This is a genomic window from Rahnella sp. CJA17(1/100) (genome assembly GCF_963881615.1).
Classification (GTDB): Bacteria; Pseudomonadota; Gammaproteobacteria; order Enterobacterales; family Enterobacteriaceae; genus Rahnella; species Rahnella aceris.
Genome location: NZ_CAWOJA010000004.1, coordinates 1 through 57,671, shown reverse-complemented (window position 1 = coordinate 57,671; position 57,671 = coordinate 1). Strand labels below are relative to the sequence as shown.

General features: G+C 53.1%; 55 protein-coding genes, 1 tRNA gene and 1 rRNA gene (1 of these 57 running past the window's edge). 34 read left to right on the top strand and 23 right to left on the bottom strand.

Annotated features, from left to right (window positions below; all coding sequences use genetic code 11):
* Window positions 1-254: the 5' portion of a host cell division inhibitor Icd-like protein gene (locus tag AACU55_RS02790; RefSeq protein WP_240785674.1), read on the bottom strand. The gene continues 52 nt to the left of window position 1, outside the view; only the first 254 of its 306 coding nucleotides appear in the window; it begins with the start codon at window positions 252-254; its stop codon lies off the left edge, out of view.
* Window positions 255-393: 139 nt separating this feature from the next.
* Between AACU55_RS02790 and AACU55_RS02785 the strand changes: the two genes are divergently transcribed.
* Both AACU55_RS02785 and AACU55_RS02780 read left to right on the top strand, forming a co-directional pair.
* The gene (locus AACU55_RS02785; protein ID WP_134706606.1) at window positions 394-588 is read left to right on the top strand and encodes a hypothetical protein; all 195 of its coding nucleotides are present in this window, start codon (window positions 394-396) and stop codon (window positions 586-588) included.
* Window positions 589-590: 2 nt separating this feature from the next.
* Entirely contained in the window at window positions 591-857 is a 267-nt protein-coding gene (locus tag AACU55_RS02780) for a hypothetical protein (protein ID WP_134706605.1), read from the top strand.
* Between the two features lie 16 nt (window positions 858-873).
* Here AACU55_RS02780 and AACU55_RS02775 read toward each other — a convergent pair whose 3' ends face one another.
* From AACU55_RS02775 to xerD, 9 genes are all read right to left on the bottom strand, one after another.
* Window positions 874-1,089, bottom strand: a complete 216-nt coding sequence (locus AACU55_RS02775; RefSeq protein ID WP_134706604.1) for a helix-turn-helix transcriptional regulator — start codon at window positions 1,087-1,089, stop codon at window positions 874-876.
* 127 nt (window positions 1,090-1,216) lie between these two features.
* On the bottom strand, window positions 1,217-1,810 hold the full coding sequence (locus AACU55_RS02770) for a hypothetical protein (protein WP_134706603.1): 594 nt from the start codon (window positions 1,808-1,810) through the stop codon (window positions 1,217-1,219).
* Between the two features lie 10 nt (window positions 1,811-1,820).
* A complete protein-coding gene (locus tag AACU55_RS02765) occupies window positions 1,821-2,999 on the bottom strand; it encodes a tyrosine-type recombinase/integrase (RefSeq protein WP_134706602.1) in 1,179 nt (392 codons plus the stop codon).
* Between the two features lie 164 nt (window positions 3,000-3,163).
* Window positions 3,164-3,237 (bottom strand) — tRNA-Gly (locus tag AACU55_RS02760).
* 151 nt (window positions 3,238-3,388) lie between these two features.
* The gene (gene lysS / locus AACU55_RS02755) at window positions 3,389-4,918 is read right to left on the bottom strand and encodes a lysine--tRNA ligase (RefSeq protein WP_013574115.1); all 1,530 of its coding nucleotides are present in this window, start codon (window positions 4,916-4,918) and stop codon (window positions 3,389-3,391) included.
* A 9-nt stretch (window positions 4,919-4,927) separates the two neighbouring features.
* A protein-coding gene (gene prfB, locus AACU55_RS02750; RefSeq protein ID WP_015696003.1) for a peptide chain release factor 2 occupies window positions 4,928-6,026 on the bottom strand; the annotation gives its coding sequence in 2 pieces (ribosomal slippage) (window positions 4,928-5,950 and window positions 5,952-6,026; 1,098 coding nt in all).
* A 130-nt stretch (window positions 6,027-6,156) separates the two neighbouring features.
* Window positions 6,157-7,890 (bottom strand): single-stranded-DNA-specific exonuclease RecJ, encoded by a 1,734-nt coding sequence (recJ, locus tag AACU55_RS02745; RefSeq protein WP_013574113.1) that lies wholly within the window; start codon window positions 7,888-7,890, stop codon window positions 6,157-6,159.
* A 6-nt stretch (window positions 7,891-7,896) separates the two neighbouring features.
* Window positions 7,897-8,616 carry a bifunctional protein-disulfide isomerase/oxidoreductase DsbC gene (dsbC, locus tag AACU55_RS02740; protein WP_013574112.1) on the bottom strand — a complete coding sequence of 240 codons (720 nt, stop codon included), beginning with the start codon at window positions 8,614-8,616 and terminating at the stop codon, window positions 7,897-7,899.
* 25 nt (window positions 8,617-8,641) lie between these two features.
* Window positions 8,642-9,601 (bottom strand): site-specific tyrosine recombinase XerD, encoded by a 960-nt coding sequence (xerD, locus tag AACU55_RS02735; RefSeq protein ID WP_072012276.1) that lies wholly within the window; start codon window positions 9,599-9,601, stop codon window positions 8,642-8,644.
* A 99-nt stretch (window positions 9,602-9,700) separates the two neighbouring features.
* Between xerD and fldB the strand changes: the two genes are divergently transcribed.
* Window positions 9,701-10,219: a flavodoxin FldB gene (gene fldB, locus AACU55_RS02730; protein WP_013574110.1), complete on the top strand. Its 519-nt coding sequence runs from the start codon at window positions 9,701-9,703 to the stop codon at window positions 10,217-10,219.
* 45 nt (window positions 10,220-10,264) lie between these two features.
* Here fldB and AACU55_RS02725 read toward each other — a convergent pair whose 3' ends face one another.
* Both AACU55_RS02725 and sdhE read right to left on the bottom strand, forming a co-directional pair.
* On the bottom strand, window positions 10,265-10,717 hold the full coding sequence (locus AACU55_RS02725; protein ID WP_013574109.1) for a protein YgfX: 453 nt from the start codon (window positions 10,715-10,717) through the stop codon (window positions 10,265-10,267).
* On the bottom strand, window positions 10,698-10,964 hold the full coding sequence (sdhE, locus tag AACU55_RS02720; RefSeq protein ID WP_037035260.1) for an FAD assembly factor SdhE: 267 nt from the start codon (window positions 10,962-10,964) through the stop codon (window positions 10,698-10,700). The genes AACU55_RS02725 and sdhE overlap by 20 nt, the downstream gene beginning before the upstream one ends.
* Before the next feature lie 278 nt (window positions 10,965-11,242).
* Between sdhE and ygfZ the strand changes: the two genes are divergently transcribed.
* Window positions 11,243-12,235 (top strand): tRNA-modifying protein YgfZ, encoded by a 993-nt coding sequence (gene ygfZ / locus AACU55_RS02715; protein ID WP_013574107.1) that lies wholly within the window; start codon window positions 11,243-11,245, stop codon window positions 12,233-12,235.
* 48 nt (window positions 12,236-12,283) lie between these two features.
* Here ygfZ and AACU55_RS02710 read toward each other — a convergent pair whose 3' ends face one another.
* Entirely contained in the window at window positions 12,284-12,814 is a 531-nt protein-coding gene (locus AACU55_RS02710; protein WP_013574106.1) for a class IV adenylate cyclase, read from the bottom strand.
* Between the two features lie 184 nt (window positions 12,815-12,998).
* On the opposite strand from AACU55_RS02710, the gene pfkB reads away from it, so the two are divergent.
* The 3 genes from pfkB (at window position 12,999) to AACU55_RS02695 (ending at window position 15,557) form a co-directional block, all read left to right on the top strand.
* A complete protein-coding gene (gene pfkB, locus AACU55_RS02705; RefSeq protein ID WP_037035220.1) occupies window positions 12,999-13,943 on the top strand; it encodes a 6-phosphofructokinase II in 945 nt (314 codons plus the stop codon).
* 159 nt (window positions 13,944-14,102) lie between these two features.
* Window positions 14,103-14,543: a DUF1198 domain-containing protein gene (locus AACU55_RS02700; protein ID WP_013574104.1), complete on the top strand. Its 441-nt coding sequence runs from the start codon at window positions 14,103-14,105 to the stop codon at window positions 14,541-14,543.
* 126 nt (window positions 14,544-14,669) lie between these two features.
* Window positions 14,670-15,557 carry an AraC family transcriptional regulator gene (locus tag AACU55_RS02695; protein ID WP_134706601.1) on the top strand — a complete coding sequence of 296 codons (888 nt, stop codon included), beginning with the start codon at window positions 14,670-14,672 and terminating at the stop codon, window positions 15,555-15,557.
* Between the two features lie 64 nt (window positions 15,558-15,621).
* On the opposite strand, the gene AACU55_RS02690 is transcribed toward AACU55_RS02695, so the two are convergent.
* Window positions 15,622-15,957: a DUF2002 family protein gene (locus tag AACU55_RS02690; RefSeq protein WP_013574102.1), complete on the bottom strand. Its 336-nt coding sequence runs from the start codon at window positions 15,955-15,957 to the stop codon at window positions 15,622-15,624.
* Between the two features lie 126 nt (window positions 15,958-16,083).
* Complete coding sequence (locus AACU55_RS02685) at window positions 16,084-17,280, bottom strand: MFS transporter (RefSeq protein ID WP_051931030.1); 1,197 nt, start codon at window positions 17,278-17,280, stop codon at window positions 16,084-16,086.
* A gap of 272 nt (window positions 17,281-17,552) precedes the next feature.
* Between AACU55_RS02685 and AACU55_RS02680 the strand changes: the two genes are divergently transcribed.
* The gene (locus AACU55_RS02680) at window positions 17,553-17,858 is read left to right on the top strand and encodes a DUF883 family protein (RefSeq protein ID WP_013574100.1); all 306 of its coding nucleotides are present in this window, start codon (window positions 17,553-17,555) and stop codon (window positions 17,856-17,858) included.
* Window positions 17,859-18,010: 152 nt separating this feature from the next.
* Here AACU55_RS02680 and mngB read toward each other — a convergent pair whose 3' ends face one another.
* Together mngB and mngA are read right to left on the bottom strand one after the other, a co-directional pair.
* On the bottom strand, window positions 18,011-20,638 hold the full coding sequence (mngB, locus tag AACU55_RS02675) for a mannosylglycerate hydrolase (RefSeq protein ID WP_134706600.1): 2,628 nt from the start codon (window positions 20,636-20,638) through the stop codon (window positions 18,011-18,013).
* A gap of 50 nt (window positions 20,639-20,688) precedes the next feature.
* A complete protein-coding gene (gene mngA / locus AACU55_RS02670; RefSeq protein ID WP_134706599.1) occupies window positions 20,689-22,617 on the bottom strand; it encodes a PTS 2-O-a-mannosyl-D-glycerate transporter subunit IIABC in 1,929 nt (642 codons plus the stop codon).
* 187 nt (window positions 22,618-22,804) lie between these two features.
* On the opposite strand from mngA, the gene AACU55_RS02665 reads away from it, so the two are divergent.
* A complete protein-coding gene (locus tag AACU55_RS02665) occupies window positions 22,805-23,524 on the top strand; it encodes a GntR family transcriptional regulator (protein ID WP_134706598.1) in 720 nt (239 codons plus the stop codon).
* On the opposite strand, the gene pdxR is transcribed toward AACU55_RS02665, so the two are convergent.
* Window positions 23,525-24,976, bottom strand: coding sequence for a MocR-like pyridoxine biosynthesis transcription factor PdxR (gene pdxR / locus AACU55_RS02660; RefSeq protein WP_134706597.1), 1,452 nt, complete (start codon window positions 24,974-24,976; stop codon window positions 23,525-23,527). It abuts the gene before it with no gap.
* Between the two features lie 123 nt (window positions 24,977-25,099).
* Between pdxR and AACU55_RS02655 the strand changes: the two genes are divergently transcribed.
* From AACU55_RS02655 to mgrA, 6 genes are all read left to right on the top strand, one after another.
* Window positions 25,100-25,531, top strand: a complete 432-nt coding sequence (locus tag AACU55_RS02655) for a carboxymuconolactone decarboxylase family protein (protein ID WP_013574098.1) — start codon at window positions 25,100-25,102, stop codon at window positions 25,529-25,531.
* Between the two features lie 257 nt (window positions 25,532-25,788).
* Window positions 25,789-26,028, top strand: a complete 240-nt coding sequence (nrdH, locus tag AACU55_RS02650) for a glutaredoxin-like protein NrdH (RefSeq protein WP_013574097.1) — start codon at window positions 25,789-25,791, stop codon at window positions 26,026-26,028.
* A gap of 10 nt (window positions 26,029-26,038) precedes the next feature.
* Window positions 26,039-26,443, top strand: coding sequence for a class Ib ribonucleoside-diphosphate reductase assembly flavoprotein NrdI (gene nrdI, locus AACU55_RS02645; protein WP_013574096.1), 405 nt, complete (start codon window positions 26,039-26,041; stop codon window positions 26,441-26,443).
* Window positions 26,425-28,587, top strand: coding sequence for a class 1b ribonucleoside-diphosphate reductase subunit alpha (gene nrdE, locus AACU55_RS02640; protein WP_037035229.1), 2,163 nt, complete (start codon window positions 26,425-26,427; stop codon window positions 28,585-28,587). Before nrdI ends, nrdE begins: the two co-directional genes overlap by 19 nt.
* A 21-nt stretch (window positions 28,588-28,608) precedes the next feature.
* Entirely contained in the window at window positions 28,609-29,592 is a 984-nt protein-coding gene (gene nrdF / locus AACU55_RS02635; RefSeq protein ID WP_013574094.1) for a class 1b ribonucleoside-diphosphate reductase subunit beta, read from the top strand.
* Window positions 29,593-29,709: 117 nt separating this feature from the next.
* On the top strand, window positions 29,710-30,753 hold the full coding sequence (gene mgrA, locus AACU55_RS02630) for an L-glyceraldehyde 3-phosphate reductase (RefSeq protein WP_112152331.1): 1,044 nt from the start codon (window positions 29,710-29,712) through the stop codon (window positions 30,751-30,753).
* Window positions 30,754-30,800: 47 nt separating this feature from the next.
* Here mgrA and AACU55_RS02625 read toward each other — a convergent pair whose 3' ends face one another.
* Complete coding sequence (locus AACU55_RS02625; protein WP_112152330.1) at window positions 30,801-31,361, bottom strand: C40 family peptidase; 561 nt, start codon at window positions 31,359-31,361, stop codon at window positions 30,801-30,803.
* Window positions 31,362-31,555: 194 nt separating this feature from the next.
* Window positions 31,556-32,911 (bottom strand): 2-hydroxycarboxylate transporter family protein, encoded by a 1,356-nt coding sequence (locus AACU55_RS02620; protein WP_013574091.1) that lies wholly within the window; start codon window positions 32,909-32,911, stop codon window positions 31,556-31,558.
* A 319-nt stretch (window positions 32,912-33,230) separates the two neighbouring features.
* Here AACU55_RS02620 and AACU55_RS02615 point away from each other — a divergent pair, with 319 nt between their 5' ends.
* From AACU55_RS02615 to emrB, 15 genes are all read left to right on the top strand, one after another.
* The gene (locus AACU55_RS02615) at window positions 33,231-34,883 is read left to right on the top strand and encodes an ATP-binding protein (RefSeq protein WP_134706596.1); all 1,653 of its coding nucleotides are present in this window, start codon (window positions 33,231-33,233) and stop codon (window positions 34,881-34,883) included.
* Entirely contained in the window at window positions 34,876-35,589 is a 714-nt protein-coding gene (locus tag AACU55_RS02610) for a response regulator (protein WP_112152328.1), read from the top strand. Before AACU55_RS02615 ends, AACU55_RS02610 begins: the two co-directional genes overlap by 8 nt.
* A 588-nt stretch (window positions 35,590-36,177) precedes the next feature.
* Window positions 36,178-37,374 carry a glycine betaine/L-proline ABC transporter ATP-binding protein ProV gene (gene proV, locus AACU55_RS02605; protein WP_013574088.1) on the top strand — a complete coding sequence of 399 codons (1,197 nt, stop codon included), beginning with the start codon at window positions 36,178-36,180 and terminating at the stop codon, window positions 37,372-37,374.
* Window positions 37,371-38,570, top strand: coding sequence for a glycine betaine/L-proline ABC transporter permease ProW (proW, locus tag AACU55_RS02600; protein ID WP_134706595.1), 1,200 nt, complete (start codon window positions 37,371-37,373; stop codon window positions 38,568-38,570). The genes proV and proW overlap by 4 nt, the downstream gene beginning before the upstream one ends.
* 105 nt (window positions 38,571-38,675) lie before the next feature.
* Window positions 38,676-39,674: a glycine betaine/L-proline ABC transporter substrate-binding protein ProX gene (proX, locus tag AACU55_RS02595; RefSeq protein WP_134706594.1), complete on the top strand. Its 999-nt coding sequence runs from the start codon at window positions 38,676-38,678 to the stop codon at window positions 39,672-39,674.
* 24 nt (window positions 39,675-39,698) lie between these two features.
* Window positions 39,699-40,694 carry a glycine betaine/L-proline ABC transporter substrate-binding protein ProX gene (proX, locus tag AACU55_RS02590; protein ID WP_013574085.1) on the top strand — a complete coding sequence of 332 codons (996 nt, stop codon included), beginning with the start codon at window positions 39,699-39,701 and terminating at the stop codon, window positions 40,692-40,694.
* A gap of 116 nt (window positions 40,695-40,810) precedes the next feature.
* Window positions 40,811-40,993, top strand: coding sequence for a type II toxin-antitoxin system HicA family toxin (locus tag AACU55_RS02585; protein WP_013574084.1), 183 nt, complete (start codon window positions 40,811-40,813; stop codon window positions 40,991-40,993).
* A 21-nt stretch (window positions 40,994-41,014) separates the two neighbouring features.
* A complete protein-coding gene (locus AACU55_RS02580; RefSeq protein ID WP_013574083.1) occupies window positions 41,015-41,446 on the top strand; it encodes a type II toxin-antitoxin system HicB family antitoxin in 432 nt (143 codons plus the stop codon).
* Window positions 41,447-41,615: 169 nt separating this feature from the next.
* Window positions 41,616-42,800 carry an MFS transporter gene (locus AACU55_RS02575; protein ID WP_134706593.1) on the top strand — a complete coding sequence of 395 codons (1,185 nt, stop codon included), beginning with the start codon at window positions 41,616-41,618 and terminating at the stop codon, window positions 42,798-42,800.
* A 174-nt stretch (window positions 42,801-42,974) separates the two neighbouring features.
* The gene (locus AACU55_RS02570) at window positions 42,975-43,736 is read left to right on the top strand and encodes an AzlC family ABC transporter permease (protein WP_013574081.1); all 762 of its coding nucleotides are present in this window, start codon (window positions 42,975-42,977) and stop codon (window positions 43,734-43,736) included.
* Window positions 43,726-44,064, top strand: coding sequence for an L-valine transporter subunit YgaH (gene ygaH / locus AACU55_RS02565; protein WP_013574080.1), 339 nt, complete (start codon window positions 43,726-43,728; stop codon window positions 44,062-44,064). Before AACU55_RS02570 ends, ygaH begins: the two co-directional genes overlap by 11 nt.
* A 174-nt stretch (window positions 44,065-44,238) precedes the next feature.
* On the top strand, window positions 44,239-44,760 hold the full coding sequence (gene mprA, locus AACU55_RS02560; RefSeq protein ID WP_013574079.1) for a transcriptional repressor MprA: 522 nt from the start codon (window positions 44,239-44,241) through the stop codon (window positions 44,758-44,760).
* Between the two features lie 23 nt (window positions 44,761-44,783).
* Window positions 44,784-46,238, top strand: a complete 1,455-nt coding sequence (locus tag AACU55_RS02555; RefSeq protein ID WP_134706592.1) for an efflux transporter outer membrane subunit — start codon at window positions 44,784-44,786, stop codon at window positions 46,236-46,238.
* Window positions 46,239-46,263: 25 nt separating this feature from the next.
* Window positions 46,264-47,439: a multidrug efflux MFS transporter periplasmic adaptor subunit EmrA gene (emrA, locus tag AACU55_RS02550; RefSeq protein ID WP_013574077.1), complete on the top strand. Its 1,176-nt coding sequence runs from the start codon at window positions 46,264-46,266 to the stop codon at window positions 47,437-47,439.
* A 17-nt stretch (window positions 47,440-47,456) separates the two neighbouring features.
* On the top strand, window positions 47,457-48,992 hold the full coding sequence (gene emrB / locus AACU55_RS02545) for a multidrug efflux MFS transporter permease subunit EmrB (protein WP_013574076.1): 1,536 nt from the start codon (window positions 47,457-47,459) through the stop codon (window positions 48,990-48,992).
* Window positions 48,993-49,066: 74 nt separating this feature from the next.
* Here emrB and AACU55_RS02540 read toward each other — a convergent pair whose 3' ends face one another.
* The gene (locus tag AACU55_RS02540) at window positions 49,067-50,170 is read right to left on the bottom strand and encodes a tRNA/rRNA methyltransferase (protein ID WP_134706591.1); all 1,104 of its coding nucleotides are present in this window, start codon (window positions 50,168-50,170) and stop codon (window positions 49,067-49,069) included.
* A 244-nt stretch (window positions 50,171-50,414) separates the two neighbouring features.
* Between AACU55_RS02540 and trxC the strand changes: the two genes are divergently transcribed.
* From trxC to pssA, 4 genes are all read left to right on the top strand, one after another.
* On the top strand, window positions 50,415-50,834 hold the full coding sequence (trxC, locus tag AACU55_RS02535; protein ID WP_013574074.1) for a thioredoxin TrxC: 420 nt from the start codon (window positions 50,415-50,417) through the stop codon (window positions 50,832-50,834).
* A 129-nt stretch (window positions 50,835-50,963) separates the two neighbouring features.
* Window positions 50,964-51,668, top strand: coding sequence for a tRNA-uridine aminocarboxypropyltransferase (locus AACU55_RS02530; RefSeq protein WP_013574073.1), 705 nt, complete (start codon window positions 50,964-50,966; stop codon window positions 51,666-51,668).
* A 31-nt stretch (window positions 51,669-51,699) separates the two neighbouring features.
* Window positions 51,700-54,420 (top strand): bifunctional acetate--CoA ligase family protein/GNAT family N-acetyltransferase, encoded by a 2,721-nt coding sequence (locus AACU55_RS02525; protein ID WP_134706590.1) that lies wholly within the window; start codon window positions 51,700-51,702, stop codon window positions 54,418-54,420.
* A gap of 84 nt (window positions 54,421-54,504) precedes the next feature.
* On the top strand, window positions 54,505-55,860 hold the full coding sequence (gene pssA, locus AACU55_RS02515) for a CDP-diacylglycerol--serine O-phosphatidyltransferase (protein ID WP_013574071.1): 1,356 nt from the start codon (window positions 54,505-54,507) through the stop codon (window positions 55,858-55,860).
* A 189-nt stretch (window positions 55,861-56,049) separates the two neighbouring features.
* Here pssA and AACU55_RS02510 read toward each other — a convergent pair whose 3' ends face one another.
* Together AACU55_RS02510 and rrf are read right to left on the bottom strand one after the other, a co-directional pair.
* The gene (locus AACU55_RS02510; protein WP_134706589.1) at window positions 56,050-57,348 is read right to left on the bottom strand and encodes an MFS family transporter; all 1,299 of its coding nucleotides are present in this window, start codon (window positions 57,346-57,348) and stop codon (window positions 56,050-56,052) included.
* A gap of 227 nt (window positions 57,349-57,575) precedes the next feature.
* Window positions 57,576-57,671, bottom strand: a 5S ribosomal RNA gene (rrf, locus tag AACU55_RS02505); the annotation flags it as partial.

Genomic DNA, 57,671 nt, shown 5'->3' with positions numbered 1-57,671 from the left:
TCGCAGATAATATCTTCACGTTCGCTGGCAATAGCCACTAAGTCTGGAATAAAACGATCAGCTTCTGCCTGATTTCGATTAGCCCCCACTGGCAGCCGAGCGGCGAAAACCATCACAAAGCCAACGGGAGACATTTCACGTGCAGCGTGTTCGTCAGTTGCTGTGATATGAATAATGGCGCGACCAGTTGCACAGAGAGCCAGAAAGCGGAAACGGTACTGAAATTTTGGGTTATTTTGGGTATTATTCGACATAGCTACCTCGATACGTTGACTATCGTTGGTGGTGAGACGCCTCGGCAGTGTTGACGCACTCCGGGGCGTTGTTTTTTTGGATACCACCATGTTAAGGTGTGTACCTATTTCAGTGAATAGTAGATTAATAGGTACACACATGTCAATAATAATACAGCGAGATAAACAGCCGAAAGGTGGAGGGAAAGCACCTGCTTTCCAAGTACGTATCACCCCTGATTTAAAGTCACAATTTGAGGCGGCGGCTTCGAATGCGGGTATGAGCTTGGCTAACTGGCTTAAAACGTTAGGCCGCAAGGAACTCGAACGCTTAGGCATTAAGCCAAAGGGTTGATTTTGACTGCCGCCAATTGGCTTGATATTATCGCTAGCGTTGGCACAGCAGAACACAGCAATACGTTCATAGAAGCGCTCCGGGCATGGAGCGCTTTTTCTTTGGATGCTATTCACCGCACCCCTATTCCAAAAAAACTGAATGCTGACCTTTACGCCCTCAAGTTTGATAACGTAAATATCTGTTTGGCTGTTTTCAGGGTGAGCGAATCCCTGCCCGTGAGGGCAATTTTTCATCGTCATAATGATGTCCGGGTTTTAGTTTACTGAATGTGGCTTCGGTAAATTACGCATTATCAGCGCTCTGAGATTTCTCCTGGTCGCGTTCTGCTATGCGTGCATTAATCCAAGAATCCACTTCACATTCAACCCATGCAACCGCACGAAGGCCTAATTTTGTGGGGCGGGGGAAACGTCCCTGGGACATGAGGCGATAGATCCACGGCTCACTAAAGCCCGTTTTCTCCATCACTTTGGGAAGACGAATAAGGTTGCTTGCCATGTACTAACACTCCTGAGTAGTGATTAACGATACATGGCAATATTTTCACTTAATCGTATGAATTTAAATTCACCTGCTGGCATGAGCATGCGTATTCCAGCTAACGCATGCTAGTGCTGGTAGGTACTTATTTCTTAATATGCTTCAATATCCATTTATGAATGGTTTCCCATGGCTGAGAACCAGATAAAGGCACCCCGGACTGTATTGATAGTTCAATAATATCCGCCTCAATTTTCTGTGCGGCCTCTCGTGGGGAATTCCATTTCTTAGCCTCATAGAGTTCAAATACTCTTTTTTTCAATACATCATATTTTTGCGACTTCCCCTTACCACCCGCGCTGGCTAGTCTTTGTGGGGCCGCATCCAGCTCACTACCTAAGTTCTGTATCAGATCACCCATGGTATAAACACTGCTTAACGCTACATCATGAAATTCATCCATCGCAGTATCACTTTCCCTGTATTGTTGGATTAATTTCTGCGAAGCATCTGTCGCCAGTTTTGCTGCGGATAGTGCTATTTTCGTAGCCTCTAATTCCACGACCGTTTCAATAAGAGCAGAAAAAATTTCTTTAGAATTTAATACTGAAAGCTTTTTGGCTTTCGACATGACATTTAAGTTTAAAATTGAAAGATTATCATCTTCAACTTTTTCACGAATTGACTCAGTGACAGCTAATTTAAACTCGTCGAGTATTTTTTTCTTTAAGTCGTCCATTTGCTGCCTCTTAGTTAGTCTGTAATCTGTCGAGCATGTCGGCATACCACTGGAGCATTTCTCGACGACCTTCCAGATACTGCGCGTGGTTGTACGTTCCACGGATTGAGTTTTTATCAACGTGCGCTAACTGAAGTTCTACCCATGCAGTGTTGTAACCCTGTTCATGCAGAATGGTACTCATCGTGTGCCGGAAACCGTGTCCAGTTACGCGCCCCGCGTAACCAATACGCCGAAACAGCACATTCATAGCCATTTCACTCATTGGCTTACTGTGTTGGATCCTGCCGGGGAAAACGAATCTATACTGGCCAGTGATTAGTTTTAGCTCTTCCAGAATATCTACCGCTTGTTTGGATAATGGAACACAATGGATCCGGCGCTTCTTCATACGTTCGGCAGGAACTTCCCAAAGTTTGTTTTCCAAATCGAACTCAGGCCATTCGGCCTGCCGTAGTTCGCCCGGCCTAACCCCGGTAAGAATCAACAGCCGTACAGCCAATTTAACGATCACACTCCCTGTGTAGGTATTTAGCACCCGGAAAAATTCCGGAAGTTCATCACCGGACAGAAAAGCATAGTGCTCTTTTTTGTGTGGTAGAAATGCCCCAACCAGATCCGGGGCTGGGTTATATTCGGCCCTGCCGGTAATAATGGCATAACGCCAAACTTCACCGCAGCGCTGGCGCACTTTCCGCAGTTTTTCTGTAGCTCCTCGCTCATCCAGATGGGTAAGAACCGCCAAAAGATCCATTGGCTTAATTTCTGCAATAGGGCGCTGGCCAATAAACGGGAAAACATCCACTTCAAAGGTTTTTATCATTTCCTCCGCATATGACGCAGACCAACGATCAAAACGCTTTTCGTACCATTCCCGGGCAATGGCTTCAAAAGTGTTTCCTATCGCGGTTTGCCTTACCTGCTTTTCTCTTTTTCGTACATCGCTGGGATTTATACCCACAACTACCAGCTTTTTAGCCTCATCGCGTTTTTGCCTGGCATCAGTGAGCGATACGGTGGGATAAACTCCGAGCGAGAGCATTTTGGGCTTTCCATCGAACCTATATCGAAAGCGCCAGCCTTTAGCCCCGTTGGTTTCAATGAGAATGGAAAGGCCGCTCCCGTCACTGAGTGTGTAGGGCTTTTCTTTCGGCTTAGAGCGCCTGATTTCAAGGTCTGTGAGTGGCATTGTGTATAGTTCCGAGTGATAGCAAGCCAGCTATACGCATTACTATACATCTGAGTGTGTAGATTTAACCAGAACCATGTAGAGCTTGAGATAGTACAAAAACCGTGAAATGCTTATGGAGTAAGACTTTGGTAGGGGTTGGGAGAGCTTGAGATTGGTATGATTGGAGCGGGTGAAGGGAATCGAACCCTCGTATAGAGCTTGGGAAGCTCTCGTTCTACCATTGAACTACACCCGCATCGGTGTGCGACTGGCATTATAACCGGTTACGACGGCGGAGCAAGACGTGATTGCGGATAAGCGCTGGAGTTTTAAGCAGTTAGCATATGCCGTGATCTGTGGCATGAAAAAGGACGCCGGAGCGCCCTTCTGGTGTTTCTGAGGAAAACTTATTTCTGTGTCTGCGGACGCATTGCCGGGAACAGGATGACGTCGCGGATGGTGTGGCTGTTAGTGAACAGCATAACCATACGGTCGATACCAATGCCCAGACCGGCAGTCGGTGGCAGGCCGTGTTCCAGCGCTGTCACGTAGTCTTCGTCGTAGAACATCGCTTCGTCGTCGCCTGCATCTTTCGCAGAAACCTGATCAGCAAAGCGCTGTGCCTGGTCTTCTGCGTCGTTCAGCTCAGAGAAACCATTACCGATTTCACGGCCACCGATGAAGAACTCGAAACGGTCAGTGATTTCAGGGTTCACGTCATTACGGCGCGCCAGCGGAGAAACCTCTGCCGGATACTCGGTAATGAAGGTTGGCTGGATCAGCTGTGCTTCGGCGGTTTCTTCGAAGATCTCGGTCACGATACGGCCCAGACCCCAGCTCTTCTCGATTTTGATACCGAGTGATTCTGCGATAGCGGTCGCTTTAGCCAGATCGTCGAGATCAGCCACGTTAGTTTCCGGACGGTATTTGCAGATCGCTTCACGCATGGTCAGCTTGGCGAAAGGCTTGCCGAAATCGAAAGTCTGGTCGCCGTACTGCACAACGCTGCTGCCCAGAACAGATTCAGTCAGGGTGCGGAACAGAGTCTCGGTCAGAACAATCAGGTCTTTGTAATCCGCGTACGCCATGTAGAGTTCCATCATGGTGAACTCTGGGTTGTGACGCGGAGAAACGCCTTCGTTACGGAAGTTACGGTTGATTTCGAACACGCGATCGAAGCCACCGACAACCAGACGCTTCAGATACAGTTCCGGCGCGATACGCAGGTACATGTCGATATCGAGCGCATTGTGGTGAGTGATGAACGGACGCGCCGCCGCGCCGCCAGGGATCACCTGCATCATCGGGGTTTCGACTTCCATGAAGCCGTTTTCCACCATAAAGCTGCGGATACCAGACATGATCTGAGAACGGATTTTGAAGGTCTTACGGGAATCTTCGTTAGCGATCAGGTCAAGATAACGCTGACGGTAACGCGCTTCCTGATCCTGCAAGCCGTGGAATTTGTCCGGCAACGGACGCAGTGCTTTGGTCAGCAGACGCAGTTCAGAACAATGGATCGACAGTTCGCCGGTCTTGGTTTTGAACAGTTTACCGGTCGCACCCAGGATATCGCCCAGATCCCATTTCTTGAATTGCTCGTTGTAGATGCCTTCTGCGAGGTCATCACGCGCAACGTAAAGCTGGATACGGCCACCGACATCCTGCAGGGTCACGAAAGATGCCTTGCCCATAATACGGCGGGTCATCATACGGCCACCCACGGTGACTTCGATGTTTAATGCTTCCAGTTCTTCGTTGGTCTTTTCGCCATATTTCGCATGCAATTCATCAGAGATGCTGTCACGACGGAAATCGTTAGGGAAAGCGATACCGGATTCGCGCAGTAAAGCCAGCTTCTCACGACGAGATTTCAGCTCGTTGTTAAGATCTGGTACGTTTTCTGCGCTTTGCGCTGCTGGTTGTTGCTCAGACATTTTGGTTCCTCATAACCCGGCTTTCAAACTTGCCTCAATGAATTTATCCAGGTCGCCATCCAGTACGGCCTGCGTATTTCGCGTTTCGACGCCCGTGCGTAAATCTTTAATACGGGAATCATCCAGCACGTAAGAACGAATCTGGCTGCCCCAGCCGATGTCAGACTTGTTGTCTTCCAGCTGCTGTTTGTCCGCATTTTTCTTTTGCATCTCATACTCATAAAGCTTCGCACGCATCTGCTTCATGGCCTGATCTTTGTTTTTATGCTGGGAGCGGTCGTTCTGACACTGAGTCACAATGTTGGTCGGAAGGTGGGTAATACGTACCGCAGATTCCGTTTTGTTGACGTGCTGACCACCCGCACCGGACGCACGGTATACGTCGATACGCAGGTCGGCAGGGTTAATTTCGATTTCGATGTCGTCATCCACTTCCGGATACACAAACGCGGAACTGAACGAGGTATGGCGGCGGCCGCCGGAATCAAACGGGCTTTTACGCACCAGGCGATGAACGCCGGTTTCCGTACGCAGCCAGCCAAACGCATAATCACCGATGATCTTGATGGTCGCGGATTTCAGGCCAGCGACTTCACCGTCAGATTCTTCAATAACTTCAGTTTTGAAACCTTTGGCTTCTGCCCAACGCAAATACATGCGCAGCAACATGCTCGCCCAGTCCTGGGCTTCCGTACCACCGGAACCGGCCTGAATATCGAGATAGCAGCTCGCGCTGTCATATTCACCGGAGAACATGCGGCGGAATTCAAGCTGTTCCAGTTTGGCGGTCAGTACGTCGAGTTCGGCAACCGTTTCATTGAAAGTGTCTTCATCGTCGGCTTCTACCGCCAGTTCCAGCAGGCCGGTCACATCTTCCGCGCCCTGCAACAACTCATCGATGGTTTCAACAATAGCTTCCAGTGAGGAACGTTCTTTGCCCAGCGCCTGCGCGCGTTCTGGCTCGTTCCAGACGTCCGGCTGTTCCAGCTCGGCGTTTACTTCTTCGAGGCGTTCTTTCTTGGCATCATAGTCAAAGATACCCCCGAAGAACGACTGTCCGCTCGGACAGGTCCTGAATGCGGTTTTTAACCGGATTAATTTCAAACATGATTTTTCGCGTCTTACGTTAGATTCGGAGTTGGCCCAATGCCATTCGAACCGCAGATTCTAACGGAATTAGCGGTCTTTTTATAGCAAGGAGCCGTTTTTTTGCAGGGTTTATTACCGGCGTAAATCGCTTATTTCGGCCATAAATGTTCGATAATCAACTGAACGCTGCGATTTCCCCGAAATTCATTGATATCCAGCCGGTAGGCCAGTTGCACTTCGCGGATGCTGCTGTCCGGCCAGAAAGTCGGATCGATATTAAAAGCAATACCATCGAGCAACGGACCGCCGCCGACGGGTTCAATCATCAGCTTGAGATGACGCTCTTTCAGCAGTTTCTGTTGCAGGATACGGAACCTGCCGTCAAAGGTCGGTTCCGGGAACGCCTGTCCCCACGGGCCGCCGTCGCGCAGCATTTCAGCCGTATCAATCGTCAGTTCACGGGCCGACAGCTCGCCATCCGACCAGACCACACCTTCCAGATGCGAAGGATCCAGCCATTCACCGACCAGTGCAGCGAAACGATCACGAAATTCGTCGAACTTGCTCTCTTCCAGCGACAAACCGGCTGCCATCGCGTGTCCGCCGAATTTCATCATCAGACCGGGATTAAGCGTATCGAGACGTTCCAGCGCATCGCGCATATGCAATCCGGCAATCGAACGACCGGATCCTTTCAGAATGCCTTCACCCGCCGGTGCGAACGCAATCACCGGGCGATTAAAACGCTCTTTCAGACGTGATGCCAGAATGCCGACCACCCCCTGATGCCACTCAGGATGATACATCGCCAGCCCGAACGGCAGCGCGTCGGTACTGCTTTCCAGCTTGTCACACAGCGCCAGCGCTTCGACCTGCATGCCCTGCTCTATCTCACGGCGGGTCTGGTTCAGCGCATCCAGATCGCTTGCCAGCGCACGCGCCTGACCGATGTCTTCACTGAGTAACAGCGCCACGCCAACCGACATATCATCAAGACGTCCGGCGGCATTCAGCCGTGGTCCAAGCGCAAAACCTAAATCACTGGCGCACAGCGTACGGGCTTCGCGCCCGGCCACTTCCAGCAACGCGCGGATCCCCGCACGGCATTTTCCGGCACGAATGCGGTTCAGCCCCTGATACACCATGATGCGGTTGTTGGTATCAAGCGGCACAACGTCCGCTACCGTGCCGAGCGCCACCAGATCCAGATGCTCCGCGAGATTGGGGATCGCCAGACCGTTTTGTTCAAACCAGCCACTTTCGCGTAATGCACTGCGCAGCGCCAGCATCAGATAAAACGCCACACCGACACCCGCCAGCGATTTGGACGGAAACTCGCAACCGACCAGATTCGGGTTAATGATCGCTTCGGCATCCGGTAATATTTCGCCCGGCAAGTGGTGATCGGTGATCAGCACCTGAATGCCTTTTTCATGGGCGAGCGTCACGCCCGCGTGAGAAGAAATGCCGTTATCGACGGTGAGGATCAACTCTGCACCGCGCGACGCCGCCTGTTCAACCACTTCCGGGCTGAGACCATAACCGTCTTCGAAACGGTTCGGCACCAGATAATCCAGATTACCGCAGCCCATGCTGCGCAAGGAAAGCAACGTCAGCGCCGTACTGGTCGCGCCATCGGCATCGAAGTCGCCAACGATAATTATGCGCAGACGCTCAGCCAGCGCTTTTTGCAGCAAGGCAACGGCGGTATCAATGCCATCAAGCTGCTGATAAGGCAGCATACCGCGCACGCCGCGCTCCAGCTCCTGGCTTTGTGTCACACCGCGGGCGAGATACAGCCGACGTAACAGCGGGGAGAGTTCGGCGGGAAGATCCACGCCAGTCGCCGCCTCACGACGGCGAAGTTGAGTCTGCAAGGTCACGAAAAATCAACCACCGGTTTTATGTGAAGGATCCTGCTGGTCGAGCATGGCAGCCATTTCTTTCGGCGGCTGATAACCAGGGATCAAAGTTCCGTCTGCCAGCACAATGGCCGGAGTGCCAGTTACGCCGAACTGAACGCCCAGCTCAAATTGCTTCGCAATATCACTGGTTTTACAGGTTGCCGGCGTGATGTCATCGCCGCGCATTGCCGCATCAAAGTTGGTTTTGCGGTTGCCCGTACACCAGATCGACTGCATGTCTTTCTCGGTTTTGGAATTCAGCCCCTGACGCGGGAACGCCAGATAACGGATGGTTATGCCAAGATCGTTATAGTCCTGTATCTGCTGATGCAGCTTGTGGCAATAGCCGCAGGTGATATCGGTAAACACCGTGATCACATGCTTTTCGTTTTTGGCTTTATAAATGATCATCTCGTTTTGTAACGCATCCATCTTCTTCACCAGCGCTTTGTTGGTGACGTTAACCGGATGGCTGCCGCTGACGTCATACAGCGGGCCTTGCAAAACGTGTTTGCCGTCGTCGGTAATGTAAAGGGTGCCGCTGTCGGTAGAAACCGCACTCAGGCCGGTTACCGGCGAAGGCTGGATGTCGGCATGGCTCATGCCCAGTTTGCCCAGCGTGGCTTTGATTGCTGCTTCATCAGCATGGACCGCGGAGCTCATACACGCAGCCAGAAGTGTCAGCAGCATTAAACCTTTTTTCATCATGTCGTCCTTTTTCTCCGGCCTGTTATGCACGGGGATGATGTTGTTGATGTAGCAGTTTGAGTCGTTCAGTCGCTACATGGGTATAGATTTGTGTGGTCGATAAGTCACTGTGACCTAACAACATTTGCACGACGCGCAGATCCGCACCGTGATTCAATAAGTGGGTGGCGAAAGCGTGGCGCAGAACGTGGGGGGACAAGCGTTCCGCATCAATGCCCGCAAGGATCGCATAGTGTTTGATGCGATGCCAGAACGTCTGGCGTGTCATTTGCTGCGCCCTGTTGCTGGGAAACACGATATCCAGTGACTGACCGTTAAGCAGCCACGGCCTGCCGTGTTCGAAATAATTTTCGATCCAGTACACCGCTTCTTCGCCCATCGGCACCAGCCGCTCTTTGTTACCTTTACCGATAACCCGCACTACACCCTGGCGCAGGCTCAGATCACTGAGCGTCAGCCCGACCAGTTCAGAAACACGCAAACCGGTGGCGTAAAGCAGCTCCAGCATGGCTTTATCACGCAGTTCAAGAGGCACATCGACACTCGGTGACGCCAGCAATGCGTCTACCTGCGCCTCACTGAGATCTTTCGGCAGGCGTTGCGGTAATTTAGGCGAAGACAACAGCGCGGTCGGGTCATCCTGACGCACGGACTCACGGTTCATGTACTGAAAGAGGCGACGCATCGCGCTAAGCAACCGTGCTGAGCTGGTGGCTTTGTATCCGCCCTCAATACGCTCGGAGAGGAACAACTGTAAATCTTCGGCGCTGACGTGCAGGAGATCGGTATTGTTATGATGCAGCCAGCCCAGCAATGATTTCAGATCCTGACGGTAGGATGACAGCGTATTTTCCGCGAGATTGCGCTCAATCCAGAGCATATCCAGAAACTGCTCAGTCAGGCTCTGATCGGCCTCATTAACCGCTGGTGTCACCGGCTCAGGCGTAACATCCTGAGGATTCGCATTATCTTGTTTTGGCATCCCGACTCCTCTTACTCACGACGGCCATTATGCCTTTCATGCGCCCAAATCTGCTACACTGGCTGCCATTCGTATTCTGATAACGTTATGGCAGCAAGTATGAAGATCGGACTTTTCTACGGTTCCAGCACCTGTTATACCGAAATGGCAGCGGAAAAAATCCGCGATATTTTGGGCGAAGAACTGGTTGATTTGCATAACATAAAAGATGTTGATCCCGACAGAATGGAAGACTACAACATTCTGATCCTGGGCATCCCGACATGGGATTTTGGCGAAATCCAGGAAGACTGGGAAGCGGTCTGGAATCAACTCCCAACGCTGAAACTACGCGGCAAAATCGTCGCCATGTACGGCATGGGTGACCAACTCGGCTACGGCGAATGGTTCCTTGACGCGCTCGGCATGCTTTATCATCAGCTGGTTCCCCTTGGCGTGCATTTCATTGGTTTCTGGCCGACAGAAGGCTTTGAGTTTACCAGCCCGAAACCGCTGAGTGCGGACGGCAAGCATTTCGTCGGGCTGGCTCTGGATGATGTGAACCAGTTCGATCTCACCGAAGAGCGCCTGCAACAATGGTGCGAACAGATCCTGCTGGAAATGGACGCCCTGCTTTAACGCAGCATAAGAACACGGCGTCAGCCTTCCATGGACATGCCCCTCTCAGCCCGGTTTTACCGGGCTACGCGGAGTGCCACTGAGCAATATCTGTCGCAACCGCCGCCACTCTTCCAGACTCATGCTGTCCGACGCCAGCCATAACCGCTGCCTTGAACTGCGCATCGCCTGCGCCAGCCCGCCTTTACGTTTTTCGCGACGAAGCGAGAGCAGTACGCCGTGGCTTATCATCCATACCGGCTGTTTAATCTGCCATTCATGGCCGCGCCACAAAAGACGGTTATCCTCGAGCAGGATCATTTCACCTGTGCGTGCTGTAATACGCCGCTGGCTGCGGATGCATTCAAACAACACCAGCAAAAGCAACGTCATCCATACCGGCCAGTAACCCGCAGGCCAGGGTGCCAGCAAAATCAGCAACATCACTGCACCGTAACATCCCAGTGAAATAAGCTGACTGCGCCAGGACACCCTGAGATCACATCGCCACAGGGCCACGGGCTTTGTTTCGAGTCTGAATAAGGGCGACCATACGCTGCAATTCGGTGTCTTTCGGTTCGCCGTGATTCATCAGCCAGTTGAACAGATCCGGATCATCACAGGTCAGCAAGCGGACAAATACTTCTTTATCGGTCTCGCTCAGCGAATCATATTCATATTCGAAGAACGGCATGATGGAGATATCCAGCTCGCGCATGCCACGACGGCAGGCCCAGTGAACGCGGGAACGATTATTAATATCCAGTTGGTTTTTGCTTTCCATAACAAGACTCTTTTTTAGGATACAGAATGAGAATTCTTTTATATAGAAAGCGATTCTAACAGCCCGTTGCGCAGGGGCGTAACTTTTCAGTGCCCTGTTTTGTCAATCTCTGTGATGTGCTGGAAAACCTGATGCAAACCTGTCGTTTGTCTTACATTCTCTGGAAGGCGTCCTGGAAAAGGCACCAATAACTGTTTTCAAAGCGGATGGGCTCTTTTACCATGGGGCATCAGTCACATTTCATTGACCGGGATTAGAAAATGGCTAACGAATTTCCCTTTCCACCGCAAAAACCTTCAGCGTCTTCTCACCTGCCGCTGACATTGATTTCACTGGAAGACTGGGCACTGGTGACCATGACCGGCGCAGACACCGTGAAATACCTGCAAGGCCAGGTCACTGCGGATGTCGATGCGCTGGCCGCCGATCAGCATATTCTCTGTGCGCACTGTGATGCGAAAGGGAAAATGTGGAGTAATTTGCGCCTGTTCAAGCGTGGCGATGGTATGGCGTTTATTGAACGCCGCAATTTGCGCGACACACAGCTTACAGAAATCAAAAAGTACGCCGTATTTTCTAAAGTGACGTTCACTGCCGATGACGATGTGGTGTTACTCGGTGTGGCCGGTTTTCAGGCCAGTGCTGCTCTGACCGGGCTTTTTTCAACCTTGCCAACGGCTGAACAGCAGGTCGTACAACAAGATGAAACCACACTGCTGCATTTCTCCCTGCCAGCCGAACGTTATCTGATTGTCACCAGCCCGGAAAAAGCCCGTCAGGTGGTGGAAGAACTGGGTGAACAGGCACAACGCAACGACAGCCAGCAATGGCTGGCGCTGGATATCGAAGCCGGATTCCCGGTGATTGATACCGCCAACGCCGTGCAGTTTATCCCGCAGGCCACCAATATTCATGCGCTCGATGGCATCAGCTTTACCAAAGGCTGCTACGCCGGGCAGGAAATGGTGGCGCGAGCAAAATACCGCGGTGCGAACAAACGTGCATTGTACTGGCTGGCAGGTAAAGCGAGCAAAGTGCCTGCCCCGGCGGACGATCTCGAACTGCAACTGGGTGAAAACTGGCGCCGGACCGGCACCGTTCTGGCAGCCGTTCAGCTCAGCGACGGCACGCTTTGGGTTCAGGCCGTGCTGAATAACGATCTGGAAGCCGATGCCAGTCTGCGGGTGCGCGATGACGCGACCAGCCAGTTGAGCATTCAGCCGCTGCCATATTCGCTGGAAGAAACGAAGTAACTTTCAACCTATTGCCGCCTTCCTGATATGAAGGCGGTGATTATGAATTTACTCGTGAAGGTGTTTGCCTTTCGCATTCAGCAAATCCACATACGCCTGATCCACCAGTTCCTGGCGGTCAATCCCCAACCTTTCCAGTAAGTCTTCTGCAATGACAATGCCCTGCTCAGGCGTTTCATCATCCGCAAGCACAACCTCGAATTCCAGATAATCGCCCAGCCCTTTTACCCTGTCGAGATGCAGACGGGTTTGTCCGATCATAAAAAGAGTCCTCTGTTTGATGACCCGTCCGGCAGCGCCATAGGCCAGCGTCAGGGTTTCGCGCAGACTGTCAGGATCATGCGTTTCTGAAAGTGTGTAGAAGCTGGTTTTCGGTCCCGCCTTGTCAGGACGCTGATAGAAAATCAGCTCGCCGCGATCGGGCGCTAATGTGCGCAATTTCAGGCGTCCGTGCGGACACACGAAAAAAGTGTCGTCCTGCTCAATGATGTCCGGCAATCCATCAGAAAGCAGCGCGATTTTTTCATACAGCGCAGAGAAATCATCTACTCTGGCTTTGATCTCAATGTTTCTGGCCATCTTTCACTCCTTAAAAGTTCATGCGTTTTTATACTGATTCAATGAACATGGAGTGACCTTACAGTGACATTATATTGAACCGCAAGGGAGTTTGATCTCGCGCGTTAAATCGCCAATCAGGTGCTGCAAAAACAGGTCAGGATGCTAACCTGAATTCAGTTTTTGGAAAATTGAGGGAACGATAATGACCAAAATAGTCACACTCACACTGGCACCTTCGCTCGACAGTGCCACTCTCACCCCTAAGATTTACCCGGAAGGTAAATTGCGTTGTACGGCCCCTGTGTTCGAACCCGGCGGCGGCGGTATTAATGTAGCGCGTGCCATTGTTTATCTGGGCGGCCAGGCTACCGCATTATTTCCGACGGGAGGCCCGACAGGTGCACATCTGGTTCAGTTGCTGCACGACGAGGGGATCACCACAGACACGCTGGAAACCCAGGACTGGACCCGCCAGAACCTGCACGTTCACACCGAAAATACCGGCGAACAATATCGTTTCGTGATGCCGGGCGCGCGACTTACGGAGGCTGAATTCGCGGGCCTTAGCGCGAAAATCGAAAAGATCCCTGCCGGCTCAATACTGGTCATCAGCGGCAGTTTGCCACCGGGCACGCACATTACGGCACTGACAGAGTTAATCAGGAAAGCGCAGAAAGCCGGTTTACGCTGCATTCTTGACAGTTCGGGTGATGCACTGGCCGCGGGCCTGAAGCTCGGCGGGCTGGCGCTGGTCAAACCGAACCAGAATGAACTGGCCGCGCTGGTCGGGCATTCTCTGGAAAATCCGGGGGATGTTCTGGCTGCAGCTCAGCAAATTATCCGTGACGGTGGTGCTGAACGCGTGGTCGTTTCACTGGGGCCGCAGGGTGCGCTGGCCGTGGACGCGAACAGCTCATTCCAGGTTGTCCCACCGCCGGTGAAAAAAATGAGTACCGTTGGCGCAGGTGACAGCATGGTCGGCGCGATGACCCTCAAACTGGCCGAAGGGGCTGATTTACTCGACATGGTTCGCTTTGGCGTGGCCGCCGGTAGCGCGGCAACACTCAATATCGGTACGCGTCTGTGCTCGGATAAAGATACTCAGCAAATTTATCAGTATCTGTGCCAGCAAACACCGGCTCATTAGAGCCAAACCCCGCTTCGTGAAGGCTCAGCACCTTCACGAAGCGAAAATTCTTTGTCACTCCTTCACGTATTTACCCTGATTAGCAGATAAACTCGCAGCATCGGGTGTTGCATGCACCTTTCACATCACGCCAGAAAAGGCCGGAGGCCAGAGTCCAGAATGATATGGATTATGCTTGCTGCAATTGTTGTGGTTTTTATTGTGGGTTATTGGTTTATGACAGCAGATACCCGTAAAGCGAATGATTCTCTCGCCAGTCTGTTGAAAATAAAGCCGGTTTATATCGATTCCATGTTGCTGGAAATGGGCAAACGTCAGAGCCAGATGTTTATCCGCTCAATCAGCGGTGGCTATGCTGAAGAAATCCGCAAAGCTGCTTATGTTGTTTTTATTTATCAGACGTTTATTAAAGATCCCTCGGAAGAGAATATCGTCCGCTGGCGAAACATTTTAGTGCGCGCGCATCTGCCGCCACAGTTAAGCAGCGAACACGCCGAGCTGGCGCTGTTCTATTTTGCCGAACTGGATATCGAACCCTTCGAGCTGGCGCAGTTTCGCCGCGACTACAACGAAACCTATAACCAAATCCATCTGGTTTAACGTTCCGGTTCGCCTCAGAAATGGCCCTTATCCGGGCCATTTTCTTTTCTGCTGCATTGAAAAAGCAATCTCAGTCAGGACAACCCCTCATACGGCGGGCAAAGTAAACGCCACGAAGGAGAGGAAATGAATCACGACAAAAGCCAGCTTTATCAGCGACGTTTTCAGCAGGTATTTACCTTTATAGAACAGCATCTGGACAGTCCGATGACCGTGGAGCAACTAAGTGAAGTCGCCTGTTTCTCACGTTTTCACTTTCACCGGCAGTTCAGCCAGTTCTGTGGGGTCAGCGTCAGCCGCTACATCACGCTGATGCGCCTGAAACGCGCCTCGTTCCGGCTGGTACAAAACCCGCACGAGAAGGTGATTGGTATCGCGCTGGATGCCGGATTTGAAAACCCGGAGTCGTTTTCCCGTGCCTTCAGGAACACTTTTGGCCTGAGCCCCAGCGAGTTTCGCAAAAATCCTGTCTGGGTCGACTGGCATGTGCATTTTCAATTTCCCGGCAGGGAAAATCAGCAGAGGCTGGAAAATATGGAAGTCAAAATCATTGAAGTGGAACCCATGCAGGTCGCGGTGCTGGAACATCTCGGGGATCCGATGCGGGTGAGCAATACGGTCGCAACGTTTATCGAATGGCGCAAAGCTTCCGGGCTTTCGGATTACACACAGCGCGGCACTTACGGTATTCCGTATAACGATCCGATGGTCACGCCGGGCGAGGAATTCCGCTTCGATGTCTGTGGCGAACTTAACCCGCAGGCTAATGGCACCGTGCCGGAAAATTCGCAGGGAGTGATCGGCAAAACGCTGCCGGGTGGACGTTGCGCGGTGGTTCGACACGTCGGAGCGTATGACCGGATAAGTGACAGTGTTTATTATCTTTATCGCGAATGGTTGCCGCACAGCGGAGAGGAATTACGGGATTTTCCGGTTTATTTCCGCTACCTGCATCTTGATCAGGAATTACCGGAGCATGCGCAGCAAACCGATATTTTGTTGCCGCTGAAATGAGATAAAAACCTGAGGAAACAGCGCTGGTGAAATCAGCGCTGTCTGTTTCTGTTCCGTCGCCGGATTATCTGAACACGTTGTCCAGATAGCTCGCCAGGATCTGGCGTGAACTGAAACCATGGCAAATGCCATAGTAAGTTTCATTGTCGCTGGAGACATCCAGCGGGAAATTCTTGTAGGCTTCACTGCTGCGAAACGATGCTGTGGGTTCAGCAAAACGCTCACTGCGCTCTTTCAGCGCCGGGTGTATTACCAGGGCAGTCCGGCCAAACCGCGCTTCCCGGTTTACATACACATAATGCTCGCCCCGGCGGTAACCGTAAGCTTTATCATCAATAAAATCACGTTCAAACCCTGAGGTTTCTAAAACACGTGCCACTTCATCTGGCCGTAAATACATGGTTGCTCCTCGCTTCTTTAACCGCAAGGCGACCTTACCGCAATAACTCTGCCAGACAATGCGTTTATCCCCGATTTCGGCGTATTTAGGATTTATCTAAATGCCTTAACCCTGCAATTTTAAGGGCTATTCAGCAGGAGATTGCCGCGAAGTATTTACCCACAATCTGAGGGTCAGCAGCCAGGCAATCACCACCATAAATGCCGCCGCAAGATAAATAGACGGCGTCCCAAAATGCGAAATAATCAGCCCGGCTACCGGTCCGGTAATACCGAGCCCCAGATCCAGAAAGGCGGAATACAGCCCCAGCGCCGTGCCCTGATTTTGTGGCGGTACCTGTTTTACCGCTTCCACACCCAGCGCAGGGAAAATCAGCGAGAAGCCGGAACCGGTAAGAAAGGCGCCCAGTTGCACCGACAACGGATCGTGGCCCAGCCAGATCATCAGTAACCCTGCGACTTCAAACACAAAGGACACCAGTGAGACCCGCAGGCCGCCGAACCGGTTAATCATGTTGCCGAAGACGAGGCGCGCGCCGACAAATCCGAGGCTGAATAAGGTGAGCGTGAATGCCGCGCCGCTCCAGCCTTTATCAGCGTAGTAAAGGGTAATAAAGGTGGCGATAACGCCGAACCCGATGGTGCCGAATCCCAGCCCGAGGCCATACAGCCAGATGCGCCCGACCACCGCTTTGAATGCAATCCGCTTACCGGCGGTTACGGAAATCGCGGCTTTCATGCTGGCCAGTATGGCGGCAAACGCGGCAGCGACGATAATCAGTACCGCCACCCCCATCAGCCCGTAAGCATGGTTGAGTAACACGCCGAGCGGCGCACCGACGGCCATTGCGCCGTAAGTCGCCACACCATTCCAGGAAATCACGCGCGCGGTATGTTTCGCGCCTACCGCACCAATTCCCCACAGCGTGGTTCCGGTGCTGCCGAAGCTTTCACCGATACCCAGAAAGATGCGGCCAACACAGAGCATCAGCAGGCTCGCCAGCGGAAACGCCGAAAACCAAAACGCCATCGCGTAAAAAATACCGCTGATCCCGCAGCAAATAAGGCCAAAAATGACCACCCGTTTCGGGCCAAGGAGATCGGCATATCGCCCGGCGTGCGGCCGGCTGATGAGCGTCGAGAAATACTGAACACTGATCACCAGCCCCGCCAGCACCGAGTTATATCCCAGCGTGTTATGCACAAAGCCCGGCAACACCGCGAGCGGCAAACCAATGGTCAGATAAACAACGAAAGTGAACAGCATGAACGACAAAATGCGTTTGTTGAGCAGAGCGTTAGAACGCAATGTACTTAAAGACATGGGCGGACCCGAAAATGAGATCACTGAGAGTGGAATAAACAGTATAAACAGGTTTGGCCTTCAAAACGGGCTAAAAATGTTATCGGCTGTAACGTGGATTTCGTTTTGCAGAGAAATCTGAGCCGCATCACGCCAGCCCTCGTCCCGCCTGACTTCTGACACAGTGCCATGGCCTGAAAAGGTCCGAAATCATAGACATTTGTCCTTAAAGAACCATCCGGTACAACATTATGGTCTATGCTTAATACAACAGTCACACAAGGAGAGACGGAATGTTTAAGAGAACAGATAAAGTAGAAAAAAATATCGATCAGGACGTAACCCTGCTGGCGGACACGCTGGATGAAGTGCTTCAGTCTGCAGGTGATAAATCCAAGGATGAATTGGATAAAATCCGCAGCAAAGCACAGGGTGTATTGCGTGAAACCCGTGCGCGTTTCAACAGCGAAAAATTAAGTCAGCAGGCACGCGATGCGGCGGCGACTGCCAATGATTATGTGAAAGATAATCCGTGGTATGGCGTCGGTGCAGGTGCCGCAATCGGTATTGTTATCGGTGTTCTTTTGGGACGCCGCTAACGTAAAAGGCAATTTGCGATGTTTCACTCCTGTGTCGGGAATATGGCTTAAAAACCTGAAACATCCGCGTGGCTCCCTCATTGCCGCGCGATTGCTAAGAAAAGACGACGGAGCCTTCGGGCTCCGTTTTCTATTTTTGGATCCCTTTAACGTTAAAAATGAACGCGAAAACTCTTTGACTGACAGGGTTTAAACGTCCCCAGGTCACCTTTTTTATGTTGAGAAGATGCCTGCGTTTCATCCATGCGCACTTCCTGCCATCCGGTGACGACAGCGTTCACCTGCAGGCTGTCTTGCAGACTTTGCGTTTCCGACGGGTTATAAACCCGCACAATCAGCGCCTCTTCATCTTCGGCTTTTTTCAGCGCACTGAGCACCGAACCCGAAATGCATTTCTGCATCAGACTGAAGCGGGATGGCGTCTTGTTATTCGTCAGGTTTAACTTCATCGCGTCATACGGGATTTTGTTGTAAGTACGCACCGGCGTCAGGTAATCGCGCGCATGTTGCATCACGCTGGCCTGAATGTGGTCGCCGCTGAAACCAAACAGTGCAAAACGATAAACCTGTTTGCCGGGCATCTGGGAATCGGGTGTCGGCATTTTAATGCCGGAAGGACGTCCCGGACGCAGCAACAGATTTTCCTTACCCAAAACACCAACGGCACGAAACAGTGTCAGCGCAAAGGTATCGTGCCGCTCCCCCACCACTTCAAACTCGCGTAACCCTTCGGTAAACAGTGCCAGCCCCTGATGACCGTCCTGTAACGCCGCGAAACTCATCAGTTGCCACACCGGCACCGGCGCTTCTTTCCAGCCTTCTGCTTGCCAGTTTTCCATCGCCGGATCCCTTACCGGACGGGTGATACAACCAAACTGATTGTCAGCCACCACCGTCTGGCTGGCAAACGGCGTGGGGATCAGCACCCGCAGGCGGTGATCTTCAGCGTGGTTTGCCAGCGCCATTTCGATCTCAATCCGGCGGCTGTTCTTTGCCAGCGTCACGTTGATGGTCAAGGGGATTTCACTGTTGAGTGTTCGCATTGCGCGATCTTCCAGCGTACGCGGCAGCGGCATTGTCAGAGAAATGGTCGCGGTACTTTGCCACGGCTGATGCTGATAGCTGACCCCGGCCACCAGGTTGCCAGAGGTGAGCAGCCACTCATCGCGCGCCGGAGAATAGTCATATTCATCGCCATCATCCGAGCCGTTTTCCAGCTCCAGTACCTGCTGATAGCGGCGGAAAGTCTGTTTATCAAGAATATCCAGCGTACCGTTCGGGTTAACCGTCACACGGTAATAATCGTTTTCCAGCGCGTCTTCTCCCTGCGGCGCAGGCAGCAAAATCCCCGGCTGGTGCGGCGTGACGTTTAACGTCACGTAACCCATCGCAGGCAGCGTGGCACAAAGCTGAATGTCGTATTCCATAAACGGATCGTAATTGCCGTAATGCACAATTTGCCTGTCCACCAGCCCCGGGTCGATCTCCCGCGCTTCGCGGATGAAATACGGTACAACATGACCCTGGTCGTCGGTCAGGCTGAAAGAGGAGGCACGGATCCGCACGGTGGTATTGACCGTTTCCTGCCGCGGATGCAGGGAGAAGTTGAACAGCGCCAGCCGGTCAGCGGTGTGACCGTCGGGTTGCAGGTTGTCGATGATTTTGCGCATCGTGAACTGAATGAGGTTTTCGGCCATGTCGTCGGCGAGAATAAAGCGCGACATGACTTCCTGATGAACCTTGTCGCTGCAACAACAGCCGATGCTGTCGTGTGCGTGGTTCTTCATGATTTCCTTCCACATTTTTTCGATCAGGCCGTGGTGGTAATCAAAACCTAACTGCCAGGCGATGGAACACAAGGGTTCGAGCACGTTCACGATTTTGTTCTCAATCGCTGCGTTGGCTTGTTTGATGTCCATGCGGGTCGAGGAAATGGTGCGGTGAACGCGCATGTATTTGCCGTCGTTGAACTCCCCGCGCAACAGCGCCAGTTGCGGTTTGATGGCGTCGATACGTTCAAAAATGTCTTCAAAACGGCTGAGCTGGAAACTGCGTTGCGGATAGATCCGGCGCAGCATCTCCATGATGGTAAAGATATTTTGTTGTATCGGCATCTGGTCATGGCCGTTGGGCAGCAGGATATCGCCGGTCAGTGACGCGGCTTCCAGCACCGGCAAATACTTATCCAGTCGCTCGCGCAGTGCCTCTTCATCCTCTGGTAAATATTTGCCGATCGCATAACCCAGCGGCAGCACCTGCACGGTGACTTCGCTGCTGTCGTTACTCTGCCAGCGGAACTCGGTTTTATCCGTGCCGTGGCGTTCCGAGCACCCGCGCCAGAACATGGCATGTTGCAGGCCAAAACCGTTAAAGATATGCGGTAGCTGAGAAGACATGCTGAAGGAATCGGGCAGATAGCCGATTTTCATGGGTTCGCCAAACTCGCGGCAATCACGCATGCCATACAGCAGATTGCGCAGGATGGATTCGCCGCTGACCACCATCGTATCGGTTTGCGTATACCACGGGCCGATGATCAGCTTTCCGGCCTCGACCAGCGCTTTCACCCGCTGGCGGTTTTCCGGGCAAACCGCAAAATAATCTTCGAGGATCGCCGTTTGTCCGTCCATCACGTAGAACGGATAGTCAGCGTCATTTTCCAGACGAACGAGGATCTCCGCCATGTTATTGACCAGCAGGATCCGCGAGGCTTCCGTCGTGAAATACCATTCGCGATCCCAGTGCATATGCGGGGTCAGATGAACGCGGGAAACAGTCATAAAATCATTCCTTTCAAGCCCAACAGGGCACAATGTGAGTTAACCCAAAATTAAGAAGAAGGGATGTCTACGGTGAAATGTCCCTGTCGTACTGCATAGCCGCGCCAGCTCAGCAGAACCAGTGTAGAGATCACCGTGCCCGCCAGCGCCGCGCCCAGCCAGATGGCTGCCGACAGCCAGCCGCCTAATCCGCCGTCGTGCAGCAGGAACATGGAGAAAATGCCCGCGCCCGGCGTGGAAAGGCCGATCCCGGCCGCACCGACGATCGCACCAGTGACAACTGATCCCGCCAGGAAGGAGCCGATAACACGCAGCGGATCTTCAATCGCCATCGGGATCGCGCCCTCGGTGATCCCCGCCAGGCCCAGCAGCCAGGTGGATTTACCGGTTTCGATTTCAAACGATTTAAACAGGTGTGGCGCCAGCAGGGTTGAGGCGGTCACGGTAAATGCCGAGACCATTTTGGTCGCACCGAAAATGGCGTAAGGGCCGTACACGCCGTTTGCCATCGCGCCCAGACAAAACGCATAAGCGGCTTTGTTGACCGGCCCGCCCAGATCGAAGGAGCACATAAAGGCAATCAGTGCGCCAAGCACAAGTGCATTGCTGCCGGATAATCCGTTCAGCCATGCGGTCAGGCTGGTATTGAGCCACGCCACCGGTTCGCCGATGATGAACAGCATGATGCTGCCGGTGACCAGCGTGCCGAGCACCGGATAGAGGTAAAACATCAGGAAACCGTTGAAGCTGGCGCTCAGGCGGAGATGCTTTTTCATCCAGCGCATGACGTAACCGGCAATCAGCCCGCCCGCCACGCCACCGAGAAACCCCGCGCCGATCATGTTGGCGCACAGTCCGGCGGCGAAGCCTGGCGTCAGCGCCGGTTTATCCGCCAGCGAATACGCGGTATAGGCCGACAACACCGGCACCATCAGAATACCCAACATGCCGCCGCCAAGCTGGCGGTACATCCACAGCCACGACTCTTTTTGCGCGTAAATTTCCTGCCAGCCAAACAGTTGTGCGATCAGCACGGTCACCGCCAGCAACGAACCACCGGCCACAATCAGCGGTACAGCAAAGGAAATCCCGCTCAGCAATGCCTGTTTTAAATCTGCCCTGATGCTGGTTTTCTGCGGTTTAACCGGCGCTGATGTCACGGTTTCACCGGGTTGACGCTGTATCGCCAGCGCCTGCTGCAGCACCGCTTCGGCGCGACGAATGGGTTCCGCCACCGGTACCTGGACGCGCGGGATCCCGTCAAAGCGCTGACTGTCTTTGACTGCCACTTCAGCGGCAAAAACGCAGGCCACGGCGCGGTCACACTGCGCGGCAGTGATCGGATCCTCAATGCCGCTGGCGCCCTGCTTTTCAACATGAATGCGGATGCCTAATTTTTTGGCCGCTTTTTCCAGATATTCTGCCGCCATATAAGTGTGCGCGATGCCTGCCGGACAGGCGGTCACGCAGACCACCAGCGGCACATCGTCTGGCAAGGCCTGAGGATCCCGGCTTTCCGGCGCAGGTTCCGCGCCCAGTAATGCCAGCACGTCCTGCGCATTACGCGCCGCCAGCAACGCAGCACGCGTCTCATCATCCACCAGCCGCGTGGTCAGTGCCGTCAGTAACTGCATGTGAGTCGATCCCGCTTCCGCTTCAGGGATCGCCAGCAGGAAGATCATATTCACCGGCTCATCGCCATCCACACCCTGCCATAACAGCGGATGCTCCAGCGTTGCCAGCGCAAAAGCGGCGCGCCTCACGCAGGCCGATTTACCGTGCGGTACGGCCAGCCCTTCGCCCAGCGCGGTCGGACCTTCGTTTTCTCGTTCAGTCACTGCGTGCAGGAACGCCTGTGCATTGTCGAGGATCCCCTGCTGATCGAGCTGGCGAACGAGAAAGTCGATCGCCTGCTCACGGCTGGAAAAACGGGTATTGAGGTGTAACAGGTCGGGAGAGGTCAGTGATGTGAGATCCATAAGTTGTCCTGTCTTAATCGATGTAAAATCAATATTTGTATTACAGTTGTATTATATTTGTATTAAACACTAACTCCACCCAGGATGAATGTGATCCGGATAGAAGATCTTTCGTTCCGTTGTATTGTTTTTGCAGGGTCTGCGAACTGCTACACTCGTCAGAAAGTGCCAGACAGGAATCTGAAACGTGAGTAATCAGCCGCTTTACCGCCAGATCGCTTCGCAAATCCGCGATCAGATCCAGCGCGGAGAAATCAAAACAGGCGATGCGCTGCCGACAGAATTGCGTCTGCGCGAGCAGTTTGGCGTCAGTCGTGTGACGGTACGCCAGGCGATTAAGTTGCTGGTCGAACAGGATGTACTGGAAAGCGTGCAGGGCAGCGGGACTTACGTGAAGGAACCGAAGGTCAATTACGATATTTATCAGCTGACCAGTTTTGATGAAAAGTTACAGCCGCTGGATATGCCGTCGCACAGTGAGGTTCTGGCGTTCTCCGTCGTGAAGCCACCGATGGGTATCGCCGAAGCACTGGCATTATCTGAACAGGCGCGGGTGTATTACATCAAGCGGTTGCGCTTTATTGTCAGTAAGCCGGTGACGCTGGAAGAAACCTGGATGCCGCTGGATTTGTTCCCCGATCTGACCTACGAAGTGATGCAGGGGTCGAAATATGCCTGGATGGAGCAGACCAAGCATCTGGTGATTGACCGCAGCGAGCAGGAAATTATCCCGCTGATGCCGAACAAAGAGATGGTGTCACTGCTGGGTGTGGCCGCAGATCAGCCGATTTTGCAGAAGATCTCGAAGGGTTTTCTGGCGGACGGTACGGTGTTTGAATTCAGCCGCAATACCTTCCGCACCGATGATTATAAATTCACGCTGGTCGCGCGGCGGATGCCGCACTGATCAGCGGCTGTTTTCAAGCACTGCCGCCAGCCGCCGCACCAGCCCGTCCGCCTGTTGCTGCGAACTGATATTCACAAATCCCATCAACAGGCCGTTCGGACGTAAAACCTCGCCCCTCACGTGGCGCTCAACCTGCCAGTCGGACAGCGCCTGCACTGCCAGCCCCTGTTCACGGGCATTTGTGGCGATCCGCGCATCATCCAGCGCGGCATTCAGTGTGGTGCAAAGCTGGATCCCGCCGACCTGCTGGCTCACACGTAATATGTCCGCCGGAAACGCCGCCGTCAGCGCATTTTCCAGATAGCCGCGCCGCTCAGCGTAAAGCTGACGCATCCGTTTCAGATGCCGGTAGAAATGCCCCTGCTCGATAAATTCCGCGATACTGCTTTGCACCAGAGGCGGCGTTCCGCAAATTCGCAGCGGGCAATACGCTTCGATTTTTTCCACCAGGCTGTCCGGCACCACGACATATCCACAGCGAAGCGCCGGAAACATCACTTTGCTGAATGTTCCCGCGTAAATCACCCTTCCCTGCGTATCGAGGCTTTTCAGCGAAGGCAAAGGCTGGCCGTGATAGCGGAACTCGCTGTCGTAATCATCTTCGATAATCCACGCCTGTTGCTGCGCTGCCCAATCCAGCAAGGCCATACGCCGCGCTAAACTCATGGTCACACCGGTCGGACTTTGATGAGCGGGCGTCACCACGGCAAATCGTGCGTTCGCAAACTGCGCCACCGCCTGCGGAACATTCATGCCTTCATCATCAACATTCACCGCCATCGGCGTGGCACCGGCGGCACGGAAAAATGCCTGCGTGACCGGATAACCCGGGTCTTCCAGCCAGACGCCGTCGCCCGGTTGCAGCAGGCTGCCGATGATCAAATCCAGCACCGGCGCATAGCCGCCGCAAATAAATATCTGTTCAGGACGGCAGGTAAATCCGCGGGAAAGTTGCAGATAACGGGCAACGGCGTGGCGTAAAACGTCCGTGCCTGCCAGCGGCGGATGGCCTAAGTCATTCATGCTGGTGTGACGAATTTGCCGTGAAACAATGCGCGACCAGATCGCACGCGGGAACGCATCCAGTGCCGGAAGCCCGAGCTGGAAAGGCAGGGAAGAAACGGAAGGCAACATCGGGTTGACGGGTTTACGCCCGGCATCTTCTCTGACCGGCGAGGGTGCGGGCGCGGATAAACTTTCCGGCGCGCTGACCACCGTTCCGGCCTGTCCGCGGCTTTGCAGAAAGCCTTCCGCCATCAGCAAGCCATAGGCATTTTCAACCGTGGCGCGTGCCACGCCGAGTTCGCTGGCCAGAGCCCGCACCGACGGCACACGGCTGCCGCGTTTAAGCTGTCCTGCCATGATCGCCTGTTTCACCCGCTGATAAATCTGCCGGTAAAGCGGTGCTTTGTGTCGGGGATCGAGATGAAAGGCAAGGTCGAAGCGGTTCATTCATGACCTGCTTAAAGAGACATTTTATGGCCCTGTAGTATAGACCATACGCAGCGTAAAGTAGCGGTCATTGAGACGCACCCTGCGTCGCTGTTTAGCCCGAAACGCCCAGAGGAAATCATCATGACTGCACTTCGCCTGCCTTACTATTCCCTGTCTTCTTCGGTGATGGAACCGATGAAAGCCGCGCTCGGCGCACTGGAAAACGGTCCGCTGGATAACGTGATTATCGAGCTGGCGTTCCTGCGTGTGTCACAAATTAACGGCTGCGCCTATTGCCTGGATATGCATTCCAAAGCGTTGCGTAAAATGGAAGTCGCGCAGACCAAACTGGATCAGCTGGCGGGCTGGCAGGTCAGCCACGTGTATTCTGAGCGTGAACGTGCCGCGCTGGCGTGGGCCGAATCACTGACATTCGTTGCCGCTACCGGCGCACCGGACAACGCCTTTGAGCCGCTGAAAGCGCAATTCAGCGACGTGGAAATCTCGGAACTGACCTTCGCCATCGGTCTGATGAATGCGTTTAACCGCCTCGCGGTGGGTATGCGCCAGTAATTTGACCGCTTAAAAATTGAACTAAAAAAAGTTTTTCCTCGCCAGCCCGCTTCCTGCGGGCTTTGCCGCTTTTGCAATAAGCAAATTTAGAAAATCTACATATTGTGTGGTTGAAAATCCAAATCACTACATCTAGTATTTAGTTCATCGGGACGCCACGATGGCACCGACTCTCGCGCCTTTCCCCCGGCTGAAGCAGCCGCACAGCGGGAAGGCAAAAATTGTCTCTGATTTCTTACAAGATGGAAATACGAATCATGAGCATTATTATTTACAGTAAACCAGACTGTGTCCAGTGCAACGCGACCTACCGTGCATTAGATAAACAAGGCATCGCTTACGAAGTTGTGGATTTGACTCAGGATGAGCAGGCGCTCGGCCAGGTTCGTGCGATGGGCTACCAGCAGGTTCCGGTGATTGTGGCCGGTGACGATCACTGGTCTGGTTTCCGTCCGGACAAAATCAGCGCCCTGCGCCAGCTCCAGAACGCGTTCTGAGGGCCGGCGGATGAATCCGTTGGTCTATTTTTCCAGCAGTTCAGAAAACACCCATCGTTTCGTCGGCAGAACAGGATTGCCGGCGATCCGTATCCCGGTAGATCGTCAGCCTGAAAAATTGCGTGTGGACTTACCGTATATTCTGGTGGTGCCGAGCTACGGCGGCGGTTCGGCCAAAGGCGCGGTGCCGACACAAGTGATCCGTTTTCTGAACGACGAACATAACCGCTCACTCATCCGCGGCGTTATCGCCGCCGGAAACACCAACTTCGGCGCAGCGTATTGTATTGCCGGCGATATTATTTCCCAAAAGTGTCAGGTGCCTTACCTGTACCGTTTTGAGTTGCTGGGAACGCCGGAAGACGTTGCAAAGGTCAGACAGGGAGTAACAGAATTTTGGCAGCGACAGAACTAGCAATCACCGACCCCGGCACCCGCGGCCCGGACTATCACGCGCTTAATGCGATGCTGAATCTGTTCGATGCTAACGGCCAGATCCAGTTTGATAAAGACCGCCTGGCCGCGCGCCAATACTTCCTGCAACACGTCAATCAGAACACGGTGTTTTTCCACAATCTGGCGGAGAAACTGCGTTATCTGGTGGAAGAAGGCTATTACGAAGCCAGCGTGCTGGATCAGTACGCGTTTGACGATATTAAAGCGTTATTCAAACAGGCTTACGCCAAAAAATTCCGCTTCCAGACGTTTCTGGGCGCGTTCAAGTATTACACCAGCTACACGCTGAAAACCTTCGACGGCAAACGCTACCTTGAACGTTATGAAGATCGCGTGTGCATGGTGGCATTGACGCTGGCGCGCGGCGATATCCAGCTCGCTGGCCATTTTGTTGATGAGATCATCTCCGGCCGTTTCCAGCCTGCCACGCCGACGTTCCTCAACTGCGGCAAAAAACAGCGCGGTGAGCTGGTGTCGTGCTTCCTGCTGCGCATTGAAGACAACATGGAATCCATCGGTCGCTCGGTGAACTCGGCGCTGCAGCTTTCCAAACGCGGCGGCGGTGTGGCGTTTATGCTGACCAACATCCGTGAAGTGGGCGCGCCGATTAAGCGCATCGAAAATCAGTCTTCCGGTGTCATTCCGATCATGAAAATGCTGGAAGATGCCTTCTCTTACGCCAACCAGCTCGGTGCGCGTCAGGGCGCGGGGGCGGTCTATCTGAACGCTCATCACCCGGATATTCTGCGTTTCCTCGATACCAAACGCGAAAACGCCGACGAAAAAATTCGTATTAAAACGCTGTCGCTGGGCGTGGTTATTCCGGATATCACGTTCGAACTGGCGAAGAATAATGAAGATATGTACCTGTTCTCGCCGTATCACGTCGAGAAAGTGTACGGCGTACCGATGTCTGAAATCAGCATCAGCGAGAAGTATCGCGAGATGGTGAATGACAAACGCATTCATAAAAGCAAAATCAACGCGCGTGAATTCTTCCAGGTGCTGGCGGAAATTCAGTTCGAATCCGGCTACCCGTACATGATGTTTGAAGACACGGTTAACCGCGCCAATCCGATCAAAGGTCGCATTAACATGAGTAACCTGTGTTCGGAGATTTTGCAGGTGAATTCGCCGACGATCTACGGTGAAGACCTGTCTTATCAGGAAACTGGCAAAGACATTTCCTGTAACCTCGGTTCGCTGAATATCGCTTCGGCGATGGATTCACCGGATTTCGGCAATACTGTCGAAATGGCGGTTCGTGCGCTGACGGCGGTGTCTGACATGAGCCACATCCGCTCAGTGCCATCTATTGATCAGGGGAATCAGGATTCGCACGCCATCGGCCTCGGCCAGATGAATTTGCACGGTTACCTGTGTCGCGAGCGTATTTACTACGGTTCGGAAGAAGGTCTGGATTTCACCAATATCTATTTCTGCACCGTGGCTTTCCACGCGATCCGCGCCTCGAACCAGATCGCCATCGAGCGCCAGCAGTCGTTTAAAGGCTTCAGCGATTCCACCTACGCCAGCGGCGCGTATTTCGACAAATATGTCGATGACGCACTGGCGGCAAAATGGCAGCCGAAAACCGGGCGCGTGCGCGAACTGTTTGCAGATGCCGGTATTGCCATTCCGACCACCGCAGACTGGGCGGCGCTGAAAGCCTCCGTGATGCAGCATGGCCTGTATAACCAGAATTTACAGGCGGTGCCGCCCACCGGTTCTATTTCCTACATCAATAATTCGACGTCGAGTATTCATCCGATTGTGTCCCGCGTAGAAATCCGCAAAGAGGGCAAAATTGGCCGTGTGTATTATCCGGCGGCGTTTATGACCAACGACAATCTGGATTACTACCAGGATGCCTATGAAATCGGCCCGGAAAAAATCATTGATACTTACGCCGAAGCCACGCAGCACGTCGATCAGGGGTTGTCGCTGACGCTGTTCTTCCGCGATACCGCCACCACGCGCGACATCAATAAAGCGCAGATTTACGCCTGGCGCAAAGGCATCAAAACCATTTATTACATCCGTCTGCGCCAGATGGCGCTGGAAGGCACCGAAGTTCAGGGCTGCGTTTCCTGCACGCTGTAACCGACTGAAAGGATTTAAAAGATGAGCGCAGTAAAACAATTGTTAGTGCCACAGCCGGTCAGCAAAGCCATTAACTGGAACAAAATCCAGGACGATAAAGATCTGGAAGTGTGGAACCGCCTGACGTCGAATTTCTGGTTGCCGGAAAAGGTGCCTTTGTCGAACGATATTCCGTCCTGGGCGACGCTCAGCGCAAAAGAGAAACAGTTGACGATCCGCGTGTTTACTGGCCTGACGCTGCTGGATACCGTGCAAAACGTGGTCGGCGCACCGACGCTAATGAAGGACGCGGTGACACCGCACGAAGAAGCGGTTTACTCGAATATCTGCTTTATGGAAGCGGTGCATGCGCGTTCTTACAGTTCGATTTTCTCGACGCTGTGCGCCACCGTGGACGTGGATGAAGCCTACCGCTGGAGCGAGGAAAATGTCGCGCTGCAAAACAAAGCCGCGATCATTTTGTCGTATTACGACGGCGAAGATCCGCTGATGAAGAAAGTCGCCAGCGTGTTCCTCGAATCGTTCCTGTTCTATTCCGGTTTCTATCTGCCGATGTACTGGTCGAGCCGCGCCAAGCTGACCAACACCGCCGATCTGATCCGTCTGATCATCCGCGATGAAGCGGTTCACGGTTACTACATCGGCTATAAATTCCAGAAAGCGCTGGCGCTGGAAAGCGAAGAGCGTCAGCGTCAGATCAAGGAGCAGGCGTTTGATCTGATTCAGGATTTGTACGATAACGAGATCCGCTACACCGAAGAACTGTACGACGGTGTGGGCTGGAGCGAAGACGTGAAGAAATTCCTGCACTACAACGCCAACAAAGCGCTGATGAACCTCGGCTACGAAGCCCTGTTCCCGGCCAGCATGGCGGATGTGAATCCGGCGATCCTTTCCGCATTATCGCCAAACGCCGACGAAAACCATGACTTCTTCTCCGGATCCGGTTCGTCGTATGTGATCGGCAAAGCCGTCAACACCGAAGACGAGGACTGGGATTTCTAAACAGCTCCTTCCCCTCGTGAGAGGGGAAGGAGGAAAACGGATGTTGCCGTTATTTTTCTCAGCGTTAGTATAGAAACAGTGTTTCAAAACCCTACGCGATCAGAAAAAGGAAACATCATGACGCCCTATCAAGCCTCATCCTCCCGTTACGAAACCATGCAATTCCGCCGTTGCGGTCAGAGCGGTTTACAACTCCCTGCCCTTTCTCTTGGCCTGTGGCACAGCTTCGGCCATGTCAGTCCGCTGGAATCCCAGCGTGCATTGCTGCAAAAAGCCTTCGATTTAGGCATCACCCATTTTGATCTGGCGAATAACTACGGCCCGCCTCCGGGCTCTGCGGAAGAAAATTTTGGCCGTTTGCTGAAGCAGGACTTCGCGCCATATCGCGATGAACTGATCATCTCTACCAAAGCCGGTTACGACATGTGGCCAGGACCGTACGGTTCCGGCGGCTCGCGCAAATATCTGCTCGCCAGTCTGGATCAGAGCCTGCAACGCATGGGGCTGGATTACGTCGATATCTTCTACTCGCACCGGGTGGATGAAGAAACGCCGATGGAAGAAACCGCGGCGGCGCTGGCTTATGCGGTGCAAAGCGGTAAGGCGCTATACGTCGGAATTTCTTCGTATTCGCCGGAACGTACCCAGATCATGGCGGAGTTACTGCGCGAGCTGAAAGTACCGCTGCTGATCCATCAGCCGTCATACAATCTGCTGAACCGCTGGGTGGATAAGAGTGGTTTGCTGGATACGCTGGACCAAAATGGCGCAGGTTGCATCGCCTTTACGCCGCTGGCGCAGGGGTTGCTGACCGGCAAGTATCTCAACGGCATCCCTGACGGCTCGCGCATGCAGGTGGAAGGGAATAAGGTGCGCGGGCTGAACGCCAAGATGCTGACAGAAGATAACCTGAACAGCCTGCGGTTGCTCAATGAGATGGCGCAGCAGCGCGGACAGACCATGGCGCAGATGGCGCTGAGCTGGCTGCTGAAAGACGATCGCGTGACGTCGGTGCTGATTGGCGCCAGCCGTCCGGAGCAACTGGATGAAAACGTGAAAGCGCTGGATAATCTGCGCTTCACCGCTGAAGAACTGACAGCGATTGATAAGCATGTGGCGGATGGTCAGCTGAATCTTTGGCAGGCTTCGTCAGATAAATAACCATCCAAAACAAACGGGCGGATCTCCTGAAAGGATCCGCCTTTTTTTTAGCTCATCAGTTCTAAACGACGTGCGGTTTCGTAATGATCAACCCAATACTGATTATCCAGTGATGAAATAGTGACGCCTTCAATTTTCGAGGCATGAATGAACTGATGATCCCCGACATACACGCCGACATGACGATCGCCCGGCGACGTTTTGAAAAACACTAAATCTCCCGGTTTCAGATTATTTTTACTCACTTTTCTGCCGTTCCTGATTTGCTGAAAGGTGGTTCTTGGCAGGCGTGTTTGCAGGGAATCATTAAACAGATGCTGCATCAGCGACGAGCAGTCCACGCCTTTGTGGGTGGTGCCACCCCAGCGATAATGTGTCCCCTTCCAGCGCGGATATTCCGCCAGCAGGGCGCTTTTAATATTGTCTGAGTTGCCCGTATTGACCGCAGTCACGGTAGAACCTTTTCCATCAAAAAGTTCGCTATGGAAAAATTTGTAGGTGTCCATAGACTCAAATTCTTTTGGCATATCAAAAGCAAAGGAGTGGATGCTAAACAAACCGGTAACGAGCAGCAGTAAGGCAGAAACAAGCGATTTAATACGGAACATGCGTGGATTCTTTCGTCAAAAAATAGTGCTCTTCCTTACGTGGGAACCTGCTCACGGGGCGGGTGACTCGTCTCTGAGTGCGCAAATAATAACCGCCGGACAATAAATAAGCAGGTTGAATTGAGTCCAAAATTGGACTGGGGATTTTTTCTCAGGAAAACCCACCCCTTAGGCTGAAGGGGTGGGTGAAGGTGTTATGAGAAGAACTTCGCCAGAACAAACAGACCGACAGAAACGTTGATAGCTCCCCCGATACGGGTAGCGATTTGCGCGAAAGGCATCAGCGTCATGCGGTTGCCGGAGGTCAGAATCGCCACGTCGCCCGTGCCGCCCTGCCCGCTCTGGCAGCAGGAAACAATCGCCACATCGATAGGGTGCATGCCAATTTTCTTACCCACATAAAAACCGGTGCCGACCAGCGCCAGCACCGTGGTCACAATCACCAGCAGGTTCTGCAGGGTGAAAGCGTTGATCAATTCCTGCCAGGGCGTGATCGCGACACCCACTGCGAACAATACCGGATAAGTTACCGCAGTACGGAAGAATTTATACACCGTCATTGAGCCGTGCTGAATAGTCGGCGAAACACCGTTCGCCAGTTTCACCAGCACCGCCGCAAACAGCATGCCGACCGGCGCTGGCAGGCCGATCCATTTCTGGCCGAGCATCCCGACCATGTACAGCAGGATGGCCAGCAGCGCACCACAGGCCAGCGCGTTGACGCCCGGATTGCCCTCAAACTCATCGGTGCCACTGCCCATCTGGCCTTTTTTCGACGGCATCAGTTGGCCCTCGCCGGTAAGATGCGGATAACGTTTACCGAGCTGGTTCAGCACGCCCGCCAGCACAATGGCCGTCAGGCCACCGAGCATAACAATCGGCAGAATGCGCCCAAGCGCCACGCCCTGCTCCATATGCAGGATGGTCGCGTAACCCATCGACAGCGGGATCGCACCTTCCCCGACACCGCCAGCCATGATCGGCAGGATCAGGAAGAAGAAGGTTTGCATTGGCGGTAAACCTAAAACAGTGCCCATCGCCATACCGGCAATCATGCCGACCACTTCGCCGCACAGCATCGGTACGAAAATACGCATAAAGCCCTGGATCAGCACCTGACGGTTCATGCTCATAATGCTGCCGACAATAATGCAGCAGATATAAAGGTAGAGAATATTGGTGGATTTATAGAATTTGACCGTGGAATCAACCACAACATCCGGCAGCAGGCCGTAATGCACCATCGCCGAAGGAATAAAAGTGGCACAAATCGCCGCGGCCCCCAGTTTACCCACCACAGGTAAGCGTTTACCCAACTCGCCACAGGCAAAACCGAAGAAGGCCAGCGTGGCGACCATCACCACGATGTCACTCGGCAACTTGCCATTCAGGCAATCGAGCAGGATCAGCACGCCCGCCAGCAGGAAAAAGGGCAGCGGGATAATGCCTATCTTGTAGTGATCAAGAATGTGCCACCATTTTTGTCTGGCCGAGAGGCCGGAGGTTTTCGTTTCTTTGACAGCGATGTAGGAATCGTCGGTTGTGCTCATGACATTGCCTCTTTCTTCTGAAGACTTTTCTTATTGATGGTCTGAGCATATGAAAACAGGCGGTCAGCCGGGTGTGAGGTTGTTCAAATTAAAACCGCAGGGATAAAGGTTGTTATGGTGTTTATGGTGTTAATGCACCCTGATTTATAAGGATTATAAGATTAGTAGTAAATCCCGCTATTAACCCTGTTATTACTGTGTGAAATAATCATTATTTTAATCTTCTGTTCACAACTCCGCTTCTCTGCGATTACGACTCACATTTCGCCGTGATAGGCTTATTGAATGTATATCTCAGGTTCGCCGTGCAGCAGGTCGTATGAAATTCAGGTTACCTTTTCAGGTAAAACTCTTTTTATCTCTGGTGGTATTTTCCTGCGTGTTGCTGGCACTGCTGGGGGCTATTTTATTTCATATTATTGACCGTCAGTTACATCATGATCTGGGCCAGCGTGCACGGGTTCAGGCCAGCGAGATCGCTCTGATGCCGGGGCTGGCGCAGAAGGTACAGGCCCGCGATATCCCCGGCATCGCGAAACTAATCCAGCCATTACGCGATAAAAGTGACGCCAGTTATATCGTTATCGGCGATACCCGCGAGCTGCATCTTTATCATTCCGAATCTCCGGAGCGCATAGACCTGCCGATGATTGGCGGTGATAACGCCGGTGTGCTGGCCGGTAAAACCATTATTTCCGTACGTCAGGGCGGCATCGGCGTTTCATTGCGCAGCAAAGCCCCGATTCTGGATGCCAGTAATCAGGTGATCGGCATTGTCTCGGTCGGTTATCTCACCTCTTACATCGATAATATTAATGGCCGCCGTCTGGCGCAGGCCGGTTTATACGGTTTACTGCTTTTATTACTGCTGTTTATTTTTTCATGGATGTTCACCCGCAACGTTAAAAAACAGATGTTCTGGCTGGAACCCAAAGATATTGCCCTGCTGGTCCGCCAGCAAAAAGCGTTGCTGGAAGCCATGTATGAGGGCGTATTTGCGATCAACGCCGAAAGGCAACTGATTTCAATTAACCGGGCCGCACGCGAGTTACTGGATATCCGCCAGCCCGAAAACGAGCTACTGGGTAAACCGCTGGCGGAGGTGCTTCAGACGCCGCCCACGTTCTTTACGCAACGTGGTGTCAGTGAAAACAACAGTCAGCATGATCAGATTACGGTACTCAATCAGAGACAGGTGATCGTCAACCGCGTACCCATCGAACTTGAACCCGGTGCAGAAAGTGGCTGGGTATTCAGTTTCCGCGATAAAAACGACATTAATACGCTGAGCAGCCAGCTGAGTCAGGTGAAGCGCTACGCCGATAACCTTCGCATCATGCGCCATGAACAACTGAACTGGACTGCGACGCTGGCGGGCTTGCTGCAAATGCAGCGTTACGACGATGCAATGCGCTATATTCAGGCACAGTCGGAAGGCGCGCAGGCCGTGCTGGATTTCGTCTCAGCACGCTTTACCTCGCCAGCACTTTGTGGCCTGCTGCTGGGGAAATACGTCAGTGCACGCGAAAAAGGTGTCGAACTGAGTTTCGATCCCGCCTGTCAGCTCACCCGCATACCGGCAGCCATCAGTGAAACCGAACTGATGTCAGTGATTGGTAATTTGCTGGATAACGCCGTGGACGCCACACTGAAAGCACTGACGCCCCCGGCACCGGTCGAATTGTATATTTCCGACCGGAACCGGGAACTGCTGATTGAAGTCGCCGATCAGGGCAGCGGCGTGGAAGATACACTCAAGCCGCACCTGTTTGAACAAGGCGTCACCAGCAAGCCCTCCAGCGGGCAGGACGCCACGGGTGCAGAACACGGTATCGGCCTGTATCTGGTGGCCGGTTATGTCCGTCAGGCGGGTGGCAGCATCGAAATCTCAGACAACACGCCGCAAGGTACAATATTTTCAGTCTTTATCCCGTATCCGGCAGAAGCGTTAACAGGACAGAACCATGAATAACAGCAGCGCACTCGATGTCGTGATTGTGGAAGATGAGCCGCATCTGGCCGGTCTGCACCGTGATTTTATCGAGCAAAATTTCAACCTGCGCGTCGTCGGCATTGCGGCCACACTGGAGCAGACGCGTTCTCTGCTGCGCCTGCATCAGCCGCGTCTGATCTTACTCGATAACTATTTGCCGGATGGTCAGGGTGTCGATCTGATCGACAGCCCGTTGCTGAAAAGCTTCGATTGCTCGGTGATTTTCATTACCGCTGCCAGCGATATGCAAACCTGTAGCCAGGCCATGCGCAGCGGCGCGTTCGATTACATCATCAAGCCGGTGTCGTTCCATCGTCTGCGCAGTTCACTCGAGCGCTTTATGCAACTGGTGCAAACGCTGCGTAATGTGAAAGTGGTCGATCAGCGGGCGCTGGATAAATTGTTCAATCTGCCCGCCAGCGATACACCGGCAGCGCCTTCTGCCAAAGGCATCGAGCCGAATACGCTCGAACTGGTTCAGCGGGTTTTCACGGCGAAACCCGACGTCAGCTGGTCGGTGGAACAGGTGGTTGAAGAGGTTGGGATCAGCAAAACGACCGGTCGCCGCTATCTGGAATATTGCGTGGAAATTGGCTTTATCGGCGTCGAGATGCAGTACGGAAATATCGGTCATCCGAGACGTCTGTATCGCAAAATAGCAGACGAAGAAAAATCCGTATCCTGAGGCCGAATTCCGGCCGTTTTGCGTGAAGAACTTCCCCCTCCCTGCCGGTGTCATCACCGGCGAATTTCCCGCATACCCCGCCTGTTCAGGTGATTATTTCATTACGTAGTCATCTTTCAGACAAGCGGTAAATTCACGGCTTTCACGCAAAGCTCAAATCTCTATTTACCCTTGCAAATCCCTTCCTCATAAAACGCATTAACCTCAGGGGAATACCTCAATGATTTCGTTCTAAAATCACACAAATAAAAAAGACAATAAAACCCATAAAATCAGTAAATTAATTATATTCTTAGCGAAACAATCCGTCGTTAAATTAGGCAAAAACCCAAAGTATTCTGGCGGGATAAATTGTCATTAATTGTCAGTTTGAATTTACCGAAATTAAACACCGCAAATACAGATAAATACGTAACCAGAAACCCAATCATGAATATTCACCGGAAACATTGAGACTTGTCTCAGAATTTCGATGTGTTAGGGTATAACGCGTTCACTATTTCGTTACAGGCAAAATCCTATACGATCCAACACAAAAATTAGACATCGAGCCGATACGGCTATTTATATCCAAGGAATGCACATTGCATGGCAATTAAAATCGAAGTAAAGAATCTTTATAAGGTATTTGGCGAAAACCCGGATCGCGCTTTCAAGATGATTGATGCAGGCAAGGGTAAAGAAGAGATTTTTGAGAAAACCGGTCTTTCACTTGGCGTTAAGAATGCCAGTCTGGCCATTGAAGAAGGCGAGATTTTCGTCATCATGGGGTTATCCGGTTCCGGTAAATCCACCATGGTACGCCTTCTCAATCGTCTGATAGAGCCCACCCGTGGCGAAGTCCTGATCGACGGCGAAGACATCGCCAAAATCTCAGAAGCAAAATTGCGCCAGGTGCGCCGCAGTAAAATCAGTATGGTATTTCAGTCCTTTGCGCTGATGCCACACCTGACCGTGTTGAATAACACCGCGTTTGGTATGGAGCTGGCCGGTGTGCCGGTCGAAGAGCGCAATACCAAAGCGCTTGACGCGCTGCGTCAGGTCGGGCTGGAAAACTATGCCAACTCTTATCCGGATGAATTGTCAGGCGGGATGCGCCAGCGTGTCGGTTTAGCGCGTGCTATGGCCAACAACCCTGACATTCTGCTCATGGATGAAGCCTTCTCTGCACTTGACCCGTTAATTCGTACCGAAATGCAGGATGAACTGGTGAAGCTTCAGGCTCAGCATCAGCGCACCATCGTGTTCATTTCTCATGATCTGGACGAAGCCATGCGTATTGGCGACCGCATCGCCATTATGCAGGGCGGCGAAGTGGTACAGGTCGGCACGCCGGAAGACATTCTTAATAATCCGGCCAACGACTATGTGCGCACGTTCTTCCGTGGTGTGGATATCAGTCAGGTCTTCAGTGCCAAAGACATTGCCCGCCGTCGTGGCGCGCTTATTCGTAAAACCCCCGGTTTTGGTCCACGTGCCGCTCTCAAGCTGCTCGAAGATGAAGACCGCGAATATGGTTATGTGCTTGAACGTGGACAGAAATTCATTGGCGTGGTGTCGATTGAATCCCTGAAAACCGCGCTCAAAACCAATCAGTCGCTGGAAAGCGCCTTGCTGGAATCTCCGGCAGCCGTGCAGGCAGACATGCCGCTCAGCGAACTGATTTCCCATGTCGCCGCCGCGCCTTGCGCTGTGCCGGTCGTCAATGAGGACAATAACTATATCGGCATTATTTCCAAAGCCATGCTGCTTCAGGCTCTGGACAAAGAAGGGGGTAACGAATGAGCACTTCAACCATAACGAACACCATTACACAGCACGCGCAGGCCGCTCAGGCCCAGGCTCTCGATCCTTCCGTGGATCCGTGGAGTGCCGATAACGCCAGTGGCGGTGTCGCGCCACAAGCTGACGCCGCCACCCATGCCGCGCCAGCCGATGCAGGCAGCAGTGATCCGTGGGGCGGCAGCAGCGATGCCGCAACCAGCACACCAGACGCGACGCACCATGCCGCCGCCCAGACCAACGACTGGCTGAGCGTCGCGCCGGAACAGCATCAGCATTTTAATATTCTCGATCCGTTTCACAGCACGCTGATCCCGCTCGACCGCTGGGTGACTGAGGGGATCGACTGGCTGGTCGGTAACTTCCGCCCGGTATTTCAGGGGATCCGTGTTCCGGTCGATTTCGTCCTGAGCGGTTTCCAGCATGGTCTGGAATCCCTGCCAGCGCCGATTGCGATCCTGGTCTTCGCCCTGCTCGCCTGGCAGATGGCCGGTTTCGGCATGGGTGCTGCCACGCTGGTTTCGCTGGTGTTGATTGGCGCAATCGGTGCCTGGTCACAGGCAATGGTGACGCTGGCGCTGGTTCTGACCTCGCTGTTCTTCTGTATTCTGATCGGCCTTCCGCTCGGGATATGGCTGGCGCGCAGCCAGAAGGCGGCCAAAATTATCAGGCCGTTGCTGGATGCCATGCAGACCACACCGGCGTTCGTCTATCTGGTGCCGATCGTGATGCTGTTTGGTATCGGTAACGTGCCGGGCGTAGTGGTAACGATTATCTTCGCCCTGCCGCCGGTGGTGCGTCTGACCATTCTGGGTATCAATCAGGTGCCGGAAGACTTGATCGAAGCCGCGAAATCCTTTGGTTCCAGCCCGCGTCAGCTGCTGTTTAAAGTTCAGTTGCCGCTGGCGATGCCGACCATCATGGCCGGTATTAACCAGACGCTGATGCTGGCGCTGTCGATGGTGGTTATCGCCTCGATGATCGCCGTCGGTGGTCTGGGTCAGATGGTACTACGCGGTATTGGTCGTCTGGATATGGGTCTGGCGTCAGTCGGTGGTGCGGGTATCGTTATTCTCGCCATTATCCTCGACCGTCTCACCCAGTCGATGGGACGCGACAGCCGCAGTAAAGGCGGTCACCGCTGGTTCACCCGCGGTCCCGTCGGTCTGGTGATGAAGCCTTTCACGAAGAAAGCCTGATTCACACACTGCATTTTTCCCGGCGGTTCGCTGCCGGGAACTCTCAAAAAGCTAAAACAACGCAGTCCACTCTTACGTATTCACAAGCAAGAATAAGGGTTCACCATGCGCACAACATCGCTCAACACACTCGTCCTCGCATTATCCATTGCGACACCCGCCGTTTTCGCTGCCGATTTACCGGGCAAAGGCGTGGTCGTCAAACCGTTGCAAAGTACCATCGCGGAAGAAGCCTTCCAGACAGAACTGGTTAACCGCGCGCTGGAAAAACTGGGCTATGACGTTCAGCAAACCGGCGAAGTGGATTACAACGTGGCGTATACCGCCATCGCCAGCGGCGATTCTACCTACATGGCGGTGAACTGGGAGCCGCTGCAAAAAGACATGTATAACACAGCCGGTGGCGACCAGAAATTCTACCGTCAGGGCACCTACATCAGCGGCGCAGCGCAGGGTTATCTGATCGATAAAAAAACCGCCGACAAATATCACATCCACGATTTGTCACAGCTGAAAGATCCGAAGATCGCCAAACTCTTTGACGCTGACGGCGACGGCAAAGCGGATATGGCGGGTTGTAATCCGGGCTGGGTCTGCGGCCAGGTGATTAACACCCAAATCAAAGCCTACGGTCTGAGCAATACCGTGACGCAAAACGAGGGGAACTATTCGGCCATTATCGCTGACACCCTCACCCGGTTTAAATCCGGTAAGCCGGTGTTGTACTTCACCTGGACGCCGTACTGGGTCAGCAACGAGATGAAACCGGGCAAAGACGTGGTCTGGCTGACTGTGCCGTTCTCGGCCAATCCGGGTTCGCAGAAAGATCTCGATACCACGCTACCGAACGGCAAGAACTATGGTTTCCCGGTCAATAACGAACACATCGTGGCGAACAAAGCCTGGGCTGAGAAAAACCCGGCGGCCGCGAAACTGTTCGCCATCATGAAACTGCCACTGGCCGACGTGAATGCGCAGAACCTGCGGATGCATGAAGGTGAATCCTCATCAGAAGATATCCAGCAGCATGTTGATGGCTGGATCAAGGCGCATCAGGCGACCTTCGATGGCTGGATCAAAGAAGCTGCCGCCGCAGCAAAATAACGCATTATAAAAATCGAGGAATTTATGAAAAAGACAGGAATCTGGGCAGTTGCCGCCCTCACCACATTTGCAACAGCCACCACATTCGCCGCCGATCTGCCGGGTAAAGGCATCAGCGTGACACCCGTTCAGAGCACCATCAGCGAAGAGTCTTTTCAGACAGAACTGGTAAGCAAGGCGCTGGAAAAACTGGGCTATGACGTTCAGCCAACCCGCGAGGTCGATTACAACGTCGGCTACACCACCCTGGCTGCCGGTGATGCCACTTTCACCGCCGTCAACTGGTCACCGCTGCATGATGAAATGTACAAAGCCGCCGGTGGTGACAAAGTGTTTTACCGTGAAGGGACTTACGTGACCGGCGCGGCACAGGGCTGGCTGATCGATAAGAAAACCGCTGAGAAATACCACATCACTAATATCGAACAGCTGAAAGACCCGAAACTGGCCAAACTGTTTGATACCAACGGCGACGGCAAAGCCGATCTGACCGGTTGTACACCGGGCTGGGGCTGCGAAGCGGCGCTGAATGAACAGCTGAAAGCCTATGGTCTTGAACCGACCGTGACGCACAATCAGGGTAACTACTCTGCGATGATCGCTGACACCATCACGCGTTACAAAGAAGGGAAACCGATCTTCTATTACACCTGGACGCCGTACTGGGTGAGCAACGTGCTGATCCCGGGCAAAGACGTGTTGTGGATGCAGGTACCGTTCTCCGTAGTGCCAGGGGATAAAAACGCCGATACCAAACTGCCAAATGGCAAAAACTACGGTTTCCCGGTGAGCACCATGCACATCGTGGCGAACAAAGCCTGGGCTGAGAAAAACCCGGCGGCAGCAAAACTGTTTGCCATCATGAAACTGCCTCTGAAAGACATCAATGCGCAGAATGCCGCCATGCACGCGGGTAAAAATTCAGATGCGGATATCGCTGCACAGACGGATGGCTGGATCAAAGCCCATCAGGAAGAATTTGATGGCTGGGTAAAAGAAGCGGCTGCTGCGGCGAAATAACGCAGTCACAGACTCAGTAAGGCCCGCGGGCGGAGAGAAATCTCCGCCCGTTTTTTTGTGGGTGATTGCTGGCGTGTGTATTGGTGTGTATAATCATCCATCACCAAGGAGAGCCCATGAAATCAACGGAATTGATTAAAGCGCTGCTTGCAGCGGGTTGTGAACTCAAGCGTCACCGGGGAGGAAGTCATCAAATTTGGTGGTCACCTGTCACCAACAAAACCTTTCCCGTTCCCCACCCCAAAAATGATTTACCTGTGGGAACTCTCAAATCCATTAGAAAAATGGCAGGGATATGATCCTGCAACTGGAGGTTGAATATGTTCTTTTCAGTCGGTCTTGAAACACCAAAAGATGACAAAACCGCTTACGGTATGGTGGTACCTGCATTTACCGCGTTTGATTACGGATGCTTCTCTGCAGCGGATACCCGTGAAGAAATCGCCCCTATGGTTCGCGAAGCCATCCTGATGACAGTAGAAGATTTGATCGAAAGCGAACGCTTTGTTGTTGACGATATTTTTGATGCAGGCCATTTGGTGTATGCCGCTAATCCCGAATATGCCGACTTCGATACCTGGTTTTTGATTGATATTGATCTCTCGGAATTCGAAGGGAAAGCGCATCGAATCAATATTTCGCTGCCTGACACCCTGATCAAACGCATTGATAATAAAGTTAAAAATCATCCGTCATATCGCGACCGCAGCCATTTTCTGGCGATGGCCGCACGTAAAGAATTGCTGACCTGACAATCTGACAGCAGGAAGCCCCTCCTGTTGTCGGCTCTCTTGCCACTGTGTCTATTACAAAACCAAATAGTTGCCATTAAAACTATTCATTGGTTTAATATTTCAACCAAAACGATAATCATCATCCGAATTTCCCCTGATTCTTCAATAAGATCTGTTAAATCTCATTATGAAAAAAACGACCACACATTCCCCACTCAGCCCGGCACTGATTATTCTGATGGCGGTGGCCACCGGGCTTGCCGTCGCCAGTAACTATTACCCGCAGCCGCTGCTGGAAACCATCGCCCGTGCGTTTAATCTTTCCGTCAATCAGGCCGGGTTTATTGTGACGGTGGCGCAGCTCGGTTACGCCTGTGGGTTGATGTTTATCGTGCCGCTGGGCGATATGTTTGAGCGTCGCGGGTTAATCGTGCTGATGACGCTGCTTTCCGCCGCCGGACTGCTGATCACCGCCATGGCGCCCACGCTGACCATCATGCTGGTCGGGACGGCGCTGACCGGGCTGTTCTCGGTCGTGGCGCAGATTCTGGTGCCTCTGGCCGCCACACTGGCGGAACCGGAGCGTCGCGGTAAAGTGGTCGGACTGATTATGTCTGGCTTGCTGTTGGGTATTCTGCTGGCACGAACCGTCGCTGGTGCGCTGGCGTCGCTGGGCGGCTGGCGGACGGTGTACTGGGTTGCCAGTGCGCTGATGATCGTGATGGCGCTGGTGCTGTGGCGCAAGCTGCCGAAACATCAGCAAAAAACGGATCTGAATTATCCACAACTGCTGAAATCCATTTTTACGCTGTTCATCCACACGCCGGTGTTACGTACCCGCGCGCTGATCGGCATGTTCTGCTTCGCCAACTTCAGCATTTTGTGGACGTCGATGGCGTTCCTGCTGGCTGGCCCGGCGTATCACTATTCCGAAGGGGTAATCGGCCTGTTTGGTCTGGTGGGGGCGGCGGGGGCACTGGCGGCCACCCGTGCAGGGAATCTGGCGGATAAAGGCAAAGCGCATCTGACCACGACCGCCGGGCTGGTGCTGCTGTTACTGTCATGGGCTGCGATTGCCCTGGGACAACACTCGGTGATTTCGCTGATTATCGGTATCATCGTTTTGGACCTTTCGGTTCAGGGCGTACACATCACCAACCAAAGTGTTATCTATAAAACGATGCCGGAAGCGCGTAACCGCCTGACGGCGGGTTACATGACGACATACTTTATCGGGGGTGCGGCAGGTTCACTGGTGTCGGCTTCAGCCTATCAGGCGGCAGGCTGGTACGGGGTCTCAGCAGCAGGCATCGTCATGTGTATACTGAATTTACTGGTCTGGTGGAAGGGTCATAAGTACACACTGGCCTGATAACGTACGAAACTACATCAGGCGGGAATCATCACCCCTCCTGATTAGCTTGCGAATAGTCATTTGGGAAATTTATTTGAACCAAAGGGTGTCAACAATACTTACAGTCTGGTAATGTTTACGCCATGAATTATTCGCCGGCAACCATCCGGTTTCACAATGTTTCAAATATCCATGCAAACCAATCCAGATCTCGAAGCACCTGACCCCGTCCGCGTTTCCACTTTCGCACAAGGTATTACCGATAGCCTTCCTATCGTGATTGGTTATCTGCCCATTGCTTTTGCATTCGGGCTCAGCGCGGTCAAACTAGGTTTCACTCCCGCTGAAAGTCTGCTGTTTTCCATTCTTATCTACGCTGGCGCCAGCCAGTTTGTGATCACCGCGCTGCTCAGTGCAGGAATGTCGTTATGGGTTTCCGCCCTGACCGTGATGGCGATGGATGTCCGGCACGTGCTGTACGGCCCGTCGCTGCGCAATCGCCTGGCGGGAAAGCTCAATGGTAAAAAAACGGCGCTCTGGGCATTCGGCCTGACGGACGAAGTGTTCGCTGCCGCCACCGCCAGGCTGATCCGTGATAAACGCAGCTGGAGTGAAAACTGGATGTGCGGCATTGCGCTGTCATCGTGGCTGTCGTGGGTATCGGGCACCGCCGTGGGTGCACTGTTTGGTAATGGTCCGCTGGAAAATTTCCCGGCCGTCGAAGCCGCGCTGGGATTTATGTTACCGGCGCTGTTTCTGAGTTTCCTGCTCGCAGCTTTTAAGCGCCAGCAGAGCATAGTGTTTGTCGCCTCGCTGGCCGGTGCGCTGGGCGGGCTGCTGTTCTGGTCGATCCCCGCTGCCATAGGCGGTGGTCTGGGCGCAGGGTGCCTTGCCGCCCTGCTGCAACGTCCTCAATCCCCTTCTGCCACGGAGATAACCTCAGATGAGCACTGATGTCATTCTGGTTTGTCTGCTCGTCGGCACCGTCAATTACCTGTTCCGGTATCTGCCTCTGCGCCTGGGTTCGCGGCAGAAATCGGGACTGAAAAATGGCCCGCTCTCCCGCGTGCTCGACAGCATTGGTATCGCGTCAATTTGCGCGCTGCTGGTGGTTTCAGGCACCCCTGAAATTCTGCGTGATCAACAAAAACTGCTGCCGTCACTGGCCGGTTTCGTTCTGCTCGCACTGATTTTCTGGCGTACCAAAAGCATCATTATTGCCACCCTGACCGGTGCCGTAGTGTACGGCCTGGTGTTCAAGGTGATGCTGCTGGCAAGCTGAGGACCATTTTTACCGTAAGGCAACACCCGGGCAAAGTCTGCCTGATACATTAAACATCGAATAATTCACCGGAGTTATGAATAACACTAATTGCTAAAGAATTGGTGATTCATGACATTGATATTATTAATTACCATCGTTACTATGTCATTCGTAACTAATGAGGCTTCTCATATGGACAGTTCGTTCGCGCCAATTGAAAACATGTTGAATTTCCGGGCTAAAAAGCAAAAAGATTTCCCTTATCAGGAAATTCTGCTGACCCGCCTGTGTATGCACATGCAAAGTAAATTGCTTGAAAACCGTAATAAGATGCTGAAAGCACAAGGAATTAATGAAACGCTGTTTATGGCGTTACTCACCCTTGATGCGCAGGAAAGTCACAGCATTCAGCCTTCGGAGCTAAGCTCTGCGCTAGGTTCATCCCGCACCAACGCCACCCGTATTGCGGATGAGTTGGAAAAACGCGGATGGATCGAACGCCGTGAAAGCGATAACGACCGCCGGTGTCTGCATTTGCACCTGACGGCTGACGGTGAAGCCTTTATTCAGAAGTTACTGCCGCCTCAACATAAGAGCCTGCATTTTCTCTGGTCGACATTAGACGCAGATGAACAGAAGCAGTTAGAAACCCTGACGCGCAAACTGTTAACTCGCCTTGATCAGATGGATGCGACAGCACCACAACAATTCTAGATTTCTGTTCAGGTAAACCACACATGTCACTCCAAGCTCGCTGGAGGCTTACGCCGCTGTTTGCCGTTTTGACGTTGGCCGGCTGCGCCTCCAGTAATAATATTGCTCCTCAGTCGTCGCTGCTGGATACGCAACAGCTTCATCTGCAGCAGGAAAAAGTCAGTTCCCTGACCATCGGTCCTCAGTGGTGGCGCAGTCTTAATGACCCGCAACTCGATAATCTGATGACTACGACGTTGCAAAACTCGCCATCATTACGTCAGGCAGCCGCCCGCGTGCGCGAAGCGCAAAGTGTGATGGGAGAAGCTGATGCCGCCAATGGCCCTTATCTGGATTTGAACGGTTCAACGCGTCGTGAACGTGTCGCAAAAAACACGATCCCGCCGTTTTTGACCAGCTATCCCGAAGCGCCAATTTACGACAGCAGCAACAGCCTCGGGCTGAATCTGAGCTATGAGTTTGACTGGTGGGGGAAATACCGCAATCAGGTGAATGCCGCGAAAGCACAGGTGGATTCCGCCCGTGCTGAACAGGCTGAAGCCGCTCTGACGCTGACCAGTTCGGTGGCGTCAGCCTATTATCAGTTGCAGGCAAATCTTGCCTTGCAGGATGTTCTGCAACACGAAGTGGACAATAATCAGCATCTGGCTGATTTGCGTAAAGCGCAATATCAGGCAGGCGTGTACGGTGTTGAAATTCCGCAACAAACCCAGGCTCAGGCCGACAGTGCCAAACAGCAAATCATCAATCTGAAAGCGCAAACCGAACAGCTAAGACATCAGCTTTCCGCGCTGGCCGGACGTGGCCCGGATGCCATGAACGGGCTGCACGCCGTGGCATTGCCGTCGCCTGACGCGCTGGCACCGAAAGGTGAACTGACGCTGGATTTACTCGGCAAACGCCCGGACATCGCTGCACAACGTGATCTGGTGGAGTCCTATTCCCAGCGGGTCAGTGCCGCGAAAAAAGAATTTTATCCAAGCCTTTCCATCAGTGCCTTCGGCGGTCTGACAACCACCAACTACGGCGGCACCAGCCCGAATCTTTTTGAAGCAGCCAGTAAAGCCTGGAATATCACGCCAGCCATTTCGCTGCCAATTTTCCACGCCGGTGCGCTGCGCTCCAAACTGGGCGAAGAGTCGGCGTTATATGACCAGTCTGTTGAGTCGTATAACCAGACCATCCTGAACGCCATCCAGCAAACTGCGGATGCCATTACTGTCTCGAAAAGCAGCGTTGAACAATTGCAGCAGGCGTCTTCTGCCGCTAAATCGCTGGAAGAGGTGTATCGCGTTTCAGATGCAAGATACAACGCTGGCGTCATCGGACGGGATGAGCTGTTAACCAGCCAGTCAGCGCTCCTGCAACAACAGCAGGCGCAACTCACTGCCAGCAGTCAGTTGATGCAGGCAAAAATCAGTCTCATCCGTGCGCTTGGGGGTGGCTATCAGGCCCCTGCCGCGGACCAAAAATCATAATAAAAGACTCAGTGTGGAGAAGACCATGAGCGCAAATGCCGACACTCAGGCAACGCCGCAAGCTCCGAAAAATAAGAAAAAGACGCGCAAAGTCGCGATGCTCTTGTTAACCGGAATTTTCATTATTATTGCCATCGCCTACCTGTTCTACTGGCTGCTGGTATTACGTCATTTCCAGTCTACCGACGATGCTTACGTGGCCGGTAATCAGGTACAGATTATGGCGCAGGTGTCGGGCAGCGTGACCGACGTCAACTTCGACAGCACCGACTTTGTGAAAAAAGGCGACGTGCTGGTGACCCTCGATCCGACCGATGCAGAGCAGGCTTTCGAGCGCTCTAAAACGGCGCTGGCGAACAGCGTGCGTCAGACGCATCAGTTGATCATCAACGGCAAGCAATATCAGGCCAATATCGCGCTGCGTCAGACCCAACTGCAACAGGCACAGACTGACCTTAAGCGCCGCATTGTGCTGGGTAATGTCGATGCCATTGGCCGCGAAGAACTGCAACACGCCCGTGACGCCGTCGATACCGCGAAAGCGCAATACGATGTCGCCGTTCAGCAGTACAACGCCAATCAGGCGATGATTCTGGATACGCCGGTCGATAAACAGCCGCAAGTTCTGCAGGCCGCCGCGCAGGTTCGTGACGCATGGCTTGCCCTGCAACGGACTAAAGTGCGCAGCCCTGTTGACGGTTTCGTTTCACGCCGTGCCGTACAAATCGGCCAGCAGATCAGCCCGACAACGTCCCTGATGGCCGTGGTGCCGGCGCATCACATCTGGGTCGATGCCAACTTTAAAGAAACCCAGCTGGCGAATATGCGTATTGGTCAGGTGGCAACCGTGGTCAGCGATATGTATGGCGATGACGTGAAATACCACGGCAAAGTCGTCGGTATGGACATGGGCACCGGCGGCGCGTTCTCGCTGTTACCTGCGCAAAATGCCACCGGCAACTGGATCAAAGTGGTTCAGCGTCTGCCGGTTCGTATCGAACTTAACGATCAGGAAGTGGCTGAACATCCGCTGCGTATCGGTTTATCGACGCTGGTAACGGTTGATACTCAGAATCGCGATGGCCTGGTGCTGGCCGATAAAGTCCGTACCGAACCGTTGTATCAGACTTCAGCACTGACGCTGGATCTGGCACCGGTTAACGCCATTATTGCTGACGTTATTCATGCCAATGCAGGCTAAAACATCCGGAGGCCTCTGTGGCAAATAAACCGCTGGTAGGCGCCCCGCTGGCCTGGATGACGGTGGCTTTGTCTATGGCCACCTTTATGCAGGTGCTGGACTCGACGATCGCCAACGTGGCGATCCCGACCATCGCCGGGAATCTGGGTGCCTCGAACTCACAGGGTACCTGGGTTATCACCTCATTCGGGGTGGCGAATGCCATCTCGATCCCGATCACCGGCTGGCTGGCAAAACGCATCGGTGAGGTCAAACTGTTCCTGTGGTCCACAGTACTGTTTGCCCTCGCTTCATGGTTGTGCGGGATGTCCAACAGTCTGGAAATGCTGATCTTCTTCCGTGTGTTGCAGGGCGTGGTGGCAGGTCCGCTGATCCCGTTATCACAAAGTCTGTTACTGAATAACTATCCACCGGCCAAGCGGAGTACCGCGCTCGCGCTCTGGTCGATGACGGTGATCGTCGCCCCGATTTGCGGGCCGATCCTCGGCGGGTATATCAGTGATAACTATCACTGGGGATGGATCTTCTTTATTAACGTGCCGATCGGTCTGGCCGTGGTGTTCCTGACGCTCAGAACGCTGAAGGGACGCGAAACCGCCACGCAGATCCGTCCGATCGACAGTGTGGGATTAGTGCTACTGGTGCTGGGAATCGGTGCTTTGCAGGTGATGCTCGACCGGGGCAAGGAGCTGGACTGGTTTAACTCGACGGAAATTATCGTGCTGGCGGTCGTGGCGGTGGTCGCGCTCTGTTTCCTTGTGGTCTGGGAACTGACCGACGACCATCCGATCGTCGACTTGTCACTGTTTAAATCGCGAAACTTTACCATCGGCGTGCTGTGTATCAGCCTGGCCTACATGCTCTACTTCGGCGCGATTGTGTTGCTGCCGCAGCTGTTGCAGGAGGTTTACGGGTATACCGCCACCTGGGCAGGTCTGGCGTCCGCGCCGGTGGGTATTTTGCCGGTACTGATGTCGCCGATTATCGGGCGTTTCGCGCACCGTCTGGATATGCGAAAGCTGGTGACCTTCAGCTTTATCATGTATGCCTACTGCTTCTTCTGGCGTGCGTATACGTTCGAACCGGGGATGGATTTTGGCGCATCCGCCTGGCCGCAGTTTATTCAGGGCTTCGCGGTGGGTTGCTTCTTCATGCCGCTGACCACCATTATTCTGTCGGGATTACCGCCGGAACGGATGGCGGCGGCATCGAGTCTGTCGAACTTTATCCGTACACTGGCGGGGTCGATTGGTACGTCAATCACCACCACGTTATGGTCGAACCGTGAATCGCTGCATCACGCCCAGTTAACGGAAAACATCACGCCGTTTAATCCGGCGGCGACGCAGACTTATCAGCAGCTCGAAGGCCTCGGTATGAGCCACCAGCAGGCTTCAGGATGGATAGCGCGGGAGATCACCAATCAGGGATTAATTATCTCTGCCAACGAGATTTTCTGGTTATCCGGGGGGGCGTTCCTGGTGTTGCTGATTTTAATCTGGTTCGCCCGACCGCCATTCACCAGTGGCGGTGGCGCGGGTGGTGCGCACTGATTCAGATAAACCTGAATGTCAGAAAGCAAAACGGACGCCTTATGCGTCCGTTTTTTATGGCTGAAACCGGGCGATTACGCCTGGTTCTGACGCCACCATTCTGCCAGCAAAATACCGGATGCCACGGAAACGTTGAGGCTTTCCACTTTACCGGTACCGCCGATAGACACGCTCAGGTCGCCCTGCTGCCATGCGCTGTCAGATAAACCATCACTTTCTTCGCCCAGCACCAGCACCATTTTGGCCGGTAACTGCGCTTTGCCCAGCGCCGTACCTTTATGGCTCGACGTGGTCACGATGGTGTATCCCGCTTTACGGAAGGTTTCCAGCACTTCAAGGAAGTTATCCGCGCTGATGGCTTTAACGTGTTCCGCGCCGCCTTCAGCGGTACGGACTGCTGCGCCGGATTCCAGCTGGGCCGGATCCTGAACCATCATGCCGTTGATACCAAAATGCGCACAAGAACGCATGATACCGCCGAGGTTGTGCGGGTTACCGACGTTTTCCAGCGCCAGCACACAGTCTTTCGCCGGAGCCGTTTGCAGATACGTTTCTGCATCCAGACCCTGACGTTTTTTGATCAGGAAGCACACGCCGCCGTGGTGTTCGGTGCCGGAGGCTTTTGCCAGTTCGTCATCTTCAACCACATGGTAGGCTTTGCGGTTCGCCGCCATCCAGCGCAGCGCTTCGCGGAAACGCGGAGTCACGGACTGCACAAACCATGCACGCACAATCGCGTCCGGACGGCTGGCAAACAGTGCCTGACAGGCGTTTTCGCCATACACACGGGTTTCTTCCTGACGCTGACGACGCAGTTGTTCAGGATCGATAAAACTTTTACCGCTGATACCGCCGTGATCCGGAACAGATTCATCTGCCGGCGGACGTGAAACTGTTTTCCACGGCGAAGAGTACGGGCCGTCGTCGTCACGCGCCGGACGACGCGGGCGATCATCACTACGGCGTGGTGCCGGTCCGCGGGAATCGCCACGGGAATCGCTGCTGCGACGCTCATTGCGGCGGGCATCGTCTGGACGGGAACCCTGGCGAGGTTTATCGCCCGGACGTCCTTTATTGTTAGAAGGACGTTTATCGTTACTGCGGTTATCGCCGTCGTCGTCACTGCGGACGTACATCACTTTGACTTTGCCGTTCTTGCCACTGAATGAATCGTTCATTTTTCTCTCCACCTACGCGCAGGGCGCGAAGATTACCTGATGTCTGTGAGCTAAGCCACAGGCTTTGGACCAAAAGCTAAAAACTATCGTAATCATTGAATAAACCACGTTGTTTACGTGACGTATCGACCCCATACTTACAACATATAAGTAACATATCAGCCGTGTTCTTTACCGCTTTTAAGGATAAAACCGGGGTTGTGGTTGATACCATTCTCACGTTAAGCAATGTAGAGGCTATTTTATGAATACGGTTTGTTCATCATGTCAGGCCACCAACCGCCTGCCTGAGGATCGTATCGACGACGGCGCAAAATGCGGCCGTTGCGGTCATGCACTTTTTGAAGGCGATGTCATTCACGCGACTGCCGCCACGCTGGACAAATACCTGCAGGATGATCTGCCGGTGGTTGTCGATTTCTGGGCACCGTGGTGTGGCCCTTGTGTTAACTTTGCGCCGATTTTTGAAGACGTTGCACAGGAACGCGCCGGTAAAATCCGCTTCATCAAGGTTAATACCGAAGCTGAACCTGAACTGAGCGCGCGGTTCCGTATCCGCAGTATTCCGACCATTATGGTGTTTAATGAAGGCAAAATGGTCGATATGTTGAGTGGAGCAATGCCTAAAGCACCGTTCAACAACTGGCTTAATGAATCATTGTAACGCATAAGCCGCTATAAAGCCCTGCTGAAGGCCCGTCACCCCACGGGCCTTTTTCTGTTCCGAACACAAGCCACTTGCCTGCCACCACCGGGTGATTAGAATAGCCGTTTTTCGCATACCGGAATGCCTATGTCAGACAATGCCGTCCTTCGCCTGCGTGAGCAGCGTTTAGCCCGATCCACCCGTCCTTTTCTTGCGCGTGGTTCACGGGCGATACGCTGTCAGACCTGCCTGTTGCCCAAACGCCACTGCATCTGCGCCACGCGCGAAATTCATCAGGCCACCAGCCGTTTTTGTCTGGTGATGTTTGACACGGAGCCGATGAAACCGAGCAATACGGGTCGCTTAATCGCAGACGTGTTGCCGGATACGCAGGCGTTTTTGTGGTCACGCACGCAAACCGATCCGGCTCTGCTGGAAGCAATTGCGGACCCGCAGCGTCAGGCTTATGTGGTGTTTCCCGCCTCTTTCGCCGAACCGCCGCGTCAGGTGTTTACCGAAGTTCCGGCGGGCAGCAAACCGCCTTTATTCATTATGCTCGACGGCACCTGGAACGAAGCGCGCAAAATGTTCCGCAAAAGCCCGTATCTGGATAATTTGCCGGTTTTCTCTCTCGATGTAAGCGCCAGCTCCGGCTATATCCTCCGGGAAGCCTCGCGCCCGGAACTGCATTGCACCGTGGAAGTGGCCGCCGCCCTGCTGGAAAAAGCCGGTGATCTCGATGCTTCAGCGGGCCTCTCACGCCACTTTACCCATTTCCGCACCCAGTATCTGGCCGGAAAACCCCATCATCCGGTGCACCAGCTCACAGCAAAGAACGAAGAAAACCTCTAGAATCATGGGAACATGATGAACCGGAGACGTTATGAGTCAGCGCGGACTGGAAGCCTTATTACGACCTGAATCTATCGCGGTCATTGGCGCGAGCAATAAACCGGGGCGGGCCGGATATCTGATGATGCGCAATCTGCTCGACAGCGGATTCAATGGCCCGGTGCTGCCGGTTACACCCGCTTATCGCGCGGTGTGCGGCGTACTGACCTGGCGGGATGTCGCCAGCCTGCCGATGTCTCCGGATCTCGCCATTTTGTGTACGCACGCTGACCGCAATCTTGCATTGCTCGAACAGCTCGGCGAACGTGGCTGCAAGACGGTCATTGTGCTTTCCTCACAGCCACAACAATTCGCTGAACTCAAAACCAGCGCCCAGCGCTTTTCGATGCGCCTGCTCGGACCCAACAGCCTGGGCATTCTTGCACCGTGGCAAAAACTAAACGCCAGTTTTTCGCCGGTGCCCATCCTGCCCGGTAAGCTGGCGTTTATTTCGCAATCGGCTGCGGTCGCCAATACTATTCTGGACTGGGCGCAACAGCGTGCCGTCGGCTTTTCCTATTTCGTATCACTGGGCGACAGCCTGGATATTGATGTCGATGACCTGCTCGATTTCCTCGCCCGCGACAGTAAAACCAGCGCTATTTTGCTCTATCTCGAACACATCAGCGATGCACGGCGCTTTCTTTCTGCCTCCCGCAGTGCCTCACGCAATAAACCGATTCTGGTGATCAAAAGTGGTCGCAGCGGACAGGCGCAGCAATTACTCAACAGCCCGCTTAGCCTCGACGCCGCCTATGATGCGGCTATTCAGCGCGCCGGTTTACTGCGCGTGCAGGATACGCACGAGCTGTTTTCCGCCGTTGAAACGCTGAGCCATATGCGCCCGTTACGCGGTGAGCGTTTGTTTATCATCAGTAACGGTGCCGCTCCTGCCGCGATGGCGCTGGATCAGCTGCTTTCGCGTAACGGCAAACTGGCGAAACTGAGCGATGAAACCTGCCAAAAACTGAGTGCCATTCTGCCTGACAATATTGCCGTCTCGAATCCGCTGGATTTGCATGATGACGCCACACCGCAGCTGTATCAGGCTGTGATGACCGCCCTGCTGGACAGCACCGATTACGATGCGCTGCTGGTGATCCACGCCCCCAGCGCCGTCGCACACGGTACGGTGACCGCCAGCCATCTCATCGATGCTGTGCATAAACATTCGCGTGGCAAATACATCACGCTGCTGACCAACTGGTGCGGTGAGTTTTCCTCGCAGGAAGCCCGCAAGTTATTTACTGAAGCCGGGATCCCGACTTACCGGACACCGGAAGGAACGGTGACGGCGTTTATGCATATGGTGGAATATCGCCGGAACCAAAAGCAGCTGAAAGAAACACCGGCACTTCCGGCCGGCCTCGAGCAGAACACTGATCAGGCGCATCAGTTGATCGCCCGCACACTGGCGGAAGGCACGACACAGCTGGATACACATGAGGTACGCCCGATTTTGCAGGCGTACGGCATGAATGTGCTGCCGACGTGGATTGCCAGCGACAGCGCAGAAGCGGTGAATATCGCCAGCCAGGTGGGTTATCCGGTGGCGCTGAAATTGCGCTCCCCTGACATCCCGCATAATTCTGAAGTACAGGGCGTGATGTTATATCTGCGTACCGCCAGCGAAGTCGCGCAGGCGGCGAATGCCATTTTTGACCGTGCCAGACAGGCGTTTCCGCAGGCGAGAATTCTGGGGCTGCTGGTGCAAACCATGGCCAACCGGCCAGGCTCACAAGAATTGCGCGTGGTGGTCGAACAGGATCCGGTATTCGGCCCGCTGATCATGCTGGCCGAAGGCGGTACCGACTGGCGACCTGAAAGACAGGCGGCGATTTCCCTGCCGCCGCTGAACATGACGCTTGCACGTTATCAGGTAGTTCAGGCGCTGAAGAGTGGAAAAATTCGTGGCCGCCATGCGCTGCATCCTCTTGATATACCGGCGCTGAGTCAGTTGCTGGTGAATGTGTCGAACCTGATTATCGACTGCCCGGAGATCGAACGGCTGGATATCCATCCTCTGCTGATTTCCGGCAGTGAGCTCAGCCTGCTGGATGTGTCCATGCAGCTTTGTGCACAGGGAGCAGAGGCTCCGTCACGACTGGCGATCCGCCCTTATCCGCGCGAGTTGGAAGAGCGCGTTATACTGAAAGACGGATCACCGGCATTGTTCCGGCCAATCCTTCCGGAAGATGAGCCGCTGCTTAAAGCATTTATCCTGAAAGTCACTAAGGAAGACCTGTATTACCGCTACTTCAGTGAGATCAATGAGTTCACCCATGAAGATTTAGCGAACATGACACAGATCGACTACGACCGCGAAATGGCGTTCGTCGCCATTCGTACAGTGAATGATGAAAGTGAAATTATTGGCGTCACCCGGGCGGTCTCGGATCCGGATAATATTGATGCTGAATTCTCGGTACTGGTGCGGTCGGATCTGAAAGGTCTGGGGCTCGGAAGGCGGCTGCTTGATAAGATGATCCATTACGCGGCAGAGCACGGCCTGCAACGTCTGACCGGCATTACGATGCCCAATAACCGTGGCATGATCACGCTGGCCAGAAAACTCGAATTCGACGTCGATATTCAGATCCAGGACGGCATTGTGAACCTCTCACTGGCACTGGAAAAGACCCGGATTTCGCAGCAGAAAGCCGTGAGCCTGCGCCATGAACAGGCAAAAGATGCGCACATGGGGCAGGACTAATGGTATTATCGACCGATTGTGCGGTTACCACTGTCTGCTTGTGCCGCTAAAGCCATTACATGAAGAGAGAAGAAGCGCACTGTGATGTTGTCAAAATTTAAACGTAATAAACATCAACAACACCTTGCTCAGCTGCCCAAACTCCCCCAAACGGTTGATGCTGTAAAAACACTCTACTGCCCTGCAGATTTCCGTAAGACGCTGCTCGAAGCCATTGCCAACGCCACCCAACGGATTTATCTGGTCGCGCTCTATTTAGAGAACGATGATGGCGGTCGTGATGTATTGTCGGCGCTATATGCCGCCAAGCAGCAACGCCCTGAACTGGAGATTTGTGTGCTGGTTGACTGGCACCGCGCGCAGCGTGGCCGCATTGGCGCGGCAGCGTCAAACACCAATGCTGACTGGTATTGTCGCATGGCAAAAGAGCATCCTGAGCTTTCCGTGCCGGTGTATGGCGTTCCGGTCAATACCCGTGAAGCGTTAGGTGTTTTGCATCTCAAAGGCTTTATTATTGACGATCAGGTGATCTACAGCGGCGCGAGCCTCAATGATGTTTATCTGCATCGTCATGAAAAATACCGCTACGATCGCTATCAGTTACTGTCCAACGCCCCGCTGGCAGATGCCATGATCGACTTTATGAAGAAGTCGATCCTGACAGCCGCAGCGGTACAGCGTCTTGATCGTGAAGATCGCCCGAAAAGCATTGAGATTAAAAACGAAACGCGTCAGTTCCGTCAGAATCTGCGCAGCAGCGGTTATCATTTCAAAGACAGCGCAGGGAATGATGAGCTGGCAGTGACCCCTATCGTCGGTCTGGGCAAACAAAATGAGCTTAACCGAACTATCCATCATCTCATGGCCAGTACGGAACATAAGCTGACGCTGTGTACGCCTTATTTCAATATGCCTGCCATGCTGGCACGTAATATTATTCATCTGCTGCGTCGTGGTAAGCAGGTTGAAATTATCGTGGGTGACAAAACCGCAAACGATTTTTATATTCCGCAGGATCAGCCATTCAAAATCATCGGTGCCTTACCGTATTTGTATGAAATTAATCTGCGTCGTTTCCTGAGCCGTTTACAACGCTTCGTTGACAGCGGACAGTTGATTGTCCGCCTGTGGAAAGACGGTGATAACAGCTATCACCTGAAGGGAATGTGGGTGGATGACCGCTGGCAACTTATTACCGGTAATAACCTGAATCCTCGCGCCTGGCGTCTGGATTTGGAGAATGCCATTTTGATCCATGATCCGCATAAAGAGCTGGCGATCGCGCGACACAAAGAACTGGAAGAAATACGCCAGCACACGCAGGTTGTCTCGCATTATATGGAACTGGAAAGTATTCCTAATTACCCTGTGAAAGTCCGTAAGCTTATCCGCCGTCTGCGCCGGATACGTATCGACAGATTAATCAGCCGGATTCTGTAATTGGCTATACTGAAAGCCTGATCATCGTGATCGGGCTTTTTTATATCTGGAGTTTCACTTTGTGATGCAAAAATTCTCCTGGCTCTCAGGTTTCCTGTCATTATTCTTATAGCAGGCGCAGCTGCTGGCTACAGAGCTTATCATCTTATCCATTATTAAAAGTGCATCCCTGCACTCTCTCCGTAAGAATTACAGCTGTATTTCCTTTCCTTTGCGGTGCAATTTCATCGATACCACCAAAGCGATCAAACACATTACGCAGACATACCAGAAAAATACTTCCTCTATATTCCAGGATTTAAAGGTCAGGGCGACATATTCCGCAGAACCACCAAACACAGCATTTGCAACCGCATAAGATAATCCGACACCCAATGCCCTCACTTCCGGCGGGAACATTTCCGCCTTTAATAATCCGCTGATTGATGTGTAAAAACTGACAATCAGCAGTGCCAAAACAATAAGTCCGAAGGCGATATAAGGACTGGTAACGGTTTGCAGAATATACAAAATCGGGATGGTGAAAACAGTCGCCAGGCCGCTGAATATCAACATAGAACTGCGTCGACCTATTTTATCCGAGAGCCCGCCAATAATAGGCTGCAAACACATAAAGACAAACAGGGCGACGGTCATTAAGGCACTCGCTGTTTTGGTATCCATCCCGGCAGTATTCACCAGATATTTTTGCATATAAGTGGTGAAGGTATAGAAGGTCAGGGAACCTGCCGCCGTGAACCCTAATACCATCATAAATGCCTTTTTATGCTTCCATAAACCCGAGAGGGTACCAGCATCTTTATGCTCACGAGTTTGTTTATCTGATGTTTCGTTCAGTGAACGCCGCAGGAACAACGCCACGACAGCAAGCACAGCGCCTAAGGCAAAGGGGATCCGCCACGCCCAGGATTTAAGCTCATCATTGGAGAATATCTGCTGCAGTATAACCAGGACCAGAAGTGCTAATAGTTGCCCACCGATCAAGGTCACATACTGAAATGAAGCATAAAAACCGCGACGGCCTTTAATCGCAACTTCACTCATATAAGTTGCGCTTGTTCCGTATTCCCCACCAACAGAAAGCCCCTGGAATAGACGGGCGACCAGTAATAATACCGGTGCCCAGCTGCCTATCGTCGCGTAGGTTGGCAAACAGGCGATCACCAGCGAACCGCAGCACATCATGCAGACCGAGATCATCATTGAGTTTTTGCGCCCATGTTTATCGGCGATATAACCAAATAACCATCCTCCAATAGGGCGCATAAAGAATCCTGCGGCAAAAACGCCTGCAGTTTGTAATAACTGGGTTGTACTGTTTCCGCTGGGGAAAAATGAAGAAGCAAAATAGAGCGAACAAAAAGAATAGACGTAGAAGTCAAACCATTCGACCAGATTTCCCGAAGATGCCCCCACAATCGCAAAAATACGTTTCTTCTTATCTTGCTGATCATGATTCTCAGATTGAGATCTCAGAGTATCCTTCATATTATTTTCTCCCAATAGTTCCTGCTATAAGCGTGGTTATGACTATTTTTTATCGATAGGAAATATTGAGTTAAGCAACGAATGGATAAGGAAGAGAGGAAAGTTGACGAGTTACCTGCGTTTGCGTTGTTTTTTGTGATGCAGCGCGTGGTTAAAGGTAATTTTTAGTTAAATTCCGCATAGCAAAAAGCCCCGTACTTTCGTACGGGGCTTTCCACTTATTTGATGCCTGGCAGTTCCCTACTCTCGCATGGGGAGACCCCACACTACCATCGGCGCTACGGCGTTTCACTTCTGAGTTCGGCATGGGGTCAGGTGGGACC

Excerpts from the sequence above, each read along its gene's own strand:
- AACU55_RS02785 (WP_134706606.1), top strand. The coding sequence starts at position 394 with ATGTCAATAATAATACAGCGAGATAAACAGCCGAAAGGTGGAGGGAAA.
- AACU55_RS02775 (WP_134706604.1), bottom strand. The coding sequence starts at position 1,089 with ATGGCAAGCAACCTTATTCGTCTTCCCAAAGTGATGGAGAAAACGGGC.
- AACU55_RS02770 (WP_134706603.1), bottom strand. The coding sequence starts at position 1,810 with ATGGACGACTTAAAGAAAAAAATACTCGACGAGTTTAAATTAGCTGTC.
- AACU55_RS02765 (WP_134706602.1), bottom strand. The coding sequence starts at position 2,999 with ATGCCACTCACAGACCTTGAAATCAGGCGCTCTAAGCCGAAAGAAAAG.
- lysS (WP_013574115.1), bottom strand. The coding sequence starts at position 4,918 with ATGTCTGAGCAACAACCAGCAGCGCAAAGCGCAGAAAACGTACCAGAT.
- dsbC (WP_013574112.1), bottom strand. The coding sequence starts at position 8,616 with ATGAAAAAAGGTTTAATGCTGCTGACACTTCTGGCTGCGTGTATGAGC.
- xerD (WP_072012276.1), bottom strand. The coding sequence starts at position 9,601 with ATGCCAAAACAAGATAATGCGAATCCTCAGGATGTTACGCCTGAGCCG.
- fldB (WP_013574110.1), top strand. The coding sequence starts at position 9,701 with ATGAAGATCGGACTTTTCTACGGTTCCAGCACCTGTTATACCGAAATG.
- ygfZ (WP_013574107.1), top strand. The coding sequence starts at position 11,243 with ATGGCTAACGAATTTCCCTTTCCACCGCAAAAACCTTCAGCGTCTTCT.
- AACU55_RS02710 (WP_013574106.1), bottom strand. The coding sequence starts at position 12,814 with ATGGCCAGAAACATTGAGATCAAAGCCAGAGTAGATGATTTCTCTGCG.
- pfkB (WP_037035220.1), top strand. The coding sequence starts at position 12,999 with ATGACCAAAATAGTCACACTCACACTGGCACCTTCGCTCGACAGTGCC.
- AACU55_RS02700 (WP_013574104.1), top strand. The coding sequence starts at position 14,103 with ATGATATGGATTATGCTTGCTGCAATTGTTGTGGTTTTTATTGTGGGT.
- AACU55_RS02695 (WP_134706601.1), top strand. The coding sequence starts at position 14,670 with ATGAATCACGACAAAAGCCAGCTTTATCAGCGACGTTTTCAGCAGGTA.
- AACU55_RS02690 (WP_013574102.1), bottom strand. The coding sequence starts at position 15,957 with ATGTATTTACGGCCAGATGAAGTGGCACGTGTTTTAGAAACCTCAGGG.
- AACU55_RS02685 (WP_051931030.1), bottom strand. The coding sequence starts at position 17,280 with ATGTCTTTAAGTACATTGCGTTCTAACGCTCTGCTCAACAAACGCATT.
- AACU55_RS02680 (WP_013574100.1), top strand. The coding sequence starts at position 17,553 with ATGTTTAAGAGAACAGATAAAGTAGAAAAAAATATCGATCAGGACGTA.
- mngB (WP_134706600.1), bottom strand. The coding sequence starts at position 20,638 with ATGACTGTTTCCCGCGTTCATCTGACCCCGCATATGCACTGGGATCGC.
- mngA (WP_134706599.1), bottom strand. The coding sequence starts at position 22,617 with ATGGATCTCACATCACTGACCTCTCCCGACCTGTTACACCTCAATACC.
- pdxR (WP_134706597.1), bottom strand. The coding sequence starts at position 24,976 with ATGAACCGCTTCGACCTTGCCTTTCATCTCGATCCCCGACACAAAGCA.
- AACU55_RS02655 (WP_013574098.1), top strand. The coding sequence starts at position 25,100 with ATGACTGCACTTCGCCTGCCTTACTATTCCCTGTCTTCTTCGGTGATG.
- nrdH (WP_013574097.1), top strand. The coding sequence starts at position 25,789 with ATGAGCATTATTATTTACAGTAAACCAGACTGTGTCCAGTGCAACGCG.
- nrdI (WP_013574096.1), top strand. The coding sequence starts at position 26,039 with ATGAATCCGTTGGTCTATTTTTCCAGCAGTTCAGAAAACACCCATCGT.
- nrdF (WP_013574094.1), top strand. The coding sequence starts at position 28,609 with ATGAGCGCAGTAAAACAATTGTTAGTGCCACAGCCGGTCAGCAAAGCC.
- mgrA (WP_112152331.1), top strand. The coding sequence starts at position 29,710 with ATGACGCCCTATCAAGCCTCATCCTCCCGTTACGAAACCATGCAATTC.
- AACU55_RS02625 (WP_112152330.1), bottom strand. The coding sequence starts at position 31,361 with ATGTTCCGTATTAAATCGCTTGTTTCTGCCTTACTGCTGCTCGTTACC.
- AACU55_RS02620 (WP_013574091.1), bottom strand. The coding sequence starts at position 32,911 with ATGAGCACAACCGACGATTCCTACATCGCTGTCAAAGAAACGAAAACC.
- AACU55_RS02615 (WP_134706596.1), top strand. The coding sequence starts at position 33,231 with ATGAAATTCAGGTTACCTTTTCAGGTAAAACTCTTTTTATCTCTGGTG.
- AACU55_RS02610 (WP_112152328.1), top strand. The coding sequence starts at position 34,876 with ATGAATAACAGCAGCGCACTCGATGTCGTGATTGTGGAAGATGAGCCG.
- proV (WP_013574088.1), top strand. The coding sequence starts at position 36,178 with ATGGCAATTAAAATCGAAGTAAAGAATCTTTATAAGGTATTTGGCGAA.
- proW (WP_134706595.1), top strand. The coding sequence starts at position 37,371 with ATGAGCACTTCAACCATAACGAACACCATTACACAGCACGCGCAGGCC.
- proX (WP_134706594.1), top strand. The coding sequence starts at position 38,676 with ATGCGCACAACATCGCTCAACACACTCGTCCTCGCATTATCCATTGCG.
- proX (WP_013574085.1), top strand. The coding sequence starts at position 39,699 with ATGAAAAAGACAGGAATCTGGGCAGTTGCCGCCCTCACCACATTTGCA.
- AACU55_RS02585 (WP_013574084.1), top strand. The coding sequence starts at position 40,811 with ATGAAATCAACGGAATTGATTAAAGCGCTGCTTGCAGCGGGTTGTGAA.
- AACU55_RS02580 (WP_013574083.1), top strand. The coding sequence starts at position 41,015 with ATGTTCTTTTCAGTCGGTCTTGAAACACCAAAAGATGACAAAACCGCT.
- AACU55_RS02575 (WP_134706593.1), top strand. The coding sequence starts at position 41,616 with ATGAAAAAAACGACCACACATTCCCCACTCAGCCCGGCACTGATTATT.
- AACU55_RS02570 (WP_013574081.1), top strand. The coding sequence starts at position 42,975 with ATGCAAACCAATCCAGATCTCGAAGCACCTGACCCCGTCCGCGTTTCC.
- ygaH (WP_013574080.1), top strand. The coding sequence starts at position 43,726 with ATGAGCACTGATGTCATTCTGGTTTGTCTGCTCGTCGGCACCGTCAAT.
- mprA (WP_013574079.1), top strand. The coding sequence starts at position 44,239 with ATGGACAGTTCGTTCGCGCCAATTGAAAACATGTTGAATTTCCGGGCT.
- AACU55_RS02555 (WP_134706592.1), top strand. The coding sequence starts at position 44,784 with ATGTCACTCCAAGCTCGCTGGAGGCTTACGCCGCTGTTTGCCGTTTTG.
- emrA (WP_013574077.1), top strand. The coding sequence starts at position 46,264 with ATGAGCGCAAATGCCGACACTCAGGCAACGCCGCAAGCTCCGAAAAAT.
- AACU55_RS02540 (WP_134706591.1), bottom strand. The coding sequence starts at position 50,170 with ATGAACGATTCATTCAGTGGCAAGAACGGCAAAGTCAAAGTGATGTAC.
- trxC (WP_013574074.1), top strand. The coding sequence starts at position 50,415 with ATGAATACGGTTTGTTCATCATGTCAGGCCACCAACCGCCTGCCTGAG.
- AACU55_RS02530 (WP_013574073.1), top strand. The coding sequence starts at position 50,964 with ATGTCAGACAATGCCGTCCTTCGCCTGCGTGAGCAGCGTTTAGCCCGA.
- AACU55_RS02525 (WP_134706590.1), top strand. The coding sequence starts at position 51,700 with ATGAGTCAGCGCGGACTGGAAGCCTTATTACGACCTGAATCTATCGCG.
- pssA (WP_013574071.1), top strand. The coding sequence starts at position 54,505 with ATGTTGTCAAAATTTAAACGTAATAAACATCAACAACACCTTGCTCAG.
- AACU55_RS02510 (WP_134706589.1), bottom strand. The coding sequence starts at position 57,348 with ATGAAGGATACTCTGAGATCTCAATCTGAGAATCATGATCAGCAAGAT.